This window comes from Bradyrhizobium sp. USDA 326 (genome assembly GCF_049739485.1).
GTDB lineage: Bacteria > Pseudomonadota > Alphaproteobacteria > Rhizobiales > Xanthobacteraceae > Bradyrhizobium.
Window position 1 is genome coordinate 565,573 of record NZ_JBMGQA010000001.1, and the last position, 57,671, is coordinate 623,243.

The 57,671-nt window shown below is 60.3% G+C and carries 47 protein-coding genes, 1 tRNA gene and 7 pseudogenes (2 of these 55 only partly in view); 23 read left to right on the top strand and 32 right to left on the bottom strand.

The window, feature by feature from the left end; all coding sequences use genetic code 11:
* A protein-coding gene (locus tag ABIG06_RS02725; RefSeq protein WP_370134026.1) for a LysR family transcriptional regulator crosses the window boundary here: on the top strand, positions 1-404 show its 3' end. 508 nt of this gene lie to the left of the window's left edge; the window shows 404 of its 912 coding nt (coding positions 509-912); its start codon lies off the left edge, out of view; it ends in the stop codon at positions 402-404.
* A gap of 281 nt (positions 405-685) precedes the next feature.
* Here the strand turns inward: ABIG06_RS02725 and ABIG06_RS02730 are convergent, their stop codons facing one another.
* From ABIG06_RS02730 to ABIG06_RS02755, 6 genes are all read right to left on the bottom strand, one after another.
* Positions 686-1,414 (bottom strand): class I SAM-dependent methyltransferase, encoded by a 729-nt coding sequence (locus ABIG06_RS02730; protein ID WP_370134029.1) that lies wholly within the window; start codon positions 1,412-1,414, stop codon positions 686-688.
* A gap of 651 nt (positions 1,415-2,065) precedes the next feature.
* Positions 2,066-3,706 carry a thiamine pyrophosphate-binding protein gene (locus tag ABIG06_RS02735; protein WP_370134031.1) on the bottom strand — a complete coding sequence of 547 codons (1,641 nt, stop codon included), beginning with the start codon at positions 3,704-3,706 and terminating at the stop codon, positions 2,066-2,068.
* A gap of 68 nt (positions 3,707-3,774) precedes the next feature.
* Positions 3,775-5,052, bottom strand: coding sequence for a TRAP transporter large permease (locus ABIG06_RS02740; protein ID WP_370134034.1), 1,278 nt, complete (start codon positions 5,050-5,052; stop codon positions 3,775-3,777).
* Entirely contained in the window at positions 5,052-5,618 is a 567-nt protein-coding gene (locus tag ABIG06_RS02745) for a TRAP transporter small permease (RefSeq protein ID WP_370134037.1), read from the bottom strand. Before ABIG06_RS02745 ends, ABIG06_RS02740 begins: the two co-directional genes overlap by 1 nt.
* Positions 5,619-5,631: 13 nt before the next feature.
* Positions 5,632-6,591 (bottom strand): TRAP transporter substrate-binding protein DctP, encoded by a 960-nt coding sequence (gene dctP, locus ABIG06_RS02750; protein ID WP_370134040.1) that lies wholly within the window; start codon positions 6,589-6,591, stop codon positions 5,632-5,634.
* A 113-nt stretch (positions 6,592-6,704) separates the two neighbouring features.
* Positions 6,705-7,979 carry a CaiB/BaiF CoA transferase family protein gene (locus ABIG06_RS02755; protein WP_370134043.1) on the bottom strand — a complete coding sequence of 425 codons (1,275 nt, stop codon included), beginning with the start codon at positions 7,977-7,979 and terminating at the stop codon, positions 6,705-6,707.
* 119 nt (positions 7,980-8,098) lie between these two features.
* Between ABIG06_RS02755 and ABIG06_RS02760 the strand changes: the two genes are divergently transcribed.
* The gene (locus ABIG06_RS02760) at positions 8,099-9,061 is read left to right on the top strand and encodes a LysR substrate-binding domain-containing protein (protein ID WP_370134045.1); all 963 of its coding nucleotides are present in this window, start codon (positions 8,099-8,101) and stop codon (positions 9,059-9,061) included.
* Here the strand turns inward: ABIG06_RS02760 and ABIG06_RS02765 are convergent.
* Positions 9,058-10,308 carry a CaiB/BaiF CoA transferase family protein gene (locus ABIG06_RS02765; protein ID WP_370134046.1) on the bottom strand — a complete coding sequence of 417 codons (1,251 nt, stop codon included), beginning with the start codon at positions 10,306-10,308 and terminating at the stop codon, positions 9,058-9,060. The genes ABIG06_RS02760 and ABIG06_RS02765 overlap by 4 nt on opposite strands.
* A 207-nt stretch (positions 10,309-10,515) precedes the next feature.
* Here ABIG06_RS02765 and ABIG06_RS02770 point away from each other — a divergent pair, with 207 nt between their 5' ends.
* From ABIG06_RS02770 to ABIG06_RS02780, 3 genes are read left to right on the top strand one after another with little or no spacing between them, the layout of a single operon-like run.
* Positions 10,516-11,238: a glutathione S-transferase family protein gene (locus tag ABIG06_RS02770; protein WP_370134048.1), complete on the top strand. Its 723-nt coding sequence runs from the start codon at positions 10,516-10,518 to the stop codon at positions 11,236-11,238.
* Positions 11,239-11,255: 17 nt separating this feature from the next.
* Entirely contained in the window at positions 11,256-11,891 is a 636-nt protein-coding gene (locus ABIG06_RS02775) for a 2-hydroxychromene-2-carboxylate isomerase (RefSeq protein ID WP_370134050.1), read from the top strand.
* 33 nt (positions 11,892-11,924) lie between these two features.
* Complete coding sequence (locus tag ABIG06_RS02780) at positions 11,925-13,115, top strand: acyl-CoA dehydrogenase (protein WP_424578070.1); 1,191 nt, start codon at positions 11,925-11,927, stop codon at positions 13,113-13,115.
* A gap of 57 nt (positions 13,116-13,172) precedes the next feature.
* On the opposite strand, the gene hglS is transcribed toward ABIG06_RS02780, so the two are convergent.
* Both hglS and ABIG06_RS02790 read right to left on the bottom strand, forming a co-directional pair.
* Positions 13,173-14,543, bottom strand: a complete 1,371-nt coding sequence (gene hglS, locus ABIG06_RS02785) for a 2-oxoadipate dioxygenase/decarboxylase HglS (RefSeq protein WP_370134055.1) — start codon at positions 14,541-14,543, stop codon at positions 13,173-13,175.
* Positions 14,544-14,609: 66 nt separating this feature from the next.
* A complete protein-coding gene (locus ABIG06_RS02790; protein ID WP_370134058.1) occupies positions 14,610-15,839 on the bottom strand; it encodes a diaminopropionate ammonia-lyase in 1,230 nt (409 codons plus the stop codon).
* Positions 15,840-16,115: 276 nt separating this feature from the next.
* Between ABIG06_RS02790 and ABIG06_RS02795 the strand changes: the two genes are divergently transcribed.
* Entirely contained in the window at positions 16,116-16,925 is an 810-nt protein-coding gene (locus ABIG06_RS02795; RefSeq protein WP_370134060.1) for a GntR family transcriptional regulator, read from the top strand.
* A 6-nt stretch (positions 16,926-16,931) separates the two neighbouring features.
* On the opposite strand, the pseudogene ABIG06_RS02800 reads toward ABIG06_RS02795, so the two are convergent.
* From ABIG06_RS02800 to ABIG06_RS02815, 4 genes and pseudogenes are all read right to left on the bottom strand, one after another.
* Positions 16,932-17,486 (bottom strand): annotated as a pseudogene (locus ABIG06_RS02800) (Bug family tripartite tricarboxylate transporter substrate binding protein); the annotation flags it as partial.
* A 26-nt stretch (positions 17,487-17,512) separates the two neighbouring features.
* A pseudogene (locus tag ABIG06_RS02805) lies at positions 17,513-17,875 on the bottom strand (Bug family tripartite tricarboxylate transporter substrate binding protein); the annotation flags it as partial.
* A 491-nt stretch (positions 17,876-18,366) separates the two neighbouring features.
* Positions 18,367-18,531 (bottom strand): annotated as a pseudogene (locus ABIG06_RS02810) (ABC transporter permease); the annotation flags it as partial.
* Between the two features lie 207 nt (positions 18,532-18,738).
* A complete protein-coding gene (locus ABIG06_RS02815) occupies positions 18,739-19,092 on the bottom strand; it encodes an ABC transporter substrate-binding protein (protein ID WP_370140769.1) in 354 nt (117 codons plus the stop codon).
* 412 nt (positions 19,093-19,504) lie between these two features.
* Here ABIG06_RS02815 and ABIG06_RS02820 point away from each other — a divergent pair, with 412 nt between their 5' ends.
* From ABIG06_RS02820 to ABIG06_RS02830, 3 genes are read left to right on the top strand one after another with little or no spacing between them, the layout of a single operon-like run.
* Positions 19,505-20,059 (top strand): phosphonopyruvate decarboxylase, encoded by a 555-nt coding sequence (locus tag ABIG06_RS02820; protein ID WP_370134063.1) that lies wholly within the window; start codon positions 19,505-19,507, stop codon positions 20,057-20,059.
* 56 nt (positions 20,060-20,115) lie between these two features.
* Positions 20,116-20,640 (top strand): thiamine pyrophosphate-dependent enzyme, encoded by a 525-nt coding sequence (locus tag ABIG06_RS02825; protein WP_370140770.1) that lies wholly within the window; start codon positions 20,116-20,118, stop codon positions 20,638-20,640.
* Positions 20,641-20,650: 10 nt separating this feature from the next.
* Positions 20,651-21,370 carry an alpha/beta fold hydrolase gene (locus ABIG06_RS02830; protein WP_370134064.1) on the top strand — a complete coding sequence of 240 codons (720 nt, stop codon included), beginning with the start codon at positions 20,651-20,653 and terminating at the stop codon, positions 21,368-21,370.
* A 335-nt stretch (positions 21,371-21,705) separates the two neighbouring features.
* Here the strand turns inward: ABIG06_RS02830 and ABIG06_RS02835 are convergent, their stop codons facing one another.
* From ABIG06_RS02835 to ABIG06_RS02855, 5 genes are all read right to left on the bottom strand, one after another.
* Complete coding sequence (locus ABIG06_RS02835; protein WP_370134066.1) at positions 21,706-22,884, bottom strand: ABC transporter substrate-binding protein; 1,179 nt, start codon at positions 22,882-22,884, stop codon at positions 21,706-21,708.
* 238 nt (positions 22,885-23,122) lie between these two features.
* Positions 23,123-24,214: a zinc-dependent alcohol dehydrogenase family protein gene (locus ABIG06_RS02840; RefSeq protein WP_370134068.1), complete on the bottom strand. Its 1,092-nt coding sequence runs from the start codon at positions 24,212-24,214 to the stop codon at positions 23,123-23,125.
* Positions 24,215-24,400: 186 nt separating this feature from the next.
* Positions 24,401-24,817 carry a PaaI family thioesterase gene (locus ABIG06_RS02845; protein ID WP_370134071.1) on the bottom strand — a complete coding sequence of 139 codons (417 nt, stop codon included), beginning with the start codon at positions 24,815-24,817 and terminating at the stop codon, positions 24,401-24,403.
* A gap of 12 nt (positions 24,818-24,829) precedes the next feature.
* The gene (locus ABIG06_RS02850) at positions 24,830-26,062 is read right to left on the bottom strand and encodes a CaiB/BaiF CoA transferase family protein (RefSeq protein WP_370134073.1); all 1,233 of its coding nucleotides are present in this window, start codon (positions 26,060-26,062) and stop codon (positions 24,830-24,832) included.
* A complete protein-coding gene (locus tag ABIG06_RS02855; protein ID WP_370134076.1) occupies positions 26,049-26,750 on the bottom strand; it encodes a haloacid dehalogenase type II in 702 nt (233 codons plus the stop codon). Before ABIG06_RS02855 ends, ABIG06_RS02850 begins: the two co-directional genes overlap by 14 nt.
* A 162-nt stretch (positions 26,751-26,912) precedes the next feature.
* Here ABIG06_RS02855 and ABIG06_RS02860 point away from each other — a divergent pair, with 162 nt between their 5' ends.
* Entirely contained in the window at positions 26,913-27,788 is an 876-nt protein-coding gene (locus ABIG06_RS02860) for a LysR family transcriptional regulator (protein ID WP_370134078.1), read from the top strand.
* Between the two features lie 3 nt (positions 27,789-27,791).
* Here ABIG06_RS02860 and ABIG06_RS02865 read toward each other — a convergent pair whose 3' ends face one another.
* Together ABIG06_RS02865 and ABIG06_RS02870 are read right to left on the bottom strand one after the other, a co-directional pair.
* Positions 27,792-29,093, bottom strand: a complete 1,302-nt coding sequence (locus tag ABIG06_RS02865) for an MFS transporter (RefSeq protein ID WP_370134080.1) — start codon at positions 29,091-29,093, stop codon at positions 27,792-27,794.
* Positions 29,094-29,504: 411 nt separating this feature from the next.
* Entirely contained in the window at positions 29,505-30,986 is a 1,482-nt protein-coding gene (locus tag ABIG06_RS02870; RefSeq protein ID WP_370140772.1) for an aldehyde dehydrogenase, read from the bottom strand.
* Positions 30,987-31,432: 446 nt separating this feature from the next.
* Between ABIG06_RS02870 and ABIG06_RS02875 the strand changes: the two genes are divergently transcribed.
* From ABIG06_RS02875 to ABIG06_RS02890, 4 genes are read left to right on the top strand one after another with little or no spacing between them, the layout of a single operon-like run.
* Positions 31,433-32,299 (top strand): amino acid ABC transporter substrate-binding protein, encoded by an 867-nt coding sequence (locus ABIG06_RS02875; protein WP_130368858.1) that lies wholly within the window; start codon positions 31,433-31,435, stop codon positions 32,297-32,299.
* 3 nt (positions 32,300-32,302) lie between these two features.
* Positions 32,303-33,004 (top strand): amino acid ABC transporter permease, encoded by a 702-nt coding sequence (locus ABIG06_RS02880; RefSeq protein ID WP_370134082.1) that lies wholly within the window; start codon positions 32,303-32,305, stop codon positions 33,002-33,004.
* A 2-nt stretch (positions 33,005-33,006) separates the two neighbouring features.
* Positions 33,007-33,642 carry an amino acid ABC transporter permease gene (locus tag ABIG06_RS02885; RefSeq protein ID WP_370134085.1) on the top strand — a complete coding sequence of 212 codons (636 nt, stop codon included), beginning with the start codon at positions 33,007-33,009 and terminating at the stop codon, positions 33,640-33,642.
* The gene (locus tag ABIG06_RS02890; RefSeq protein ID WP_370134088.1) at positions 33,639-34,370 is read left to right on the top strand and encodes an amino acid ABC transporter ATP-binding protein; all 732 of its coding nucleotides are present in this window, start codon (positions 33,639-33,641) and stop codon (positions 34,368-34,370) included. The genes ABIG06_RS02885 and ABIG06_RS02890 overlap by 4 nt, the downstream gene beginning before the upstream one ends.
* Positions 34,371-34,803: 433 nt before the next feature.
* Here ABIG06_RS02890 and ABIG06_RS02895 read toward each other — a convergent pair whose 3' ends face one another.
* The 4 genes from ABIG06_RS02895 to ydiJ form a co-directional block, all read right to left on the bottom strand.
* Positions 34,804-35,163: a RidA family protein gene (locus ABIG06_RS02895; RefSeq protein ID WP_370134090.1), complete on the bottom strand. Its 360-nt coding sequence runs from the start codon at positions 35,161-35,163 to the stop codon at positions 34,804-34,806.
* A gap of 155 nt (positions 35,164-35,318) precedes the next feature.
* Positions 35,319-36,455: an aminotransferase class V-fold PLP-dependent enzyme gene (locus tag ABIG06_RS02900; RefSeq protein WP_370134093.1), complete on the bottom strand. Its 1,137-nt coding sequence runs from the start codon at positions 36,453-36,455 to the stop codon at positions 35,319-35,321.
* 36 nt (positions 36,456-36,491) lie between these two features.
* Positions 36,492-36,989 carry a RidA family protein gene (locus ABIG06_RS02905; RefSeq protein ID WP_370134095.1) on the bottom strand — a complete coding sequence of 166 codons (498 nt, stop codon included), beginning with the start codon at positions 36,987-36,989 and terminating at the stop codon, positions 36,492-36,494.
* A 200-nt stretch (positions 36,990-37,189) separates the two neighbouring features.
* A complete protein-coding gene (gene ydiJ / locus ABIG06_RS02910) occupies positions 37,190-40,234 on the bottom strand; it encodes a D-2-hydroxyglutarate dehydrogenase YdiJ (protein WP_370134097.1) in 3,045 nt (1,014 codons plus the stop codon).
* A 386-nt stretch (positions 40,235-40,620) separates the two neighbouring features.
* On the opposite strand from ydiJ, the gene ABIG06_RS02915 reads away from it, so the two are divergent.
* The 3 genes from ABIG06_RS02915 to ABIG06_RS02925 all read left to right on the top strand — a co-directional run bounded on the left by ABIG06_RS02915 (position 40,621) and on the right by ABIG06_RS02925 (position 42,963).
* Positions 40,621-41,334, top strand: a complete 714-nt coding sequence (locus ABIG06_RS02915; RefSeq protein WP_370134100.1) for a helix-turn-helix transcriptional regulator — start codon at positions 40,621-40,623, stop codon at positions 41,332-41,334.
* 100 nt (positions 41,335-41,434) lie between these two features.
* Entirely contained in the window at positions 41,435-42,067 is a 633-nt protein-coding gene (locus ABIG06_RS02920) for an acyl-homoserine-lactone synthase (RefSeq protein WP_370140773.1), read from the top strand.
* Positions 42,068-42,423: 356 nt separating this feature from the next.
* A complete protein-coding gene (locus ABIG06_RS02925; RefSeq protein ID WP_370134103.1) occupies positions 42,424-42,963 on the top strand; it encodes a LysR family substrate-binding domain-containing protein in 540 nt (179 codons plus the stop codon).
* A gap of 110 nt (positions 42,964-43,073) precedes the next feature.
* On the opposite strand, the gene ABIG06_RS02930 is transcribed toward ABIG06_RS02925, so the two are convergent.
* The 3 genes and pseudogenes from ABIG06_RS02930 to trbG all read right to left on the bottom strand — a co-directional run.
* Positions 43,074-43,319 carry a DUF2274 domain-containing protein gene (locus ABIG06_RS02930; RefSeq protein ID WP_370134106.1) on the bottom strand — a complete coding sequence of 82 codons (246 nt, stop codon included), beginning with the start codon at positions 43,317-43,319 and terminating at the stop codon, positions 43,074-43,076.
* A 3-nt stretch (positions 43,320-43,322) separates the two neighbouring features.
* On the bottom strand, positions 43,323-44,534 hold the full coding sequence (locus ABIG06_RS02935; protein ID WP_370134109.1) for a TrbI/VirB10 family protein: 1,212 nt from the start codon (positions 44,532-44,534) through the stop codon (positions 43,323-43,325).
* Positions 44,531-45,376, bottom strand: a pseudogene (trbG, locus tag ABIG06_RS02940) (P-type conjugative transfer protein TrbG); the annotation flags it as partial. The pseudogene trbG and the gene ABIG06_RS02935, both read right to left, overlap by 4 nt.
* A gap of 62 nt (positions 45,377-45,438) precedes the next feature.
* On the opposite strand from trbG, the gene ABIG06_RS02945 reads away from it, so the two are divergent.
* Positions 45,439-47,703: a hypothetical protein gene (locus ABIG06_RS02945; protein ID WP_370134112.1), complete on the top strand. Its 2,265-nt coding sequence runs from the start codon at positions 45,439-45,441 to the stop codon at positions 47,701-47,703.
* Positions 47,704-48,075: 372 nt separating this feature from the next.
* On the opposite strand, the gene ABIG06_RS02950 is transcribed toward ABIG06_RS02945, so the two are convergent.
* The 5 genes and pseudogenes from ABIG06_RS02950 to ABIG06_RS02970 all read right to left on the bottom strand — a co-directional run bounded on the left by ABIG06_RS02950 (position 48,076) and on the right by ABIG06_RS02970 (position 52,566).
* Positions 48,076-48,151 (bottom strand) — tRNA-Lys (locus ABIG06_RS02950).
* Between the two features lie 166 nt (positions 48,152-48,317).
* Positions 48,318-48,914: a Spy/CpxP family protein refolding chaperone gene (locus ABIG06_RS02955; RefSeq protein ID WP_370134113.1), complete on the bottom strand. Its 597-nt coding sequence runs from the start codon at positions 48,912-48,914 to the stop codon at positions 48,318-48,320.
* A gap of 199 nt (positions 48,915-49,113) precedes the next feature.
* Positions 49,114-50,116 (bottom strand): annotated as a pseudogene (locus tag ABIG06_RS02960) (TRAP transporter substrate-binding protein).
* Between the two features lie 220 nt (positions 50,117-50,336).
* Positions 50,337-51,899 carry a 2-isopropylmalate synthase gene (locus ABIG06_RS02965; protein ID WP_370134116.1) on the bottom strand — a complete coding sequence of 521 codons (1,563 nt, stop codon included), beginning with the start codon at positions 51,897-51,899 and terminating at the stop codon, positions 50,337-50,339.
* A gap of 397 nt (positions 51,900-52,296) precedes the next feature.
* Complete coding sequence (locus ABIG06_RS02970) at positions 52,297-52,566, bottom strand: hypothetical protein (RefSeq protein WP_370140774.1); 270 nt, start codon at positions 52,564-52,566, stop codon at positions 52,297-52,299.
* A 176-nt stretch (positions 52,567-52,742) separates the two neighbouring features.
* Here ABIG06_RS02970 and ABIG06_RS02975 point away from each other — a divergent pair.
* The 5 genes and pseudogenes from ABIG06_RS02975 to ABIG06_RS02995 all read left to right on the top strand — a co-directional run.
* Positions 52,743-53,983 (top strand): annotated as a pseudogene (locus ABIG06_RS02975) (SMP-30/gluconolactonase/LRE family protein).
* A 135-nt stretch (positions 53,984-54,118) separates the two neighbouring features.
* Positions 54,119-55,240, top strand: a pseudogene (locus ABIG06_RS02980) (D-alanine--D-alanine ligase family protein).
* 42 nt (positions 55,241-55,282) lie between these two features.
* Positions 55,283-56,383 carry an NAD(P)/FAD-dependent oxidoreductase gene (locus ABIG06_RS02985; protein ID WP_370134121.1) on the top strand — a complete coding sequence of 367 codons (1,101 nt, stop codon included), beginning with the start codon at positions 55,283-55,285 and terminating at the stop codon, positions 56,381-56,383.
* Positions 56,384-56,695: 312 nt separating this feature from the next.
* Positions 56,696-56,818, top strand: coding sequence for a hypothetical protein (locus ABIG06_RS02990; RefSeq protein ID WP_370134123.1), 123 nt, complete (start codon positions 56,696-56,698; stop codon positions 56,816-56,818).
* A gap of 98 nt (positions 56,819-56,916) precedes the next feature.
* Positions 56,917-57,671, top strand: the 5' portion of a protein-coding gene (locus tag ABIG06_RS02995) for a branched-chain amino acid ABC transporter permease (protein ID WP_370134126.1). It continues 121 nt past the right edge of the window; only the first 755 of its 876 coding nucleotides appear in the window; its start codon is at positions 56,917-56,919; the stop codon falls past the right edge of the window.

A 57,671-nucleotide genomic window follows, 5' to 3' on the forward strand; every position in this document is an offset into this window, starting at 1 on the left:
CGCCGCGCGATCCTCTGCTCAAGCGCGGCAAGCTCACGCGCGCCGAATTCGAGACCCTGCCACGCGCCGTGCTGCCGCTGAGCCGCTCGCCATTTCCGCCGGAGGTCGCGAGCCGATTGCGCGTCGACAGCTCGATCTCCATGAAGCGCATGGTGGCCTCGGGACTCGGCTATGCGCTGATGCCCTATTCCGGAATCTATCGCGAGGTGGCGGCCGGCGCGCTTTCGGCCGTTCCGCTGTCTTGGATGAATGCAAACCGCATCCTGGCCTTGCCGCGTGGCCGTCCCGTCAGCCGGGCCACGCGCGAGACCATGGCGCTCTTGAAGGAGATTTGCGGTGATTTGATCCGCGACGGCATCATCCGACCCAGCCGGGGCGCGCGCGCCGGGAAGACCAATATCTGATCAAGCGTCGAGCAAGCTCTTCACACGAGCGGCACAGCATCAATAAAGACGAACTTTCGCCCCAGCCGGCGCTACGGAGTTGGCTGAAGTATCACGCTGTCGGTCAGCCTCGTGCTGCTTTCGGGCCTTGGTTTTTTTGCGACCGTACTGATGAACCAGATCGAACGAGCCCTGCTCGATTGGCAGTGACAGTACATCACGTTAACACCCCGAATGGCAGCATGCGGACGCTGCGGCCAATTTACAATCATGCGCACATCAGACAAGAACTCCGATATATGCTATCGTCTTGCGGATATGAGAAGCATCATGGGCCTTTCTAATTCTTCCTCCAAAGCTGGGTTTTCGCTGATTTGCTCCAGCGATGGCGCGAACTCTTCCACGGCTTTGATTGTAAATCCGGCATGAATCAGTGCGTTGAGTGTCGTGCCAACGGTCCGATGATACTTGACTACTCCTTTTACAAACCAGTCGGTCCGGCGCTCGCCTTCAATAGCGTAGCGGTTCACAGGCCAAGTCTTCCGACCGTCCTCATCCTTGGTCCATCGCGGGTTGGCGGCCGCCATGAAAATCGGATGCTCGATGGTAAAGACGAAATCGGCTCCAGGCACGAGCGACCGATGGACCATGCGAACGAGGCGCTCGAAATTGCAAATATAGTGAAATGTTAAGGCGCTATAAGCGAGATCGAAAGTCGCTTGGGGCAACTCAAGCGTTTCGAGATCTGCGGTGCGGTAAGTGATCGCATTGTCACTCGTCATCTCTTGTGCGCGCGAGATCATGTTTTCGGACAAGTCGATGCCGAGAACGGATGTCGCACCCTGTTCACGCATCCAGCGAGAAGCCCAGCCGAAACCGCAACCAAGGTCGACGATCCGTTTATCGGCCAGGTCAGGAAGTAGAGCGCGTATCGCCGGCCATTCAGGAGCGCCGGAAAGGCCCTGAACTTGCCTGGGAAGCTGGCTGTAGCCGGAAAAGAAGTTCGGATTGTCGTAGATATTTTGTGCCATGATAGCTCCATCAAAACATGATGGGACGAGGCACACGTCATGTGGATAACCTCGTCCTAAGGGCGAGGCCTAGGTATCGTTCCGCTATCGATATTAAAGCGCTCGATGTCCCGGCATCCCGCGTTCTGGAATGCCGGCGAACCGGGAGACAATATGGGTATCCTTCTCGACCATTCAGCAAGGATATTATCCGATGCCGTTGGCGTCAACGCCGCATTTGGCCTCTCCGGGCCGAAGTTTGAGTTCGTCAAGACTTCCGCACTTCGGCCCAGAGCCCGTTTGAGAATGTTCAGGGATGGATGACGCATCGGGCGCGCCGAACTTCAGGTACTCTAATCCACACCTCGACAATGAATTTCAGTAGAACGTCGACCGCTTCGAATTCAGTTGCCTCAACCCATCGCGAAAACTACCGCTTGCGCGAGGGATTAGCGCAAAATCGCGGAATTCTTCGGTGGCCTTCCGGATACTGCGAGAGCTGTGGCGTAGAAATGGCGGAGAGAGTGTCAGTCACCGCCCGTCGGAAATAGAGTATTTTTGACTTCCCCAGACCAGAACCAGCCGTTCGAGCCACGGCCGGGACATAGAGTTGTGCCTTAGACATAGGCACCCGACGACTGGTCTATTCGCAAGGACAACCGTCTGAACGCATTAAATTGTTAGTTTGATGGTCGGAGCCGCAGCGCTTTCGATCATGACATTGATCAAGGCCGGCTTTGCGCTCGCGAGTGCGCGATCGAGAGCTCCGGGGAGGTCAGCGGCCCGGTCAACGAACTCCCCGTGCCCGCCGAGCGCTTCGACAACGAGGTCATAGCGCGCCGGAGTGAGATCCATGTTGTGCACACGTTTCGGACCGTACGACCTCAATTGAATCTGGTTCTCCGCATTCCAACAGCCATCGTTCCCCACAACCGCCACGAACGGCAGACGGCATCGAATTGCCGTCTCGAACTCAGCCAAATGGAATCCAAGGCTACCGTCTCCGATCACTGCAAAGATCGGCGCTCTGGGTTCGGCGTAGCGAGCCGCCAAAGCCAATGAGAGCGAACTTCCGATCGCGCCCGAGACGCCGTTCACCATTCGACGTTGCGCCGGAAGCATGCTTTGTGCCCACTGCCCGATCTCGCCTCCGTCGGAGACCAGCACGGCATCCTTGTCGCGATCAACGTAGGGACGCAGGACGCGCAGCAGTTCGGCCGGGTGAAGTCGTCTCTCGGTGGCCGACGACACGGAAGCCCATTCGGAAGGCCTATCTTCCAACGCCGAGCGAGCCTCCTGAAGCCAATCAATGCTTCGCCGGCCCATCGTCGGAACACGCGCGACCAACGTCCGAGCCGCAACCTTCGTGTCCGCTACGCAGCCAATCAGAAGGCGCGAGCCGACCTCATTCATCGCGCGTCCGAGCATAGCCGGATCCGGATCGATGACGATAAGTTTGACGTCCGATCGGTAGTACGGCGGTGCAGCCCATCGAGTGGTGAAATCCAATGATTTGCCCAAAAGCACGACGAGATCTACCCTTTTTACCAGATCTACAAACGCGCCTAGAGCCGCATCGGCCGCCCCGCGCGGGCTTTCCAGGATGACCGCAGGAGCGTTGGTCGCACGTTCCAGTTCCTTGAGAAGCGCGCGTCCATGGACGCCAGAGAGCGAGGGCGGTGCGAAGATGATCGGCCGCTCCGAAGATGCGATCGCGGAGAGTATATTGTCTGCGACTTCCGTTGGGATGTTCGGTACGTCCGATGAGCCGGGAGCTTCGGGCCACACGATTTCGTCCGGTCCAACCACCTCGTCGAGCAAGTCCGACGGCAGGTTGACATTGACAGGTCCGGGGCGGCCTTCCGGAGCCAATCGAAGCGCGTCGCCTATATCTCTTCCAAGCGTAGCGGTCGACTTCGCGGTCCAAGACGCTTTGGTCACGGGCTTTGCCATGTCCGCTTGTCTGATTTCCTGAAAGCCGCCACGCCCCAGTTCCCACGTCGCCGCGTGACCTGAAAGAAGTACCACCGGGGATTCCGCGGCCTGGGCCGCGAACAAGGCTCCGAGTGCGTTTACGTGGCCTGGGCCGCCAGTCACCATCGCCACGCCTGGCTCGCCGGTGACACGACCCCAGCCGTCGGCCATATGCACAGCGGCGGCTTCGTGCCTCACGTGAGTTAGTTGGATCTTCGTGTCGAGAACGGCATCAAAGATGGACATGATGTGATTGCCGGAAAGCGTGAATATCCGTCTGCAACCAAGCCGCTCGAGCGACCTGGCTACGATGTCGGCTCCGCGCAGGTTCTTAGACACGTGGCAATACTCCGCTTCTGCTTTCATTGTCAGGGCGACACGCCCTTTGGCGTTTCGACGCACAGTTCTCAACCGAAGACGTAGTCAGGCAAGAACATGGTGAGGGATGGAACGTAGGTTATGATCGCAAGCACGATCAGCAACAGGACCAGGAATGGCAAGATCCCCTTGATCACTTCGCCTATCGGGGCGTTCGAGATCGTGGCGAGTACGAACAGATTGAGCCCGACCGGAGGATGGATCAACCCAATCTCCATGTTATGGGTAAATATGATCGCGAAATGGATCGGATCGACGCCCAAGGGCTTCAGCACTGGCGCCAACACCGGCAAGATCAGCAACAGCGTTGCCATCACTTCGAGAAAGCAGCCGAGTACAAGCAACAGGATGTTTATCGCAAGCAGAAACTCCCAAGTCGATAGTCCGTGAGCAAGCGTGAACTTGACAAGTCGATCCGGTAGACCGGACTCCGCAACCCAGTGACCGAAGGCCAATGCGCTAGCTACGATCAGCATGATGGCTGCGGCGCTTCGCATCGCCTCTGCCACGACGGCGAGCGTCTGGTCCCATCGAAAGCCACGGTAGTAGAAGAGCGATACGAACATCGCCGTGACCGCCGACAAAGCGGCTGCCTCGGTGACGGTAACCAGACCACCGTAGATCCCAACGATCACGGTGACCGGCACGGACAGAGCCGGCACCGCATGAAGGGTCATCCGGACGCGGTCACGAAGCGGCAGAGCCGGCTCGACTGGAAAGTTTCGCCGTTTGGCGTCATACATGACCCAAAGTATGAATGCAGCCGCCTGAAGCAGGCCAGGCAGGATTCCGGCCACGAAAAGCCGGGGAACGGACTGGTCTGCAACGATCCCATACAATATCAGCGCCAGGCTTGGCGGGACGACGATCCCGATAGTCCCTGAGGCACCGATGACACCGAGCGCAAAGGATCTGGGGTAACCGCGCTCCAACATCGCGGGCAGCAAAATTGTGCCCATGGCTAGAGCCGTGGCAACGCTAGAACCGCAGATCGCGGCGAACAGCGTGCAAGACACGACCGTGACGATACCGAGCGACCCGCGAAATCCGCCGAGCCAGGCAACGGCGAGGTCCACTAAGGCCTGCGCGACTCCTCCAACCCGCATGAACGTCGCTGCCATCACGAACAATGGAAGCGACATCAAAGTCGGCGAATTGAGGTGATCCACGATCAGCTGGGCTGTCCCGACCAGTGGCTGGGAGGAGATCGCGAACAACGCCGCAGCACAGATGCCGAGCACGAGGAAGATTGGTAGGCCCGAGGCCAGCAGGCCGAAGAACGCGGTGAAGAATACGGCTACGGGCATCAGGTTCGGACCGTCTGGATGTCGCCTTCGTCGGCGAGCAGCGCCGCTTCGTGCTGCGGAATGTGTCCGGCGCTCAACATTGAGCCGTCGTAGAAGAACAGGAGGGCCACAAGATGCGCGAGATATCTGATGGACATCAGGGCGCCGGCCGTCGGCAGCGCCGCGTAGTAGACCCACATCGGGAACTGCAGCACGCTCGAGCTTCTCTCGTCCAGCGCCAGCGAGGTGTCGACGACCTGCCAGCCGAACCAACAGAGACCGACAAGGAAAACTAGCGCCACCACACAGTTGAAGATCTCGAGCACTCGTTGCTTCGACGGCGACAGCAGGCGTAGCACTAGATCCGACCGCACGTGCCCGTTTCGCCGGACAAGTTGGCTTGACGTGATCATGACCGCCCAGACGAGCAGATAGACGATGACTTCCTCGGCGTATGAGATCGCGTGGTGAGGCGTCACGTAACGGCCAATCACCTGAATGACGCCGAACGCCAGCGCGGCAATGCCCAGAAGCCCTACGATCGTCTGCTCAACCGAGCTGCACCACCGCTCAATGCGGGTCAGCATTCCTTCGCCCGCATCACTTGCCATTGATGTCCGCCATGACGAGATTGAGAAAATCCGGCGAGATCTTAAGCGCCGTTGCGACCTCGTCATGGTGCTCCATCATCTTCGCCCGAGCGTCATCGCTTTCGGCGGCAGTCGGTGTGACAATGGAAACGCCGTTCTTGGTCAGCGTGTCGCGAGCCGCTGTCTGGGCAGCGGCCATGTCGGCGCGATACTGGCCAATCCTTTCGGCCCAAACCGTCTTGAAGAGTTGGCGATCCTCGTCCGATAGCTTTGCGGCATACGAGTTGCTGAGGACAGGCACGTACACTCCGAAGAACTGATGGTCTTCGAGCTCATAGCGGATACCGGCATCCCAAAGCTTCATGCTGGCGACCGTCTCGTTGGTCGTAGAGATTCCGTCGAAGGTTCCCTGCGACAAGGCGAGCGGCACATTCGGCAGCGCTGTCGTATTCGGAATCGCACCGACAAAGCGGGCGCGCCACGCTTGGCCAACGCCCCCGGAATTGCGGATCTTGGCTCCGTTCAAGGAATCAAGCGAGGTCAGCGGCCGCTTAGTCGTGTACCAATTGAAGAAGCCGAGATCCAGCCAGCCGCCGATGACCTCCGATCTGATCTTCCTCGCGATCTGTTCATTGAGATTTTGGCCGGACTTGCCGTCGATTGCGCGATGGATCACGTCGATCTGGCGCCCGTAGAGGGTCGGAAGATTTAGAAAGTCCGCATCGGGCATCACGGATGTCAGGATCCATGTGCCCGGCGCGGCCATCTCGACCTGGCCCTGGACCAATGCCTTCACGACGTCCGCGTCGTTGAACAACTGGCCGCTATGGAAGACCTCTCCCTTGATGCGACCGTCAGAACGACTTTCCAAGATCTGAAGAAAGTCGGTGATCGCCTTCGTCCGCGAATGATTTAGAGGAGAGTCCAGCGAGCATCGAAGCCGCTGCGGCTCGGCGGACGCGCGCCGCACGAACGGAGACGAGAGTGCTGACGCGGCTACTCCGGCTGCGAATGTTCTTCGCGTGATTAGCATGCTGTTTCCTCTTCCCGTTACTTCATCTTGTTTTGCTGCGTGAGAGGGGACTAAACGACCCCTCCTTCGCTCAGGGACTTGACCTGTTCTTTCGACAGCTTGAGCAAGTCTTCGTAGATCTCGGCGTTGTGCTCGCGCGGCATCGGTACGCGCGGATCGTGAGTTGCTTCCGCCGCGCTGAACTTCAGGGGAAAACCGGCAGCGAGCGGTCCCGCGGCGGTCGGCAGGTGCGGATTGCGGACCGGTTGCAACATGTCGCGCACCCGCAACTGATCCCACGCGACGACGTCGTCGATCGTCCGGATCGGCCCGCAAGTGATGTCCGCTTCGTCCAGACGACTGATAATCTCTTCGATGGGCATGCTCGCCGCCCACCGACCCACCACGGCGTCGACCTTGTCGTTATTTTCTATGCGCCACCCCGGATTCATGAACTCGGCTGAGCTCAACAGGTCTTCGCGTCCCATGATGTGCAGAAGCTTCGTCCAGTCCGCCGTCGTGCCGGCACCGATCGCGACCGCCCCGTCGAGCGCCCGATAGGTGTTGAACGGCGAGAACCTCGCGATGCGGTTACCTTGACGGTGCGCGAGACCCAATTCGCCGTAGCATTCGAAGGGTTCGTCGAAGATGAGCGAAAGCAGGCAATCCGCCATTGAGACGTCGATAAACTGTCCCAGGCCGGTTTCATATCGTTGGTAGAGCGCGCCAAGAACTCCCGCCATCGCAAACGTTCCCGCTATCCCGTCCGACAACGACGCGCCGGTCTTGCTCGGTTGACCGGCGGGGTCTCCGGTGATGCTCATCATCCCGGTCGCGGCCTGCACCATCAGGTCGAACGCCTTGCGGTGTCGCTCGGGGCCCGTCGCGCCATAGCCGGTGATCGAACAATAGATCAGTCTCGGATTGACGGCGCGCAGGGTGTCGTAGTCGATTTTCAACCTTGCCGTGACGCCGACCTTGAAGTTCTCGACAAGCACGTCGGCTTCGCGCACGAGCTTGAGCAGGAGTTCGTGCCCCTCGGGCTTCTTCAAGTCGAGGCTGATTGACTTCTTGCCGCGCGTCCGCTTGAGGTACGCGATACCCAGGTCCTCCGACGTCCTGCGGTCGAAGGCGACGCCGCGCGGTCCGAAATAGGGAGGGGCGGTGAAGGTCGGGTCGCCTCCGCGCGGATCGTCGATCTTGATGACTTCCGCGCCCATACCGGCGAGAAATAGCGTCGCCTGCGGACCGGAGAGAAAGCGGCTGAGATCGAGGACGCGGACGTTGCGAAGGATCGGCGGCCTATGGTCCGCGGACGCGATGGAAGGCGTTTTCTCCGAAATCACGGATCACCCTTGGTCGAGACTCCCTCCGTCTACATTCGCGAGGGGGGTATCCGGCGTCCAATACACAATAGGTCACGTTCGATATGTCTCACGACCGAATTGTTTGATACTCTATCGATATGAGCATCGAATTGCGGCACCTGCGCTATTTCGTGGCGGTCGCCGAGGACCTGCATTTCGGCAAGGCCGCAAACAGGCTCGGCATTTCGCAGCCCCCGCTGAGTCAGCAGATCCTTTCGCTGGAGCGGGAGATCGGCGCTCGGCTGTTCGAACGTTCGAACCGGCGCGTGGTGCTGACGAACGCGGGAGAAAACTTCCTGAATGAGGCTCGGGAGGTGCTCGAACGGGTGGACGCGGCCGCGATACGTGCTGAGCGGATCCACCGCGGACAGGTGGGCGAACTGAAGGTCGGGTTCTTCGGATCCGCTCCGTTCGTGGAAGGATTTCAGAAGCTTGTCTTCGACTTCCGCGCCGAACATCCGGACGTCGATCTGATCCTAGAGGAGATGCCGACCTACCAGCAGGTCGACGCGATCCTGGACGGACGTCTCGACCTCGGCTTCGTCCGGCCGCTGCAGCCCAAGCCGGAGTCGATCCAGTCCGTGGAGATCTCCCGGGAGAAACTGATGGTCGTCATACGGAAGGACCATCCGTTGGCCGCCAGGCTGGGCGACCTTTCCGTGGCGGAGCTCGCGGAGGAGCCGATGGTGCTCTACGCCAGTTCGATCGGTAGCGGGCTGTACCAGAAGATAGTCGATCTTTGCCGGGACTCCGGCTTCGCGCCGAAAGTCGCTCAGGCGGCGAACGCGACACCCACGATTATGGGTCTGGTCGCCGCCGGGATGGGCATCTCGATCCTGCCTGAATCTCTCAAGCGGCTTTCGCTGGACGGTCTGAAGTTCGTCCCTCTGCGCGAGCCGAAGGCTCAGACCGCCGTCTGGCTGGCCAAGCGATGGGACGACCGGTCGTCCCTAGTGAGGCACCTGTTTCAACAGGCGTCGCGGCTCAAGTCCAAGGCCTCGACCGGCGCGGAGCCGGCCGAAGGACCGGAAAGGAATAAGCGGGCGCGAAAACCGCGTTAGCCGAGAGCACGGTCCCGCACGAAGACCTTCTTGTGATGGAGGTCGGAGATCTCTTCTTCGGTCAAGCCGTATTCGCGCAGAACATCGGCGTTGTGTTCCCCAAGCCGCGCCGCCGAAAGGCGCGACGGGCCCTCCCATCCGGAGAAGCGAACCGGCATCCCCGGCAGCTTGAATTCGCCCAGCATCGGATCGACCGCCGTGCGCACGGTCTTGCGCTGCTTCAGATGCTCGAGCTCGATGACGTCGTTCAGATCGAGCACTGGGGCCACCGGGATCCGGTGCTTCTCGAGGCGCTTCAGACACTCCCCGCGGGAGCCGACGGAGGTCAACCACCCTTCGAGGATTTCCTTGAGCAGGTCGTTGTTCTTTCGCCTGGCGCTCGCGCTCGCGAACCGGGCGTCGTTGAGCAGTTCGGGCATCTCGAGGGCCTGCACCAACTGCGGCCACTGATGGGACAGCGACATGAGCGTGATGTACCGGCCGTCCCCGCACTTGAAGATGCCGGTCGGACCGCCGTCCGGGTGCTGGGAGCCGGTCCTCTTTTGGACGTATCCCTTGCCGAGCCTGGATACGCGGGGAATGCTCGCTTCGTGCATGTGGAAATAGGTATCTAGCAGGGTGCTCTCGACGAGTTGTCCCTCGCCGGTGCGCTCCCTGTGGAAGAGGGCGGTGACGATCGCCAAGGCGGCCGATACGCCGGTCGAGACATCGCCGATGGCCATCGTGACCATCGCGGGACTGCCGTCCGCCTCCCCGATCATGCCGGTCACGCCCGCATAGGCCTGCCCGATGTAGTCATAGCCGGGCTTCTCGCTGAGGTCGCCCGTCTGGCCGGCGAATGAGATCGAACACATCACCAAACGGGGATTAAGCTTCTTCAGATCTTCATACGACATGCCGGCCCGCGCCATGACACCCGGGCTGAAGTTTTCGACGAGTACGTCGGCCTTCGCGATCATGCCCTTGAGGATCTCCCGCGCTCGCTCGTTCTTGAAGTCGAGCGCGATGCCTCGCTTCGAATGATTGTGCTGGAAGTAGTAGGTGCTGTGGGGCGCGGCGTTCTCGGGCGGGTCCTTCGCTTTCACGCCCTGCACGCGCGATCGGTCGCCGTAGGGGGCTAGTTCGACCTTGACGACGTCGGCCCCCAGCTCGGCGAGGACGCGCGAGGCGGTCGGACCGGCGACGAACTGAGTGATGTCGATGACCTTGAGGCCTGACAGCATGGGCAAGGTACCGCTCGTCGTCATCTATCGGCGCTCCCGTTCGCTTGTTCTGGAGACCTACGAATATTTTGCGGCCGCGATCGGGTCCAATATGGACGGCAACTCGATTGAGACGCCTCACGTCTTGTAGCGACAAGTCGTTTCACGACTGAATAATGTCTTTCATAGTCTTGGACGGCACAAATCCCGCTGCCTAACGTCGCGGACAATGACGAAAGGCGGGAGGTTCGATTGATTAGGCTGTACTTCTGGCCGACCCCAAACGGCTACAAGATCTCGATCCTGCTCGAGGAACTCGGGCTGCCTTATGAAGTGGAAGCCGTGCACATCGGCAAGGGTGAGCAGTTCGCCGAAAGCTTCCTACAGGTCAGCCCGAATAACAAGATTCCAGCCATCGTCGATTCCGAAGGACCGGACGGAAAGCCATTTGCGCTCTTCGAGTCGGCAGCGATTATGATGTACCTCGCGGAGAAAAGCGGCTTCCGCTTCATGCCGGCAGAGATGGCTCCGCGCTATCGGGTGACGGAGTGGCTTGCCTTCCAGGCGGCGAGTATGGCGCCCGCGCTCGGACAGGCGCATCACTTCCGGGAATATTCCAAGGAAAAGATTCCCTATGCGATTGACCGCTTCACGTCGGAGGCGGAACGCCTCTACCGCGTGCTGGAGCGTCGCCTTTCCGAGAGCGAGTTTCTCGCCGGCAAGTATTCCATCGCCGACATGGCGACCTACCCATGGCTGCGGTCTCACAAGTTTCAAGGTCAGAACCTCGACGACTATCCGTCGATTCAGCGCTGGTATAGCGCGGTCCGCGAGCGCCCCGCCGTACAACGCGGCCTGGCCGTCTTGAAGGAGCGTTTCAAGAAGAACAGGAAGCCGCCCACGGGCGCCGCTTGGGACAACCTTTTCGGAAACAAGCAATTCGGCCGTCCCTCGGACGGCAGTTCGTCGCAATAACCAAACGGAGATACGTCGTGGCGAAGACCATCGAGTTCTATTGGGATCTGGGTAGTACCAACAGCTATTTCGCCCTGCACCTGATCAAGCCCATCGCGAAGAAGCACGGTGCGACCGTCGTGCCGCACCCGTTCAATCTCGGCTACGTCTTCCGGAAGCAGAACTACGTCCTAATGGAAGAGCCCAAGGTCAAGCTGCGTTCGCGGAAGATCGACCTGATGCGATGGGCGAAGAAGTATGACCTCCCGTTCCAAATGCCGAAGAAATTCCCGATGAAGACCAGCCCGGCTCTGCGCGGCGCGCTCGCGATGCGTCGCTTCGGCAAGGAGTGGGAATACATGGAGAAAATCTTCGCCGCCTACTGGGAGCGCGACGACGCATCGGTCGGCGAACTCGCCGGCCTCAAACCGATCGCCGCCGAACTCGGCGGGGATCAGATCGAGTTCGAGAAGCTGGTCGAGAGCGACGAGATCCGCGACGAGCTCATCGTGGAAACCGACCGCGGCCTGGAGCGCGGCGTGTTCGGCGTCCCGACCTTCTTCGTTGGCGAGGAGATGTTCTGGGGCAAGGACCGCATGGAGTTCATCGACGACGAACTCACCTCTCCCACTCCCCCGCGCGTCCGCCGCGCTCAGTCCACGGTCACTGGCTAATGGACAAGAACCTTAGGCAGCCCGCATCGGGCCGTGCTCACGCGGCCGGCGCAGTTCTCCTGGGACGACCCGTTCCAGCTCGACCAGCAGTTGACCGAAGACGAGCGCATGATCCGCGACACGGCCCGGGACTACGCTCGGGAGAAGCTGCTTCCGCGCGTGACCCAGGCCTACTTGAACGAGGAGACGGACCGCGAGATCTTCCGCGAGATGGGCGCTCTCGGTCTGATCGGCGTGACCTTTCCCGAAGAATTCGGCTGCGCCGACGCGGGCTACGTATCCTACGGTCTCGTCGCGCGAGAGATCGAACGGGTGGATTCCGGCTACCGGTCCATGAACAGCGTGCAGTCCTCGCTGGTCATGTATCCGATCTTCGCCTACGGCGACGACACGCAGCGGAAACGCTATTTACCGAAGCTCGCCAGCGGCGAGTGGGTCGGTTGCTTCGGGCTGACGGAGCCGGACGCCGGATCCGATCTGGGCGGCATGAAGACGCGTGCCGAGAAGGTCGCCGATGGCTACCGGCTGACCGGTTCGAAGATGTGGATCACCAACGCGCCCATCGCCGACGTATACGTCGTCTGGGCGAAGTCGGCCGCCCACGACAACCAGATCCGCGGCTTCGTACTCGAGAAGGGCATGAAGGGACTTTCCGCGCCGAAGATCAAGGGCAAGCTCTCACTACGCGCCTCGGTCACCGGCGAGATCGTGATGGACGGCGTGGTCGTGCCGGAGAGTGCGCTGCTGCCGAACGTCTCTGGACTGAAAGGTCCGTTCGGCTGCCTCAACCGCGCGCGGTACGGGATCTCCTGGGGCGCAATGGGGGCCGCCGAAGACTGCTTCCATCGGGCGCGGCAATACGTGCTCGACCGCAAACAGTTCGGCCGACCGCTCGCCGCGACCCAACTGATCCAGAAGAAGCTCGCCGATATGCTGACGGAGATATCCCTCGGTCTACAGGCTTCTCTTCAGGTCGGGCGGCTGATGGACTCGGGACAGATGGCGCCGGAGATGATCTCGGTGGTCAAGCGCAACAACTGCGGCAAGGCGCTCGATATCACCCGCGCCGCCCGCGACATGCACGGCGGCAACGGTATTTCGAGCGAGTTCCACGTCATGCGGCACGTACAAAACCTCGAGACGGTGAACACTTACGAAGGCACCAACGACGTCCACGCGCTGATTCTCGGCCGTGCGATTACCGGTATTCAGGCATTCTCTTGAGCGGCTCCGAGTGCTGCGATACGACCGGAGCCGAGCAGGCCGAGCGAGAGTCGTCTGCTAGGCCCGGTTGCGCATGCACTCGGCGATCGAGTCCTCTTCGGCCGCCCGGTAGAGGGCAATCTCATCCGCGACGATAGCGTTAAGCGCTTGCTCGAATGCCGACTTGGCCGACCGCTCGGCATAATTCTGTTGGCTTTCATCGCCGAGGTTCGACTGAAAGATTCCAGCAGCACTCACCGGCAGGAAGTCTTCGTAGGTTATCGGCTCGGCCCGGACGTGACCGTTCGATACGAGTTCGTCGAGACCAAGACCCTCGCTGGAGCCTGCTTTCCCCGTGGGGACATAGCGGAAGAACGCGAGGCCTTCTTTGCGAAGACTGTCCTCGTCGTCCGGGAACTCTTGGAAGCGATCTGCAAGCGCGGACTGATAGGCGTCAGCATGGGTACCATCGGCACCTATCTGCACGGCTTCCCGGACCCGTCGAAGAAGCTGGTCGTAAAGCAAACGCCCCTTTGGAGTCAGAGCGACGCCTCGCTGCTCGACTTCTCCGAACCTGGCGGAGTGAACTCCGGCTTCGGTGTCGTCGTCGCTCGTCGATCTGAACCCGATCTTCTCCTCGAGCGCCTTGAAGCTTGTCTGTCGAAGCAGGATTGGGACGTTCCGGCGCGGCGGCCCTTCGACCACAGCTTTCGGGCTCATGCCGAACTCCACCATTCTATCTTGAACGGCGTCAATGTCGAGCGTACGCGGCGTCAAGTGGTTGATGTGCGGTCCCTTGAAGCAGACCACATCAGCGATCAGCGGGTGGGCCGCGCGCAAGCGCTTGTAGGTTCCGGACGAGACCATTGACTCGCTGTGCCAACAAAATGTGTTCAGCGCTTCGAGAACGAAGGCCTGCGCCGAGGCGGCTTGGAGTCCCCCTTCCCGCTCGGCATGTTCAATCAACTCCAAGCATCGCGGCGAGAAGATCTTGCGGCGTGCAAGAATGGCCGCAGCCTCCTCGCGCAGTGCCACATCGGGGATCAGGTCCAGCCTCAGAAGCGAAGTGAAGACCCGGAATGGGTTGCGACGAAGAGCCTCCAGCTCGATAGGGCGGAAGGCCGTAGCATGAACCGGCACGCCGGCCACCGACAGATCGTAGTAGCCGACGGGATGCATGTCCATCACCCGGAAAAGCCTGCGAATGGTCGCCAATTCCTCCGGGGTACCCAATCGGATGGCGCCATGACGCTCCAGGCTCAACCGTTCGGTCTCGCCATTGGCGTGGAGACGCCGGTCCAGCCCGGCATTGTCCGAACGGATCTGCGCGTTTACGTCAGAAACGAGCTCTATCAGCGCGCCGTACTGAGGGACCTCAGCCCTGTACATATTGGACATCGCGCGCGAGAATAGCGTACGGATCTCGTCCGCCGGCAGCATATCGGTCATCTAACGTCTCGGATTGAGGAGTTGGACGCGGCAGTTGACTCCAACCGCCGCGCCGACGTCATCGGGCTAGGCCTTCGACTTAGGCTGCCGGGCGAACACGTCGTCTGCCTTCGCTCCAACGATCTTCTCGTAGATCTCCGGATCGGTCGCTCCTTCACAACCAAAGAGAACCACCTGGCTGGAGGAATCCAGGCCGAGCGCCTCTTGCAGGCCCGGATCCGAGGCTGCCTTCAAGACAACTCCCATACCACCGGCTGCTGACTCCCCACTCACGATCGGCATATCACCGCCACCATCGGCCAATGCCTTCATGGCATCCACCACCCAGGCGTCAGGAATGCAGATGAAGTCGCTTCCGAGCCACTCGAGGACCTTCCAGGCGGCAGGCGAAACCTCCCGGCAGGCGAGACCGGCACTGATCGTGTGGAGCGATCCAGACGACGGCGAAGGCTTACCCTTGACCGCGGACTGATAGAGACAATCCGCCTCTACCGGTTCGACCATAACGAAGCGAGGCGTCGTCTTGCAGCGACGCTTGAACCCCATGTAGATGGCCGCGGCAATGCTCCCGACTCCGCCTTGGACGAACACGTGCGTCACCTGGTCGACATCAGGAAGCTGGCCAAGAGCTTCTTCGACCATGACCATATAGGCGTTCATCACGTAACGCGGCAGCTGCTCCTTGAAATCGTCCCAAGACGTGCTGCTGACGAAGTGCCAGCCATTCATCCGTGCATCTTCCTTTGCACGGGCGACCGACGCTTCGTACTCTCCGTTGATCCGAATGACGATCGCTCCGTACTTCTCGATCGCTTCCTTCCGCCCAGGGCTGACGTGGCCGTGGATGTAGATGACGCACCGGCAACCAAACTCTCTGGCTCCGTAGGCCAAGCCGCGGCCTTGATTGCCGTCAGTGGCCACGCACACAGTGACGCGCTCCGTGATGTGGCGGTACTTTCCTTTGCGGAGTTCCTTGGTAGTCGGCCGCTCCCCCGTGATGCGCTCGACTTCGTCCCGCAAGAGCGAGGCTATTGCATAAGGCGCACCCAGCGCCTTGAAGCTTGCAAGCTCCCGGCCGAAGCGTTGGCTCTCATCCTTGTAGAAGATCCGTCCGACGCCCAGCTCACGCGCAGTTCTGTCCAGCGAGTGCAATGGTTGCGGCGCATACTCTGGCCAAGTTCGGATTTCGTGCACGGCGCCGGCCCATTCCTGAAGGTTTCGCGTGGCCTCTGCTGCACTCCCCTCGGTGAGTGGCGTGAGCCTCTTGGAATTGTGATGATGCGAATACGCCGTCATTGAGTCTCCGGAGCACCGCCGTTTGAATACGGCATCGTCAGTTCGAAAGCCGTGCCGGCGGCCGCCGTGGATCGCCCGTACGAGGCTGAACGTGGGAAGACACGCCCTCCGCTCGACCGCCTCGCGGATCGTCGATGGAGCCCTGGAAAGAAAGGCGTCCTGGCACGGCGCCATAAATATATGTTACGTATATTTTACTCGCATTGTCAAGACGCGCCCTCCCACCAACGCTCCGTTTGATGTAGACCGGATGCACGGAGCCTGGACACAACGCAAATGCCGAAGAGAACCAAGAAAGCCCCTGCCGCAGCCTCCAAAGCCAAGGAGAGATCGGAGCGTGATGCCGCAATCGACCCGGCTCTCGCAACGCAGGCCGACGCGGCCCTCGATCTGATCAGATCAAAGATCATAGACATGACGATCGAGCCGAGCAGTCGCATCGACGAACGTCTCCTGATTGAGAAATTTAAGCTTGGTCGGACCCCGGCCCGCGAGGCAATCAATCGCCTAGTCGCCGAAGGCTTCGTGACGATAAGACCGCAACGTGGCGGTACTTACGTCCGGAAGCTCGACCTGAACGAGATGGGCCAGGTCATCGTTGCTCACGAATTGGCGGAGACCATACTGGGTCAGCTGTCCAACCTGGATGATCCCACCGCTCTTGCTGACCTCAAGGAAATTCAGAGCCGATATGTCGAAAGCGTCAAGCGCCGCCAATTCCTCGACATTACTCTTCTAAACCAAGCCTTTCACTTGCGTTTGCATCGGACCGTCGGAAACAATCTCTTTTATGACTTTGCCGAGTCGACGCACCGTCATGTGCGACGCCTGAATGTCTACATCTATCTTTCCGAAAGCGAAGAGCCCGCCCACCAGGCTTCACAATTCGAAGCCAACATCGGCCAGCACGAGCTAATCATCGAGCACTACGCATCAAAGGATAGGCCAGCGCTCTCGCAATTGCTTCCCGAACACGCCAGAAATAATCAGCGGCGTCTGCTCAGATTATTGCAAAAGCAATCGCTAGAGGATCTCACGATCGACCTGAGTAATCTCGGATTTCCGTTCGTTCAGAATTCGCCGTAGCGGCGCTCAATCGATTTTGATTCCCAGGTCTTTGACTGTTTTTGTCCAGTGAGCGGTCTCGCGCTCTACGAATGATGCGATTTCCTCGTCCTTGATACTCGGGATTACGGCGCCTTGGATTTTCCAAGCACGCATGACGTTGGGATTAGAGAGCGAATCTTTCACGGCCTTCCTTATCTGACCGACCAAATCGTTCGACGTGTTGGCCGGCGCCCAGATTGCGTACCAGATCGACGCATCTAGCTCCGGTCCGCCTGCCTCTGTGAACGTCGGGATGTCCGGAAACCGCGACGATCTCTTGCTGCCCGTGAGCGCCAATGCCTTTAACTTCTTGCCCTCAATCTGCGGAGCGGAAGTTCCCATCCCATCGAACATCATGTCGCAGACATTGGCTATGAGGTCAGTCAGCGCCAGCGCGGTCCCTCGGTAGGGAATATGCAGAATATCCACGTCCGCATTGCGCTTAAACATCTCACCGATGATGTGCTGGGAGGTACCATTGCCGGACGAGCAATAGGTGAGTTTTCCAGGATTAGCCTTCGCTTCCTTGATGATGTCGGCAACGGTGTTGAGCGTGCATCTGCTGGAACGACTAGCACATTCGGGACTTCCGCGGTAATTGCGATCGGTACAAAGTCCTTATCGATCCGGTAGCCTCGTATCGGATACACGGCCTCGGCCATCGGCTGGTGTACGCCACCAGCGAGCAAGACCGTACCGTCGGCCGGAGATTTCGCGGCCGCCTGAACGGCGATTGTACCTCCGGCTCCGGCCCGATTTTCTATGATTATTCTGAATGGCAATTGCTCGCTCAGTACCGATGCAATTGGTCGAGCAAAGCCGTCGACGCCGCCACCCGGCCCGTATGGAACGATGATCTTGACAATCCTCGTTGGCCACTCCGCTGCGGCCAACGCGCCTGGTACTTCTGCCAACACCGTAACGGCCATGAGAAAGTAAGTAACGGCAGTGACAAGAACTCGCACGATAGGACCCCTCACTATTTTTGTACACACTGAGCTTTAAGCTTTTCCTGTCGTCGCCACCGCGCGCCCCGAAACGGGGAGATCGAGCGCAAGCCGTTCAGGATATACGGCAGGGTCGACGATCGCCTGGGCTGCTCCGGTGATACGAGCTGGGATGGAGGACGTTAATTCTCCCATGCCCCTCGTCGGCCGACCATTCGATCGCACATCAGCGAATTCTGCCGCCTGCCGAACGCAGCGGTCCAATTCATAATCGCAATCGCGCTATTTGGCTGGTGGATATATCGGTCACCGACCCCGTCGAATTGCGTTTACTCTTCCGCGCTTTTCATGGATCAAGCGCGTCTTCCGCCGGACCTCTTCGCGGGAAGTCGAGTGACGATTTCGCCTGCCCGCTCACTAACGAATACTTTTAGATTTTGCCGAATTTCCTCCAGATCTGACGATGGGACTCTTAGCCGGGAAACGCCTATGTCGATCACGAGGCCGAGCAGTCCGATAGGTGATCATGGCGGCCATGACCCTGTCGGATCGCATCTGTTCGCGAACTTCCAGTATCCGAATCCAAGGCCATCGGAGACCGCGATCATTTCGGCAACGATGACAACAATAAACGCAGTCACGTCGATCTACTTTGGATCGATGTCCAACACCGGCTGTGCGTTCTCCATGGCACTGCGGTATTCGCCCGAGCTGAGTGATCCCTCGAAGAAGACCTCCCTCACGTATTTTCTTTGCAAACTCTGGGTTCTTCTGAAACAACCCCGTCGACGGGGTCGCCGATCTCGGCGTCGTAAGGCCTTGTCAGTTCGGGCAAGAGCCCCCCGCTATATGGCGATCCCAGCTTGCGGCTCCGATTTGCAAGCTGCATCGACGAGACCGTGGGCAAGCGCTTGGTTCAAGTCACTGCAACCCAGGTAGAGCAACTTGACATCCTTGTCCGGCCGGTCCAACCAGGTGAGACTAGCCTTCTCGACTGACGCCAAGAGCCTCAGATCTTGCGCGCCACCTCGCGCTGTTGCGACCTTGTGTCCCTTCAGGTCGGCGACCGGCTTGATGTCGGATCCACGCCTGACAAGTATTCTGGCGCCACCATTGGCGAACCTGGCGACGATATCGAGCGGGACACCATTCGCGCGTGCCGCGATAGCTCCGTCCGCAGCGCTGGCCGCGACGTCGATCGATCCGGGTAATCATCGCGGGATAGATGTCGGTGCCTTTGGCGAACACGCTCTCTAGCACCATAAGCCGTACTTCGCCGCGAGCTCTTCATGTAGAAGGCCGCACCGCAATGCGCGAACTTCAGCGTGCCGACGGAACGATCTCTTGTCCTGACGCGGGAGAACCTGAAACCACGCTGCAGAACAGAAGAGCTGCCGCTAGGAATCGTAACACCCACTTCCTCCGATGGTCTCACATTCAGGATTGAGCGAGAGGCGACTCGATGTTTCGTATGGCCGCATTTGCTCTCCAAATGTGGACGGCCCCCTCGCCGCTATTCGGAATACGAATACTCACAGAGGAAAAATGGATTTCCCTCGGAGCCGGATGCTGTGATTTCGTGCTCCCGGCTCTCTTTGGGTATGGAACGAAATGGGACCCGCGACCAAGTCACACGATAATCCGGAACAGAAGATCAAAGCCTGGCAGCGTGACATCTATGCAGCCTTCAAGGCCGCGAAGATCACCAACGTGCCCTATGTGCGGGACGGTGGGCATCAAGGTCTCATCTCCCTCTGCACGTCGGACCCGGAAATTACCACTTCCGTTCTGACGACCGAAGAGGAAGGTGTCGGGCTCTGCGCAGGACTTTGGCTCGGGGGCGTCAAAAGCGTGCTCCTGATGCAATCGAGCGGCGTCGGCAATTGCCTCAATCAATTCTCCATCGCCGAAAATTGCCGCATGCCTCTCGTCATTCTCATTACGATGCGCGGCGAGTTTGCGGAATTTGTGCCCTGGCAGATTCCGATGGGAAAGCGAACGCCGGCTGCACTCGAGCTCATGGGATTCGACGTATTCCGGGTCGAAGAGCCTGGCTCCACCGGCGACATCGTCTCGGGTGCGATCGATCATGCCTTCTTCTCAAATCGCTCAGTCGCCGTGTTGCTGTCGCAGCGCATGATCGGACGCAAGAACTGGGGACTCTAATGATAGAGCGTCGAAGCGCAGTCGCAACGATACTATCAGACCGGAAGCAGTTGATCGTGGTGGCCGGCTTGGGTTCGCCAGTTTATGATGTCAACGCGTCAGGAGACCATCCGCTGAACTTCTACAATTGGGGAGCGATGGGATCCGCAACCATGGTCGGGCTCGGCCTTTCGCTGGCGAAGCCCGATCATCCGGTTGTCGTGTTCACCGGGGATGGCGAGATGCTCATGGGACTGGGCAGTCTAGCGACCGTGGCGCAGCACAAGCCGAAGAACCTTAGCATTGTTGTGCTCGACAACGAGCAATACGCTGAAACGGGCATGCAGGCCACCGCGACGGGCTTCGGGACCGATCTGGCCGCAGTCGCTGCCGCCTGCGGCATCCAAGGCACGCGGACGATCCGTCGCCAGGACGAAATCCCGGCACTGCGTACCGACATCCTTTCATTGACCGGCCTCACGTTCGCAGTCCTGAAGATCTCGCCCGGCGATCAGCCGCGAACGGTCCCGCTTCGCGACGGCGCGGCCAACACCTATCGATTCCGGTGCGACCTGCTCGGCCAGGCCCAGGCCGAGGCCTAGGCTCGTCGCGATGGCTCTCGTCCTTGTTCCTGGTTTTATGGCCGACAAGGAGTTGTGGGCTCCGCTTGCGAAGGAACTGGAGGAATTCGGCCCTATCGTCCATGCCGATATCAGCATGGATGACAGCATCCCCGATATGGCTCGGCGCGCGATCGTAGAGGCTCCGGAGCGGTTTGCGCTCATCGGCTTCTCTCTCGGAGGCTACGTCGCGCGCGAAATCGCCAGATTAGCTCCGGACAAGGTGGATGCTCTGGTGCTGGTGGCGACGTCTTCCCGCGCCGATACCACAGACCAGGCCCGGCGGAAGGCCTTGGCGGCGAGTCTTCCCGCTCATCCCTTCAAGGGAGTTAGCCGATCGTCGATCGAGGCGTCCCTACATCCCTCGCGCGCCTGCGATTCCGATCTCGTCTCCCGTATCCGCGCCATGGGGGTCCGCCTCGGTCACGATGCATTTGTGCGGCAATCTGGCCTCATCCGTGAGAGCGACTTCAGGCGGCTAGGCGAGATACGCTGCCCGACTCTCATCGTTGCCGGCGAGCAGGATCGGATCCGCAACCTCGACGAGGCGCTTGAGCTCAACATCGGAATCCGCAACTCGACAGTTCAGATCGTGCGCGAGTCCGGCCATATGATTCCGATGGAGAAGCCAGCCAAGTTGGCGACACTCGTGAAATCCTTCTTACACAAGGTGCTCAGGGACGCCTTGGCTTCTTACGCACGAAGCTCGTGAGGTCGATCCTGGCTTCCTCGAGGTTTGCCGTACTAATCTGGCCGTCGCCACCGCAACAGGCGAGTCGCGTGAATGCAGACCGTGTCGATCTGCATTTTGATCTATACTGGCTGGACAGGAGCTCGAGTATCGGAGTCCACACACGGCAGTCGCTGAGCGAGCCGTGAATACACACCAGGGGCGCGCCATCACCGACGTCGATGTAGGCTACGTCGCGATCACCACCCCTCAATCGTTCCATGCCAAAGCTCCTTTACCGTGAGTCGGTCAGAGCCTCGAAATGCACGTCTGCCGATCGCTCCTTGAACGCGAACAACCGTCTTCGACTGCTTGTCTCATTTCTTGACGAGCGGACACTCGCTTTCTTCTAGAGACCGGAATGCGTCCTTGGCCGGAATTGTGTCGAGGATCTTGAGCAAATCCCACGACCCAGACGAATCAGAGGGCTTCTTGACCTGCGCCAGATACATGTCTCGGACGACCCGTCCGTCCTCCCGCAAGCGACCGTTCTTTGTCATGAAGTCGTTGATCGGCATTTCGCGCATCTTGGCCATCACCTCGTCGGGATCGTCCGTGCCCGCTTCCTTGATCGCCTGGAGATAGAACAACGTCGCGCCATAGACGCCCGCCTGGGCGAAGTCCGGCGCCGATCCGTTGTGCCGAGCCATGAAGCGCTTGGCGAATGCCCGCGTTTCGTCGTTCATGTCCCAGTAGAAAGGAACCGTAATGGTCAATCCCTGTGCCGTCTGGAGCCCAAGAGCATGAACATCGGCCAGAAAAAGAAGCAATCCTGCGAGGTGTCGTCCCGAACTGACCAAGCCGAATTCGGAAGCCTGTTTGATAGCGTTCGTTACGTCGTTGCCAGCCAGAGCAAACCCGACGACCCGCGCTTTGGATGCCTGCGCCCGCAGCAGAAAGGACGAGAAGTCGGGCGAATTCAGGGGAGATCGGACAGATCCTAGAATTTTGCCCCCGTTTGCCTCGACCGCTTTTGTCGTGTCTCGCTCAAGCGCTTGGCCGAAAGCATAGTCCGCGGTGACGAAGAACCAGGAATCTCCTCCCTGTTTTGTTACCGCCGTTCCGGTGCCCTTCGCCAAGGCGTACGTATCGTAGGTCCAATGGACCGTGTAGGGCGAGCAGGACTTGCCCGTGAGATCGGACGAAGCGGGGCCCGACATCAATGCGATGCGCTTCTTGTCCCGTGCGATTTGTTGAACGGCAAGCGCCACTGACGACGTCGCTACGTCGATGACGGTATCGACCTTTTCGGAGTCGAACCATTGACGAACGGTCGAGCTTCCGACATCCGGCTTGTTCTGATGATCGGCGAACACCAATTCGATCGGCTTGCCGAGGACAGTACCCCCGAAATCGTCGATCGCCATTTGGGCGGCGACGACCGACCCCTTCCCCAAGGCGTCCGCATAGACGCTGCTCATGTCGGTCAGTACGCCGAGCTTGACGACGCCGTCCGAGACCTGCGCCGAACTGTCGCTGACCGCGAGAATGGCCATGCAACATCCTGCCGCGACACTCAACATGCACTTCATGCTTCCGTCCCGCCATGTATTTGCGCGGAGACGATTTGCACTCCGCTCTTGCTTCTGGGAGCGGAACACTGGCGGTACCAACTTCGTGACGCCAATTCAAATTTGTGATTGGGATATTGTTGCGGCAAATCACAGTAGCCCGCCGGGGACGCGGCGGGCTAACGGTCCGATCCAAGATGACGCTTTTGACCGGCGCCTGCCGCTAGGGCACCAAAACGCCCTTTCCGGTCGTCTGGGTGTCGAACAGGCGATAGGCTTCCTCGGCGGCCTCGATCGACCAAGAGTGCGTAAAGAGGCTGTCGACGTCCAGCTTTCGTTCCGAAACGAACCGCGCGCACTCGGCCTGTCCGTTCTTGCTGAACGTCCAGCTTCCGAAAATGGATAGTTGCTTTCGGTTCATGTCGTTGCTGACGTCGATCGTAACGTCGCCTCCCTCCCCGAGGAAGACGACGCGCCCCCACTTTCGGACCGACTTGATGGCTGCAGATCGAGCCTCAGCAGAGCCGGTGCAATCCATGCCGCACTCGACCCCGTGTCCGCCGGTCAACTCACGAATGGCATCGACGACATTGTCCGATCGCGCATTGACGAGCTCGTGCGCTCCAAACTCCTTTGCGCGTTGGAGACGTCCCGCATCGATATCCAACGCAATGACGCGGGCCCCCATTGCCGCTGCCAGCTGTGTCCCGCTTAGGCCGACCGGTCCCTGGCCGAAGATCGCGACCGTCTCGTTCCCGCGCAATCCGAGACGGTCGAGACCTCCCCACGCCGTTCCCGTGCCGCAGGAGATAGCGGCGCCTGCCTGAAACGACAGGGCATCCGGCAGCGCGATCAGCGAGTCGGCGGGCACCTTCATGTATCTGGCGTGCGCACCGTCGCCGTTGGCACCGAAAGTGGTCGAACCTTCATCGCACATCTGCGTCCATCCGCTGCGGCATTGATGACAACAGCCACAGCCCGCGTAGTGATGGTTCATCACACGGCTGCCAATCTTGGCGAGCGCGCTCCACACGCCCTTGCCGACCTCAGCGACGACGCCACAAGGTTCGTGACCCGCGATGACGGGTTTGTCGGATCGCTTGTTCAGCCCTATCGAATCCGCCCCGCCGGCTGCCCGATAGTATTTGAGATCGGTCCCGCACATGCCGGAGGCCTTGATCTCCAAAATCACTTCGCCGGGACCAGGGACTGGATCCGGGACATCCCGAACCTCTAGCCTTCTATTCCCAAGAAAATATACGGCTTTCATCTGGCCTTCTCCCTCGTCAGGCACGTCGCTTCGTACGGGTCCCATTTTCTTTTTGGCGGCACGCTGTTTCGGTCACCCTATGGCAGCTTCCTGAAATCCCCAAAAAGGCGCGCGGCGACATTCGCCGCGCTAGTTTGGGAGAACCAGTCGAAACCATTCGGGATGTTGGACCGAATTCAGAAAACTCTCCCGATGCAGTCGGAGCCCTCGCGGCGATTGTCGAAGCGCCGCTTACAGCTGCTTCCAAGTCGACGTCGCATGCGCAATCGTCTCGCCGGTGCCGTCCAGGGCCGACGATTGCAAGAAGAAGGTCTTGCGCCCCTTCTTCAGAAAGGTTGCTCGGCACGTCACCAGGCCGCTACGAACCGGGGCAAAATACTGGACCTTCATTTCAAGCGTCGCTCCGGCACCGAAGTGATGCTTGAGCAGATGCCCCATCGAGATATCCAGTGCCGTGGCGAGAACACCCCCGTGGAGCGACCCTTGGGGATTGAACATGAAGGGCTCAACGTCGAGAGAAACGAGACAGTAGCAGCCCTCGTACGACACCGTCATGCCGAACAGACGCGACAGGAAGAACGATCCAAATTCCTGTCGGCCGTCGCCGACAGCTGCCTCGATGATCTCTCGAGCTTGGGTGGTGTCCATTCGCCTGTTCTCTCACTCGGCCGACTGCTTGTGAACGGCAGTCCCGAAAGCTCCGTTATCGGCGAACTTGGACACATCCTTGCGCGTCCAACCAAGCCAATCCTCGAACACCTCGAAGGTGTGCTCGCCCAGGGTCGGGGGTGGAGTGGATGGTGCGGGAGGAAGATCGTCGAAGCGTAATGGACGCGCAACGAACTTGACCTCTCCGGCGACCCTGTGCGTTACGGTCTGGACCATGTTGCGCTGGGTCAATTGCGGGGCCTCGCAGACTTCCCCAACTGTTCTGATAGCCCCGCACGGGATCCCTGCTCCGTGAAGCAGTTCGATCCAGGCACTACGCGATCGCTTCGCGATGATCGGTGAAAGGATTTCGGCCAAGGCAGCACGGTTCGCCGCACGTTTGGGGGCCGCGTCGAAACGAGGGTCCGTCAGAACGTCCTTGCGACCGATGAGATCGCAGAAGAGCGACCAGAACTTGTCATTGGCGACACCGAGGTTGAGCCAGCCGTCGCTCGCCTCGAACGTTTCGTAAGGGCTGATCGTGGGATGCACGTTGCCTCGGCGCCTCGGACTCTCCCCGGAGGCGAAGTACATTCCAGCATTGAACGTCAACAGAGAGGCCATGGAGTCGAGCATTGACACGTCCACGCGCCCTCCAACGCCGCTCTTCTCGCGCTTCATGAGCGCAGCCAGGACCGCCTGCGAAGCGTACAGTCCGGTCACGAGATCGGCAATCGAGGTGCCCACCTTCATCGGGGGACCGTCTGGATCCCCGGTGATATCCATGACGCCGGACTCGCCTTGCAGGATGAGATCGTAGCCAGGCCGGCTCGCGTCGGGCCCGGTACGACCGAAGCCCGAGATGCTGCACTGGATGAGGTTGGGATTCCCTGAACTGAGTGCCTCATAGGAGAGGCCCCACTTGTCGAGCGTTCCGGGCCTGAAATTGTCGATCACGACGTCGGCGACTTTTGCGAGCGCGATCACCGCGTCCCTGCCCGCCGGCGACTTCAGGTCGATCGCGCAGCTTCTCTTGTTGCGATTGACCGATAGGAAGTACGAACTCTCCCCGTTGACGAACGGGGGGCCGTATCGGCGACTTTCGTCGCCGATACGGGGGGCCTCGATCTTAACGACGTCCGCCCCGAGATCGCCGAGATGCATGGTGGCAAATGGACCGGAGACGACGCGGCAGAGGTCTAGGACCTTGATGCCGGAGAGAGCTTCTGTACTAGACGATCGCATCCGCCAGATCCTTCATCGTTTCGACCGTGATGTCGGGCTTGTGGGGCGTCTCTTCGAACGGCCGATTACGCCGGTTGATCATCGCCGTGCGCATGCCCGCCGACTTGGCCCCGATGACGTCGAAGGCATGGTTGGCGACGAACAGAACCTGATCCATCTTGAGACCGAGGATCTCGGCCGCCTTCGTGTAGGTCGCGCGGTGCGGCTTAAAGGAATTCGCCTCGGCGACGGAGATCACGCCGTCGAATGGAACCTTGTGATACTGCTTGGCGGTTTCGAGCATGTCGCGATCGCCGTTGGAGAGCACGACCAGCTTGTACTTGGTCTGCAGCTTGGCCAGAGCCGCCGGCACTTCCGGGAAGCACTCGAGCTTCTCGATCTCGCCGACGAGATACTTCACTTCGTCCTTCGTATGCTTGATGCCGGCCCGGGCCATGACGGCGGAGACCGCGCGGTGGCCGATCTCGCGATACGGCGTATGCTCGCGGTGAAGCAGCGCGTCGATCATCGAGTTCTCGAAGTGGGTACGACGCCACCAGGTGACGAAGGAGTTCGGGTTGCCCGTCCAGCCCTTCTCCTTGAGGAACGGGGTCGCGATCTTGACGAGGCCGCCCTGCATATCGACGACCGTGCCGTACTGGTCGAACATGCAGACTTTGACGTCCTTCTTGATGTTTTCGTAGCTCATGGAGTTTTTCCCTCAGGTTGCGCTTGACGGACTATTCGTAGGCCTGAGCCGGTCATTTGAAAAATGGATTTGTTTTCTTGAGTTATTCGTCTTATCAATAATTGACGAGATCAATAATGGATTCGAGGAAATATGAATCTTCGATCGATCGATTTGAACCTTTTGGTTGCGCTCGACGCGCTTCTTTCCGAGCGACACGTCACCAAAGCGTCGGACAAGGTCGGGCTTAGCCAGCCCGCCATGAGCAACGCGCTGAGCCGTCTCCGAGGAATGTTCTCCGACGAGCTTCTCGTGCGAACCGCGACCGGCATGAAGCCGACCCCGCGCGCTCTCGAGCTCATCGATCCCATCCGTCAACTGCTGCGCCAGGTCGAACGCGTCCTGGAGAGCGACAGCGGATTCGACCCCGCTACTGCCCGACAAACGTTCACCATCCGCATGTCCGATATTCTGGCCTGCATGCTGTTGCCGCAGATCGTCGCCCAAGCACGCAGCTCGCCGGGAATCGGTTTCAACGTGCTGCACTTGCCGCCGGCGCAGACAATCGACGCCTTGGAGCGCGATGAGATCGATCTTGCCATCAGCATGGGTCTGGATCATTCGAACGCCATCCGTTCTCACAAGCTGCTTCGCGACCGCATGGTTTGCATCATGCGAAAGTCGCATCCGATCACGCGCAAGAAGACCATCGCATTCGACGACTTCATCGCGCAGGAGCATATGAAGGTCTCCATGAGCCCGACGGACCTGCGATTCGTCGACGACGTCCTCGGCGAGCTTGGGCATCAACGAAAGATCGTGCTGAATGTCCCGCACTGGTTGGTCGTTCCTCATGTACTCAAGCAAACCAATCTCTTGGCGGTAATGCCCGGACAACTCGCCGCGTCTCTGATGGACGAAGATCTGCAGATGTTCGACGTCCCCTTCAAATCCGAGCCGTTCTCCTGGATGATGTACTGGCATCGGCGCTACGATCAGAGCAACGCAAACCGCTGGCTTCGTTCGCACATCCAGCAGGTCTGCGCTGCGTCGAAGTAGGCACTAGGTGCCGGCTTCGGCGACCGAGCCCGTTGCAGTCGCCGAGGGCTGGCCTTCGGAAGTTTCCGCGACGTCCTCCAACGCGCGTCCCTTCGTCTCGAAGCCGAAGATGAGAAAGACGAGAGCCTGGAATACAAGAATGCCCGCAAGAGTTCCGAGCACCCCGAGCAGTCCTTGCCAAGCGAAGATCGCAACGACGGCGAATTGCACGAGCGCCGTCGTGATGCGCCCGGCGGTTGCGCAGATCGCCGTGCCGCGGAGACGATAGCGGGTCGGAAAAAGCTCCGGCACATGCATAGCGAAGCCCGTCGCCAACATGACGTAGATGGCCGAGACGAGGCAGAAACCAACAACGACGAGAGGGGCGCCGTCAGGCATGAACGGATAGGCAATGCCGAAGGCGGCCGCGGCCGTCGACGATCCGACGATGGACGCCTTCCGGCCCACCATGTCCGCCAGGGCCAGTCCGATCAGCGAGCCGACGGGTCCTCCAAGCGACATCAGGGTGGTGAATCCGAGCGAGGACACCATGCTGTGGCCGTCCTTGATGAGGAAGGTCGGCAGCCAACCGATGAAGCCATACAGGCTGAATCCTACGACGATGTGCAGAAGCGAGCCGAGCAAGGTGCGCCCAAGATACGGCGGCTGAAACAGTTTCCAAACCGACCCGGCCGGTTGCTCTTCGCGGGTGGAGACCTGGACCGGCGGCAGCGGCCCCTTTTTCGCGGCCTCGGCCTCGATTCTCTGAAGTATCTGCTCGGCTTCCTTCTCCCGACCGTGGGCGGCGAGCCAGCGCGGGGATTCGGGCATCGACTTGCGCATCACCCAGACGACCATCGCCAAAACCCCAACGATGGCGAACATGTATCGCCAGCCGAAATTGGGGATGACCCACAGGCCTACCATGGAGGAGACGAAGAGCGAGAAGTTGGTGACGACTGCGAGCAACCCAATCCAGCGACCTCGCGACGAGGCGGGCACGAATTCGGTCAGAGTCGCGTAACCGACCACGATTTCGGCACCGAGGCCGATTCCGATCACGAATCGGCAGGCGATCAGCACCGTCATGCTCGGCGCCAGCGCCGCAGCTATCGACGCCAAACCGAAGATGGCGAGATTGACTTGATAGGTGAAGCGTCGACCGTAGCGATCACCTAGAATTCCGGAAAACCATGCGCCCATAGTCATGCCGATGAAAGTCGCAGACACGAAGGCCGCGTTGAGCTGGAGCGTCGACCAGCCCTCTTTCATTATGGCGCCGAGCACGCCGCCGGCGAGATAGATGTCGAAGGCATCGAGAAACATTCCCGCGCCGATGAGAGCCAGAATACGCCAATGGAAGGAGCAGATCGGGAGGCGATCAAGGCGCGCTCCAGCATTGACGTTTAGTGTAGTTGCCGAACCTGCCTGCATTTCGTTCCCCGTCGCTACAAATGTTTATTTTCCATCGGGGACAATGGGCTTCCGGTTTTGAGCAAATCCAATGGATATACCGAATTGCATTATTCAGGCGCCTTATACGGACTCCGTCCCGAAGCGCGCATCAATGCAGGAGCGCGTCGTTGACGGAAACGCCGTCCCGCGGTCGCTTCATCGGTCCTCTAAGGCGCGCTCGTGCATTCATGGGTCGGCTTCGGGCGCCGACTGACAAGAAGCAGGGCCAATTGCTCCGGCGAAGTCAGCCCGAGATTGGACGCCGATCCCGGCAACCAAAACTTAGCCCAGGCGCATGATGAACGGATTGGTGGGTGGTGCCGTGGAGTTGTTGATCCACACTGTCTTATTCTGCATATAGGACTTGATCATCTCCTGTCCACTCTCTCGGCCGAGCCCACTGTTCTTCACGCCGCCAAACGGCGCCATATATGCGAGAGAACGGTACGTATTGACCCACACCGTTCCTGACTGAAGACCTTTGGAGAAGCGGAAGACCCGCGCCATATCCTTGGTCCAGACACCGGCGCCGAGGCCGAAGTTGCTGTTGTTCGCCAACTTCAGCGCCTCGTCTTCGTCGTCGAACGGGATCACTGCTAGGACCGGTCCGAAGATCTCGCGTTGAGCCAGCTGAGACCGGTTATCGACGTCCCGAAAGATCGTCGGCTGGACGAACAGACCGCCGATCGGATGCGCGTGGGGCTTACCGCCGAACGCAAGGACTGCACCTTCCTTTTTGGCATCGGCGATGCAGCTCAACACCTTCTTGTAGTGCGGCGGATTGGCAAGCGGCCCCATCTGGGTCTCTGGGTCAAGCGGGTCACCAATCTTAATCGATCCGGCCAGATGGAAGACCTTGTCGAGAAACGCTTCATAAATCGATCGCTGCAAAAGCAGCCGCGACCCAGCGATGCAAGTCTGGCCCGCGGCAGCAAAGATGCCGGAAGCAACGCCGCCCGCAGCGGCATCGAGATCGGCATCAGCGAACACGATGTTTGGTGACTTTCCGCCCAATTCGAGCGTAACGTGCTTCAGGCCATCTGCCGCGGTGCGGTTAATCGCCCTACCGACGGCATCCGAACCGGTGAATGCTATCTTCGCAACGCCAGGATGAGAAACCAGCGGCACGCCAACAGACTGACCTAACCCGCACACCACGTTGACTACTCCGGCCGGGAAGCCCGCTTTCTCAAAGAGCTCGGCAAAGGCAAGGGTTGAAGCGCTTGCATGCTCGGAGGGCTTAACGACGAAAGTGTTTCCGGCGGCAAGGCCTGGGGCGAGCTTCCAGGTCAGGAGCAGCAGCGGCGAGTTCCAGGCAGTGACTGCCGCGATGACACCGAGTGGCTCCCACGACGTGAAGACGAAATGGTCGGGCTTGTCGATTGGAAGGACGCTTCCTTCGACTTTATCCGCCAAGCCACCGTAATAGTAGAACCACTGCGGAATGTAGCGAAGCTGCGCCAGCATTTCATTGAGGAGCTTGCCGTTGTCGCGCACTTCGAGCTCGGCCAAGTGCTCAGCATGCTCCGAAATCAAGTCACCGAGCTTGCGCAGCAGGGCGCCCCGCGCGGTGGCCGTAAGGCCCGCCCAGGAGCGCGCCACGAATGCCGATCGCGCGGCTTCTACCGCGGCATTTACGTCAGTCTCGTCGCTGTCCGGGATTTCGCACCAATTCTCATTGCGATAAGGATCCAAGCTCTGGAGCCATTTTCCGGATGCGGCCGGGACTGACTTTCCGGCGATAAGATTGCCAAACCTCTTCATGTCTACTCGCTCTTTGAATGCGTGGCATGTATCCGCAGCGTCAATGCGTTCATAAGATGCCTTCGGGATAAAGGACTGGCGTTGCTCTGACGGAGCGTCGTCGAGCCCCCGCTTCTCGGTGATATTGGCTGAATTCATCACAATCCCGTCGACTCCCGCCCAACATGAAGCCGACGAGCGCCTGTTTGCAAATTCTTCTTCGCTATGAAGTCATTCGTCACGTGAATGCTCGTAGCTGCGCACGCAGATTGCCCGACCGCCTTTCATCCATCCGCATGCATGGATCACCACGACCCATTTTTGCTGGCTCAGCATGACTAGGAATGAGATGTCGCAGCGTGCACGTCGCCCCGCCATCACCGCGCGAAACGCGTCTTGAAGACCACGCCTTGACACTCAATAATAAATATACGTACGGTATACGTCATCAATAAAGGGGAAGGTCAATGCGTCGGATGCTGTGCACTGCACTTTTACTGGCTGGGATAGTGGGCGGCTCATCTGCCTTCGCCGAAGAAGCATCGCCAACAATCGACAAGATCAAAGGCTCGCAAAAGATCACGATCGGGTATCGGGAATCTTCCGTGCCGTTCTCGCAGCCGGACAATTCTGGCAAGCCGGAAGGCTATTCAATCGATCTGTGTCTTCAAATTGTCGATAACATCAAGCGCGAGCTCAACCTTCCGAACCTCGCCGTGGAGTTCGTGCCGGTCAACGGTCAGACGCGCGTCCCGCTCATCGCGAACGGCACAATCGATCTCGAGTGCGGCTCCACGACCAACACACTGGCTCGCGGAAAGCAGGTCGATTTTCTGTCTACCACGTTTGTGACGGGATCGAGAATTGCCGTTCGCGCTGACTCAGGCATCAACGAGATCGAAGACCTGAAGGGAAAGCGGATCGTCACCGCGGCCGGCTCCATCAATGAAAGGGTAGCAGAAAAACTGAACAAGGAGCTGAATCTCAACCTCACCCTTTCGTCCTCAAAGGACCAATCTCAGGGCTGGCTCGCTCTCGAGACCGGACGTGCCGATGCATTCATTTCGGATGATGTTATCCTCTACGGCTTTGCCGCCAAGGCGGACGACCCGAAGAAATTCAAGGTCACCGGCCGGCTTCTCTCGTTCGACCCCTACGGAATCATGGTTCGCCGCAATGACGCCGCGTTCCGTCTCCTTGGCAACCAAGCGCTCGCACGCCTTTTTCGCTCTGGCGAAGCCGTAAAGATCTATCACAAGTGGTTCGATCCGATCCGCGTACCGCTGTCACCCTTACTAATGGCCGCATTCGAACTCGGCGCGTTGCCAGACTAAGCGATGCATTACAATTGGAAATGGAGCATCCTGGTTGAGCAGCCATATCTTTGGTGGCTACTCTCCGGATTCATCCAAACGCTCCTGATTTCGATTTGCGCCTGGATCGCTGCGTTCACGCTGGGGTCCTTTGTTGGGATTCTTCGGCAATCGCCTTCTGCTTTGTGGCGTAAGGTCGCGGCGTTCTACGTCAGCATCTTTCGGAATATCCCGCTGCTCCTGCAAATGTTCCTCTGGTTCTATGTCCTTCCCGAGGTTCTTCCCCAGGCGGCAGGCGATTGGCTGAAGCGCGACCTGCCGCAGCCGCAGATCTGGACTGCGATGGTGTGTCTCGGATTCTATACGTCTGCCCGTATCGCCGAACAGGTGCGCTCTGCATTGCTTGCGATCGGCACGAGGCAAATGAACGCTGCCCTTTCGATCGGCATGAGCCGCAGTGAGGCATTCTTCCACGTTCTATTGCCGATCGTGTACCGCTTGCAGATGCCGACACTCACTAATGAAGCAATTAGCATTGTAAAAACTTCGTCTGTTGCCCTGACCATCGGCGTGTTTGAACTGACCGCGCAAGCGCACCGCATCGAAGAGTATACGTTTCAGGGCATCGAGTCTTTCACCGCCGCGACCCTTACCTATGTCGCGCTAACCACGCTGGTCATTGCCGCAATGTCGATGATCGAACGAAACTACAGGGTGACTTTGTAGCTATGTCATCGAGTCTCCTTTTACTGTTACTGTCGGGCTTAGCGCTGAATTTTGCATTGACCGCCACGGCCGTCACCGGCGGACTCACGATCGGGCTCGTTTTGGCCCTCATGCGGCTCAGTGAAAAACGCATCGTGAGCATGGTCGCGAAAGCCTACATCAATCTGTTCCGGAGTCTCCCGCTCGTCCTTATCCTTTTTTGGTTCTACATTCTGGTGCCCGTCTTGACGGGTCACCCGGTGGGTGCCGTCTACTCGGCCTTCATCGCATTTACGGTTTTCGAGGCAGCCTACTTTGCCGAAATCATCCGGGCGGGTATCAACTCCGTAGGCCGCAATCAATTTAGCGCTGCGCTTTCGGTCGGAATGACGCCACTTGAAGCGTGGCGGCGCGTGGTTCTGCCGCAGGCGCTCCGCAACGTCGTTCCGACCATCCTCACCCAGTCGATCATTTTGTTTCAGGACACATCTCTCGTTTACGTCCTGGGGCTGAGGGAGTTCTTGACGACGGCGGACTCTATCGCGCAGCGGGATGGACGCATCGTCGAGATGTATGGGATCAGTGCCATGGCCTTCCTGGTAATTTGCACGAGCGGGGCTGCGTTGGTCGAGCGCCTCAAGAAAGGACTTGCCTTATGATCCATGCAGTCTCCGTCAATAAGTGGTATGGTTCCACACAGGTACTCAAGGAGTGCACGTTCTCCGTCCAGAAAGGCGAAGTCGTCGTCGTTTGCGGACCTTCCGGATCCGGAAAAAGTACGCTGATCAGATGCCTGAATGGGCTGGAGGAATTCCAGAGCGGCAAGATTTCAGTGCTTGAGGTCGAGCTATCTGCTCGCAAGCAAAGGCATCTCCCAGCACTGCGCCGACGCGTCGGCATGGTGTTTCAACAGTTCGAGCTCTTTCCGCATCTGACCGCTCTGCAAAACATTTGCTTGGGTCAGCAGATTGTTTTGCATCGCTCCCGGACCGATGCGGAAACCAGGGCCCGCAGCCTATTGGCCAGGGTCGGTCTAACCGAAGCGGCCGACCGCCTCCCGTCGCGTCTTTCCGGCGGCCAGCAACAACGTGTTGCGATCGCTCGATCTCTGGCGATGGATCCTGAAGTCATGCTTTTCGACGAGCCGACATCGGCCCTCGACCCCGAAATGATCAACGAGGTGCTCGATGTAATGGTCGGCCTGGCAAAGGAAGGCATGACGATGGTCGTCGTAACGCACGAGATGGCCTTTGCAAGGAGAGTCTCAAACCGCGTTATGTTCATGGATGCTGGCAGAATCGTCGAGGACCGGGCAGGCGCGGACTTCTTTCAGAAGCCGGAGAGCACGCGAGCCAAGGCATTCCTTGAGAGCATCATTTCGCACTAGATGGCAGCGATGTTAAAGGGAATGACATGCCAAGCAACCGAGCGCCGTTCAAATAACCAACGCCCGGTGAGCGTCTAGCGTAGCCTGGACCCAAACTGGCTGACACCGATCATCATCTTCTATCCTGGCGCTGCGCGGATCCCCTGCTCTTCTTTCCGGCCGCGCCGCGCGGGGGCGAGAATGGCTGTACTGGCGTACTTCCGCAAGTCAGCGAATTAGGGCGCCGATTGTTTGTCTGGCCGGTAGAGATGGCCCTCAACGTGCGTGAGCAGCGTACGAGGTAAAAGATCACGGATGCGCTTATCGCGGCGGCAGGCGAATGTGGCTATACTCCGTGGCGCATTCCATGTCAGGTGTGCGTTGGTCAGTTCAGCGGTCGGTGAGCATAAGGCGATTGTCAATGAGAGTGAGCGTCGGATGGTGGGCAAACGTTCTATCTCGTGACGGCGGCGATTACGGCGACTTCGACAAGTGCACCGGACTGTAACGCAGCTTGAATGCAGGCGCGTGCCGGCTCTCGACCCGACACCACCCAGGTGTTCCAGATCTCGTTGAAGGCGGCCACGTCGTGGTTCACATCCGTGAGCCAGATCGTCGCCGAAAGCAGATTGCTCTTGTCGGTTCCGGCTCGTGCGAGACGCTCGTCTAGCTCAGTCAGCACCTGGGCGGTCTGGGCGCGGATGTCCAACGAGTTGTCGGACGGCACGGCACCGGACACGTAGGCGACACCGTTAAAGATCACGGTGTCCGCCCGATGTTTGAATCCGCCCGGATTTTGATAGACAATTCTCATCGGTTCCCAGTTAAACGGTTGGTACTCGCTGCTTCGTTCTCAATCTCATTGGCTTAGAGATGCAAGCGAGCTGTGTTGCGATGGTCTACGAGGAGTGTGTCTCCGAGCTAAGCAGAAGACGCAGGGATGGTTCGGTCATAGCTCGATTACTTCGGTCACTGTTGACCTGTCTTGGCGAGCTCGTCCAGCAGTTCCCTCATGATGGTGTCCAACTCAGCACGCTGGTTGAATCCGTGGAAGCTGATGCGCAGACGCCCTCTGCCGCCCCAGATGTAGACCCCACGCCGATGCAGATTGTCGACAACGCTTTGATCGAAGTCGCCGTCAATACAAATGCTCGCCCCATGCCGATTGGTATCGCGCGGCGTGGAAGCAGCGATTCCTGCGGCCGAGAGCCGGTCATGCAGATCGACTGTCAAGGTCTGAACATGGTTCTGAATCGCATGCGCGTCATACCCGGCAAGAAACGCTAGCGCGCCGTCGAGCACATAGAGCGAGGCATGCGAGGGATTTCCGCGCGAGAAGCGCAGCGCATCCTGGCGCAGCGTTAGGCCGTTAGTGTAGTCCAGCCGCGAACCGCTGGCCAGCGAGTGCCAGCCGCCAGTCGCAGGGTGCCATCCAGGCTGCCGATTTCTGTTCCAATAGGCAACGGCGCAACCGGTGACGCCCAACAACCATTTGTAGCAGGCAGAAAAGGCGAAATCCGCGATAGACGCCTCGATGGGCAGATAACCCGCCGCCTGCGAGTAATCGACGATAAGTATGGCGCCTACCTCATCGGCCTTTGCGCGCAGCCTGACGAGATCAAAACGCTCGCCATTAAGATAGGAGACATAGCTCACCGCGATCAAGCGCGTGCGGCTGTTGACCTTCTGTAGGATGCGGTCGGGACCTGTGCCGTCAGCAAAACGGATCTCGGGCACCTTGGCGCCCGCCAATACAAAAGGGGCGACAACGGATGGGTACTCGCTTGCATCAAAGCAGACGTTGTCACCGTCTTGCCAGACCATACTCTCGAACACCATTGAAATGCCCTCGGCGACATTGCTGACAACACCAATTTCGTCGCTGTCGATGTGCCACAGCTTGCCGAGACGTGCCCTGACACGTTCAAGCACGTCATTTTGAGACACCCGGCCTGGCATGCCGTTGCCCTTGTCCCGAAGATAGGCAGCAAAGGACAGGGCATGTCGCGTAAGGGGCGGCGTCTCGCCGCCGGCACAGACATGCACGACATTGCGCCGCAGATCCAACTCCGACAGGTCGAACAGCGGTGCAGCTGCATTGGTCACGGCAGATTCCTTCGTTATCCTCAGGGGTCTAGTATTTCACGCGTTGTAGGCGACTGCGTCGATTGCGATTAGCACGCCGTTGAGCGCGCAGCCAATCGTTGTCCGCGCCGGCGGATTGTTGGAGAAATGACGGGCGTAGACCGCGTTGAAGCGCGCTGAGTCGTTGAGATCCGCCAGATAAATCGTGACCTTGATGAGATCACTCATTGCCACCCCGGCGGACTGAAGAACCCGTTCAAGTCTGGCGAGCGTCGCCTCGGTCTGCTCCTCGATCGTCTCGCCGATGACCTTCCGATCATCTCCGCGCGGCGTCTGTCCGGATACGTAAAGGAAGCCTGCAGCCCGGACAGCTGCCGAATATTGGCCTCCGGCCGAAAGGGATTCCGGGCGAAGATGTTCTACTGGGTGTGAACGCATCGGCATTTCTCTCTTGTTATCAGACAGTAATAGGGCAACGGTCTCGTGAGCGGTGACCTGCATTCCGTGCAAGTCGGATTGTCCTTGCAGCGCTTCAGCACACTCGGTCGAAGCCAAGATCCACCAACTCCGGCAATAGAGGGTGTATGCAGTAGATAAGCGCGAAGGTGGCGAAACGGGCAAAGAGAACGACGCTGGTGCGCGCGAGATCAACCTGCGGAGGAGCTGTGGCATCGAGCCGCTCGGTCTCAGCGCTTCGCGACCTGCCGGAGGACCGCCCGTTGGCAGCAGGGCAAGCGGTGCCAGTGGAACTGAATTTAGGCATGCGAAGACACCACCATATCGAGTAGAGCGCGCACCGGATGCAGGAGCTCGATCTCGTCTGCCATCTTCGTCTGGCAACGGCATGAATGGCCGCTCGCTAGCAGATTGCCCCTGAACTCGCGATTTCGGACGTGGTTCCGCCAGCTCTGACGGTAGATCGTTTTGGCTGTCATCCGATTTTCTGTCGCGTAGCCGTAAGCCCCTGCCATGCCGCAGCATCCGCTGCGAAGGACCGTCAGCTCGGCGCCACACGCCGCGAATGCAGCCTTCCAATCCTCGGTCGCAGAAGCGGCGTTGGTCCGCTCGGTACAATGCGGAAGCAACCAGTAGCGGCGGATCGTCGAGGGGTTCGCCGTCGTGCCACGCAAGCGCTTCGCCAGCCATTCCTGAAGCAACATGACTTGCGGAGCGTCGGCGCCGAGCGCCTGACGGTATTCCGACCGGTAGGTCAACGTTATCGAGGGATCAAGGCCGACGAGTTCAACGCCACTGGACGCAAGATTGCGTAGCATGATCGCATTGCGACCGGCGGTTCGCTCGAACTTCGAAAGGAAGCCGTGCACGTGAAGCGGCTTGCCGTTCGGCAGAAACGGCGCGACCCAGGGGGTGAACCCAAGTCGTTTGATCAGATCCACTGCATCGAGCACAATCTCTGTCTCGAAGTAGCTGGTGAAGGCGTCCTGCACCAGAACGACGCTCTTGGCGCGCTGTTCGATCGTCAATCCCTGGAGGACTTGTGGATCGGCCGTTTGGACGCCCCGGTGCGTTAGTTCCTTCTCGAGTGCGACTCCTGAGAGGCGTGGCGCTCCTATGAGCCCAATGCGCTTCAGCAGAAACTGGCCTAGGGCGCTCGACACAAAGACGTTGTAGAGCGGTGAGGCACGCGCCAGCGTCGGGAGCCTCGTCTCGATCGACGCGAGTATGTGGTCTCTCGGTGCCCGGAAGTAGCGGCCGTGATAAAGTTCAAGGAACTTCGCGCGGAAGGACGGGACATCCACCTTGATTGGACACTCTCCCGCGCAGGACTTGCAGGCGAGACACCCGTCCATCGCTTCCTTGACCTCATGGGAGAAGTCGGGAAGACCCAAGACCTTTCCGAGGGTATTCAAGGCGCGCGCCGGCAGCGAGGCCGACGGGGAAGATGCTCTCTGCGCCTTGACCACGTTCCCGATATCGATTCCCCGCTTCGAGAGCGCTCTCGTCCATTCTCTGATGAGCGTTGCACGTCCCTTCGGAGAGTGGCGACGGTCGCGGGTCGCCTTCCACGATGGACACATCGCATCGTCTTTGTCGAAGTTGAAGCAGGCCCCGTTGCCGTTGCAGTGCATCGCTTCTTCGAACGACTTGTGCGTCTCGGGCGAAATCTGCCGATCGCTCTGCCCCCGGGTCGGCACGCCATCGATCTTCAGGAGTGCCTCGCCGGACACAGTGGCGATCTTGCCTGGATTCAATTGGTCATGCGGATCGAAGACGGCCTTGATACGCTGGAGCAAGGGATAGAGCGGGCCGAAGAAGCGCGGACCGTATTCGGATCGGATACCTTTGCCGTGCTCGCCCCACAGCAGTCCACCGTATTTCAGGGTCAATTCGGCGACCTCGTCGGAGATATCGCGGATCAGCTTCTCCTGTTCCGGATCCTTCATGTCTATCGCGGGCCGAACGTGCAGAACGCCGGCGTCGACGTGCCCGAACATGCCGTACGAAAGCCCCCGCCGGTTGAGCAGCCCACGAAACTCGCCGATGTAGTCGGCCAGGCTCTCCGGAGGAACGGCGGTGTCTTCCACGAATGGGATCGGCCGCTCTTCGCCCTGCACGTTGCCCAAAAGGCCCGCGGCGCGCTTGCGCATATTCCAGATGCGTTTGACGTCCTTCTCGCCGCGCGCGACGGTGTACCCCCGGCTTCCGCGCTTTCTTTGGTCCCGCCCGAGTGCGGCCTCGACCCGCGCGAGTTGCCGTTCGAGGTCGTCCTCGCGATCGCTTAGAAACTCAACAAGGTTGATCCCCTGGGCCGGCCCTTCGCCGTCTTCGGGGAAGAACTGGCCAACCTCGCTCCAGACGACGTCTCCTCGCCCCAAACCGAGGACGAGCGAATCCACGGTCTCGATCGAAGCCGCATCGAGCGACATGAGCGTCCGTGCGTCCCGCAAGGCCGCGTCGAAGGTGTCGTACCGCACATTGACGATCGCGCTGCATTGCGGGATCGGAAGCAGATTGAGCTTGGCTTCCGCGATGAACCCGAGCGTTCCCTCCGAGCCGCACAAGATCGCGTTGAGATCGAACAGCCCTTCCTTCGTGCGAAGGTGCGCCAGGTCGTAACCGGTCAGGCACCGGTTCAGCTTGGGAAAGCGTGCCTCGATGAGATCCCGGTTGTCGCGATGGACGCTGTCGAGCAGCGCATGCGCAGCCCCTACCCGATCGTCGCGCCGCTTTGTCGTCTCAAGTTCTTCGTCAGCCAGCGGCACGGACCGCCACGTTTGCCCCCCGAGCAGCACGGACGTCAGTTCTAGGACGTGATCGCGCGTCTTCCCGTAGAGGCACGAGCCTTGCCCGCTTGCATCGGTGCTTATCATGCCTCCGATCGTCGCGCGGTTGGATGTCGATAACTCCGGAGCGAAGAAGAGGCCGTGGGGCCGGAGGGCCGCATTGAGTTGGTCCTTGACCACGCCCGCCTGCACGCGCGCCCAACGTTGCTCGACATCGATCTCGATGATCCCGTTCATATGGCGGGAGAGATCGACCGACACACCGTCGGTCAGCGATTGCCCGTTCGTCCCGGTACCGCCGCCGCGAGGAGTCAGCTTTAGCTCTCTGAAACGGTCCTCCGCAGCCAGCGCGGATATCCGCACGATATCGTCGACATTCTTTGGATATATCACCGCCTGCGGAAGGCGCTGGTAGATGGAATTGTCGGTCGAAATCGTAAGACGGTCGCCATATCCTGTCGAGCAGTCGCCCTCGAAGCCGCGCCGACGCACTTCCCTGAGGAAGGCAACGTACAGCGGCGCAGTATCGGGACTGCCGGATAGGCGTGGAATCATCGAAACTTAAGCTCTGGAGCAGTTCAATATCAGATGGTGGGCAAGGAAGCCTTTGCACTAGGCCATAGGGCGCAGCATGGCGATGCCGACGGCCACGTCCAATCGAAATACAAAATCTGACTATTCGACAGGCCGATAATCGTCGCCGAGGCGGGGGAGCGCTCGGATCACCGTGCGGTCGAGCTCTTGAACGCTGGCGGACTACATGATTGTAATATCCGAAACAGATGTAGGCGGCGCTCATCAAGGCTTCGACTACTTGATTTATGCTGAGTTCGCGAGGCCAACGATGAGCTGACGACTCCTCGTCCTCGTCGTCTTAACCATCAGGTGTCGTTCAGTTCAGCATCGCGGCTCGCTGTTCGATGCAAGTCGAGAGAGATCCAATGCACCGCGTATTTCAGAACTTCATCGATATGCTATCAGCCGCAGAAGACCATCAAGATTTCTCTAACGCGATGGCGAAGACAGCGAGCGACTTGGATCTTTCATGCTTCGCTTATCTAGCGTTGCCAAAGCCCGGAGAAGAGAAACCACGTCTAATCTCCACCTATCCCTTTGCATGGACGGCACATTATTTACGGAAGCGTTATCAGATCGTCGACCCCGTCATCAGAGAGGCTCTTCAGAACCCGGAGCCCTTTCGATGGGGGGTTGATTTGCCCCAGCCTTCCATTTCGAAGAAACAGCAACAATTCTACGATGAGGCCGTACAGTTCGGAATCCGAATCGGTTTTACCGTTCCAATTCACGATGGGCATGGCCCTATAGCAGCACTAACCTTTGCCGCTGCCGAAAGACGAGTATCTTTTGAAAGGCAAATTGAATCTCAAGCGCGCGTCCTTCAGCTTATGGCGATGTATTTCCATGCTCACGTTCGTCGTAAGCTCGCAAACAAACATGGTGTCGACGGAATAAGGTTGTCGCCACGCGAGACTGAATGCCTGGTATGGGCTTCTCAGGGGAAAAGCGCCTGGGAGATTGGGTGCATTCTCGGCCTCTCGCGCAACACAGTGGCTTACTACCTCGAAAATGCGAAGGAAAAGCTAGGTGTTCGCACGATCGCGCAAGCAGTGACGCGCGTGCGCCGCTGCAACTGAAAGAAAGCGAAATTAGGACACGCCCCCCCTACAACTACAGGTAATGATTCAAGTCAATAAATCCGCTTCAAAAGAGGTGATGAACACCTTTGGAGGGATTATGATTCAACTGATCACACCATCTTCGTATGGGGAGTTTTCCAACACGCTTGTTGAGATGCATCGGTTGCGGCATCGTGTTTTCAAGTTGCGTATGGCATGGGAAGTTCAGACCAGCGGCGACATGGAGATCGACAATTTCGATGGGCTGCATCCCCACTACCTAATCCAGTTAAGTGAAAATGGCCGAGTTCAAGGTTCCGTGCGCCTGCTTCCAACGCTTGGCCCGACCATGCTTCGCGATACCTTTCCCGCTCTTCTCGAAGGCAATCCCGCGCCGTCAACTCCTCTCGTTTGGGAAAGTAGTAGATTCGCAATCGATGTTGCTGCCGATGCCTCGAAGGGGGATCACGGTCTCACTCGTGCCGCTTACGAGCTATTTGCGGGAATGGTCGAGTTCGGGCTCTCACGACAACTCACTGACATCGTCACCGTGACGGACGTCCGTATGGAGAGAATCCTTCGACGAGCCGGTTGGCCGCTGCGGCGCATCGGCAATCCTTCCGCAATTGGCAACACCTTAGCCGTGGCGGGTTATCTCGAGATTTCGCGCGAGACCCTGGCCACCCTTCGTAAGGCCGGCGGCCTTTCGACCCCGGTTCTTTGGACGCCAGTAATCTTCGCGGCTGCCTAGCCCCAATCCACGCTAACAACGGAAACATACGCCCTCGGATAGAGCGGGGGCGTGACGTCTTGCTGTTTGCGAGCTATGAACATGACCGAAATTGAAACCAAGAACGATCGACGAAATCCAGCGCGAGCTATTGACCTGCAACAGCTTCGACTGGCGGTTCTCGCTTGTGATACGGAAGCTTTCGACGAGCCGCAGAAGCCCTCTCGATCAAGCACACCGCCTTCAGCCGGGCTATCGGTCAGCTGGAGTATCTGGTGGGAACTTCACTGTTTGAGCGCTCGAGCGGTGGGATAAGGCCTACTCTGGCTGGCCGAGCGTTTTTGCGAATTGCGCGGTTGATCCTAGAACAAGTCGACATGCTTGTTGACACAGGAAGATCCAGTGGTCGCGGCGATACTGGCCATCTTGTCATCGGCTTCTTCACATCCATGTCCACCGGGAATTTGCGAGCGACAATAGGTGAGCTCAAGAGGCTGCTGCCAGGGCTCGACTTGGCAACAATTGAACGCTCTCGTTTCCGTCTGATGACCGCCCTACGTAGCGGGACGGTCGACATTGTCGTTAGCCCTGGACGCCTGCTTTCGAAAGGCACTCAATCACGACTGCTCTGGAGCGAACGCATCCTGATCTCGCTGCCTCAGGATCACCGCCTAGCGGCACGCGACACCATCTATTGGACCGATTTGCGTAACGAAAAGATCCTACTAACTGAATATGATCCCGGACGAGAGCTCGAGGATCTCTTGATTTCGAAGCTCGTGCTGCCCGACGATCGGCCCAAGATAGAACGCCATGACGTAAGCCGTGGCATTGTCAAGAGTCTGACGAGTATGGGCATGGGACTTAGTCTGGCTATGGAATCGGATATTGGTGCAAGCTTCGCCGGCCTTGTGTAGCGAGAGTTGCAGGATGGAACGGGACCAAGCCGGGTGGACTTCTATGCGCATTGGCGCGAAGACAATGAGAATCCGGCTTTAAAGCGTTTTCTCAATCTCTTGGCAGAACGCTATCCCTCACCCCCGCCGACCATTGCGGAATGACCAGATCGTCTCGCCTTTGCGAATCCGCGGTCGGTGGCCATGAAGCGCGCCAACATCGGCGCGATCAGCTTAATCGGGTCGATGCGCTGCCCAGTTTCACGTGCCAGGGCCTCCGCGTAGGCGACGAGATCCCGATGGACTGACGCTGGAAGCTCCGCGGTGATCTTGACCGGCTTGTCGTCTGGCAGCGCTCCTATTCTCAGCTTCGGCATCTTCTATCCTCCGTACGGCGTAAGCATGAGATCGCGATTGACGAGAACGCGAACCGGAAAACCAGGTCGTACGGTCAAAGTCGGTTGGATGTTGAGGCTGCGCCGAACCACTTGCTGTCCGGTCTGGCTAAATGAGTCCGAGGCGCCGTGTCGCAATGCCTGGATAATGGCGCTGTCGTTGCTGTTGGTGTCCGAGCCGGCACCCAGTTCGGTCCCGACCGCTAGAAACGTCGATAGTGCCGCGGCCTTGAACAGCTCCCCCCAGTGATTGTCGACTTGGTCTTCCAGGCCCGCATAACCAGCGCTGTCGGAGCCAGGCTGCCGCTCAAGAACGATAGAACGTCCATTTGGCATGATCAGCCGCGTCCAGACCAGCAGGACGCGGGACTGGCCGAAAGTGACCTGGCTATCGTAGACCCCGATCAGACGCGCTCCTTGGGGCACTAACAAGAACCGGCCGGTGGGCGTGTCGTATACGTTTTCAGTTACCTGCGCGATGATTTGCCCGGGCAGATCCGATCTAATCCCCGTGATCAGAGCTCCCGGAATTACAGTTCCGGCCTGCACGATATAGGGTGAAGCTAGCCTCGTGATGCGGTCAGGGCTGACCGTGCGATGGTCCACGGATGCGCTCACGAAGGCAAGCTTCCGGTCCTGACCGTTCTGCACAAATCCGTCTTCGCCTGTGTTTGACGCGTTCGGCGACGTCATGCGCTCGCTTCCAGGAGCCACAGCGGTGGACGGATGCACGCCTCCTCCACTGGTCGAAGCGAACAAATGGCTGACACGTGCTGCCTCGGTCTCCTGATCTCGGCGCTGCTGTTCCGGATCACCGCCGATTGTCGCCGACTGGCCTTGAGCGGCAAGGATGGGCCGACCGAGGTCACCGGGGAGCGGCGGACCAAGCTGCGGGATTGCCTGATGTGGAACGCCAGAATAGTCCTTGGGCAGCATCGTGATGCCGTCGGCAACATTGTGATGGTCGGTACTGTAAAGCTCTTCTGCCGCCTGGTTTTGGGGACGATTGTTCTGTAGCGACCACAGCACAGTCGCACCGATGACGAGCAATGCGACCGCGCTCCCTCCGGCCAGGATTTTTCGTGACAATCTTGTCACGCGCGGATGTTCTGCTCTCAAGCGGAAACTCTCGGACTGCTCCCCTTGTGTCTCCGGCGGAGACGCTTGCTCGTGATCGTTTCCATTCCCGCTGTTCATGACGACGGCCTCCCGTCGGTCCTGACAATCCTGACCTTCTGCTGATGCTCGCCGCCAAGCCGCAGTTCGGCGGCAGCAAACAGCCGATCGACGATCAATACGTTGGCGTAGGCGCGATAGTTAACGAGTTCGGTCTTGCCGTCTGGACCAATGACGAAGAGCGGAGGCATCTCGCCTTGCACGATCCCCGCCGGGAATTCGATGTAGACCTTGCGGCCATCGTCATATGCGGCGAGCGGCCGCCAGGGGGGACTGTCCCCTTCGATGGCATAGCGGGAGATGCGCTGTGCCGGCTCCGGAATAATGGGCTTCAGAGCGACCGAGCGCGTTCGTTCCCGTACAGTTTCTGGATAGTACCAGGCAACAGACGGCATGTATGGCCGTTCGCGGGAGCGGAGCTCAATCAGGTAGGTGCGCCGGTCAGTATTGACCACCAAGTTGGTCTCAATGGAAGATCGGGTCGGCTTGACTAGGATATGGACCCGTCGCGTATCGCCACTCCCGCTCTCGGTATCCCCCCCGACCCAGCGTACGGTATCTCCGGCAGCGATCGGCCCTGATCCCGTCAGCTGCTCTCCTTCCTCGAGCGCGATATCCGTGATCTGCCCTGGTGCAGCGTAAATCTGATACAGCGCTCCGGGACTGTAGGCGTAGATTTGCGCCGCGTTGAAATACCCCCGCCTGCGCGGTTCGACCCGGGCGGCGCTGTTTGCGGCCTCGACCCGGCTCACGGGTTCAGCGTCTTCCTTCCCTCCCGACTTGCCGCCAAGAGCCGGCTTCCAAAGGGGCGGAACGTGAAGAGGTCGCGATCTCTCGTCGAGAGCCACCGACGTCGCCGGTAACGCGCGGTTTGCTCAACCGCCGTGGGGCGCAATCCGGCGCGGTGCAGAGTGCGACGCGCGGCGTGGCCGAAGCCGAGGAGAAGCTCTGCGAGATCGCGGCGGAAATCGAGGCCCACGCGCCGGTGACGGATGTCTCGAAACTCGCGGCGGTCATCAAGGCCGCGCGCACACTAGGCGATACCGCCGGTCAGATCGCGAATTCGAAGCGTGAGGAACAGGAGGCGCGGGCTTCCACCGCCCGCTTGCTGAAGGCCTTGCGGCCGGCAGTCGCCGATCCTGCCGTCCTGGAATCAGCACCGGTTCCCCCGCTGGCTTCGGTTGAGACGCATCGAGATGCGTGCCGCAGCTTGGAGGTGCGGCAGCGGACCTGCCGCGAACAGATTCGCAGCGCCGAGCAGGAGCGCATCCGTCGCCAGAAAGCCCTCGAACGCCTCGTCGCGGACGGGCACGTCGTCACGGCCGAAGAGCTCGAACGCCTGCGCGGTCGCCGCGACACGGGTTGGTCGATCATTCGGCGCCGCCATGTAGAGGGCGTTGCGGTTTCCGAAGACGAGATGGCGGCCTTCGGTCCGCCCGATGCGCTGGTGCAGGCGTTCGAGGCCGCAATGCTCGGCGTAGACTCGGCTGCCGATCGGCGCTTCGAGCATGCCGATGTCGCCGCGCAGCTTGCGGTCATTGGCCGCCAGATCGGCGAGCAGGACGACTTGCTGGAATGCTTGGGCCTGGAAGAACAGGCATTGGCACAAGAGCGCACAGCTCTGGATGCCGCCTGGGCCGCCCTGTGGTCGGGCAGCGCCATCACGCCGCAAGATCCAGACGTGATGATCGACTGGCTGCGTATGCGGTCCGAGATCCTGGACGTGAATGCGCGGCTCTCGGCGGCTGAGCGGCAAACAGGCGGATGGCAACAGCGTGAGGATGACTGCAGACGTCTGGTCTTGGCCGAACTTGAAGCGTTGGGTGTCTCCACAACGTCTCTGGCCGCCCAGCCGCTCCATCTCGTCATCGAGGCCGCGGCGGCGCAGGAACGCCGGCACGAAGACGCCGCCAAGACGGCCCGCGATCTCAATGAAGCGCACCGTAAGGCGACGGGCGTTGTTACGCGCAAACGCAAGGATCTGGAGAAGGCCGAGGCGGAGTGGACGGAGTGGACGAGCGCGTGGCAGGCCGCCCTGAAGGCGTTGCAGCTCGCGGCCACGGCGACGCCTGAGACGGCCGAAGCGCAGATCAACGCCATCGACGACATGCGCGAAACGGCAGGCCGGATCAACGATCTGAGACACGAACGTATCGAAAAGATCGAACGCGATGTGAAAGCGTTCGAGGCCGACGTGGCGGCCTTAATGCAAGCCATCGCACCGCGCCTAAGCGGCACGGATCCCGAGGAAGCCGTCTTGGCGCTCGATCGTCAAGCTGCAGACGCAGCACGCGTGCGGGACCTGAAGGCCGCGAAGGATTCCCATATCACCGGCTTGCAAGAGAAGATCGATGAATGCTGTGAATCGAGCCGCGAAGCGCGCGAAATCATTACACGGCTCCAGCAGAAGGCGGGTGTCGCATCGATCGATGAATTGCGGATCGCAATTCAGCGCTCTGACGATATGCGAAAGCTCGGCGCCGAGCTTGATCGGCTCACGAACGCGCTGGCGCAGGATGGCGACGGCCTTTCGCTGGCGGAACTGAGCGCCGAGTGCTCGGGCATCGACCTCGATGCCATCGCAGCCAAGGATCAGACGGTCACTGACGACGTGAAGGAACTGCGCAATCGCTTGATGGAAACGCGGGAGGCCCGTAACACCGCGCGCCAAGCCTTCGAAGCCGTCGGCGGTGACGACCGGGCGGCGAGGGACGCCGCCGATCGGCAGGCGGCGCTCGCCGAGATGACCGAGATTGCCGAGCAGTATGTACTGCCTTCGCTCGGCCATCACATTGCTGCAATGGTCGATCGATCGCTATCGGCGCGAGAAGCAGGCGCCCATGCTCAAGCGCGCCGGCGAGCTGTTCGCCATCCTCACCTGCGGATCCTTCCAAACGCTGCAGCTCGAATTCGACGAGCACGACAACATGCACCTCGCGGGCCTGCGCCACGACGGCCGGCGGGTGCCGGTTGCCGGCATGAGCACCGGCACCGCGGACCAGCTCTACCTCGCGCTCCGGATCGCCGCGGTCGAGGACTATCTCGATCGCGCCGAACCCATGCCGTTCATCGCGGACGACCTGTTCATCAACTTCGACGACAAGCGCGCAGCGGCAGGCTTCCGTGTCTTGGGCGAGCTCGCCAAGAAGACGCAAGTCCTGTTCTTCACGCACCACGAGCACCTGCTTAACGTCGCGCAAAGAGCCTTGGGCGTCCCGATTAGCGGCGTTACGCTGCCGTCGGCCGCGAACCCGCCGCCACGGTCAGAGGCCGCATGACCGCCCCAGGTTCTGCGGAATTTCCCGTACTTTATGTGATCACCCTCGGCTAAAACCTCCGTTAGAGGTCTAAGCTGCACGGTCGAGGGACTGAGCTGGCGCCGATCAGTATGGCTGAAGTCGCGGCAAGCCGCCGATCTCGCCGCCACTCGCTTTCGAAACGCTTTGCCAGCGATTCACATTATCGAGAGCTGGCTGAGCCAACTCTCGGAAATTCACCGTTTGAAAAACCGTTTTAGTTCGGTCATCTCAAACGGTTTGTCTCGCTAAGGTCTTGATTTATTTGGTGGGCGCACCAGGGCTCGAACCTGGGACCCGCTGATTAAGAGTCAGCTGCTCTACCAACTGAGCTATGCGCCCGAAAGGCGGTCAAAGCCTTGCGAGGCCGGTCGTTTAGCAAAGCGATCCGGGGATGGCAAGCGATCGAGCGCAAGTTTTCCAAGGCTTCGTCCACAAACCTGGAAATGCGAAAAGCCGCTGGATTCCAGCGGCTTCGCCAAGGTTAACGGCCGGAAACCCGAGCCGCTCAGAGCCGGCCCTCACGGTCCCGGTCCGGACCGCCGTCACGGTCGAAACGGTCGTGGTGGAAGTGGTCCATGCCCCGATCCATCATGCGGTCCATGCGCTCCATGAAATGGCGGTGCCGCGGCCCGTCCTCGCCGCCGCCGAACGAGCCGCGGTGGCGGGTCAGCACGGCGAGGCGCCGTTTCTGACCCTCGTCCAGGGTCTTGTAGAGCGGATCGGCGGCATCGGCGATCTTCTTCAGGGCGGCGGAGCTGGCGCCCATGTCCTCGGCGCGCTGGCGCAGGCGGGCGATCGGATCCTCGACCCTGTCGGCATCGCCCGGCCCGGCATTCATCCGCGCATTGGCGCGATCAATGCGCAGCTTGGCGAACTCCCGCACGGCGGCCTCGACCGGCGGCCACAGCTTCTCCTGATCGGCGTTGAGCTTCAGCCCGGCATGGACGGCGGCGATCCGCGCGTCGACGAAGGCGGCACGGTCCTCGGGGTTCATGCGCATGTGGCGGACGTGCTCCATCCACGGGCGGTGATATTGGGCATAGACCGCGCCCGAGCCGGCGATGCTGAGCACTGCGATGGCTGCGATGGTGAATTTCCTCATACGAACCTCCTCTGGAAGGATGCTCCGAGGATGGGCGCGGCGCGGCCGACGCGCAACTTACAACTTGGACAGGGAGCGCGTTGTTACGAAGATGTAACGGCCGATTTTACCTCCCGCCGCGATCGGAAATCATTCGCAACAAAAAGGCTTCCGTGCAGCTCGCACGGAAGCCTTCATTCATCATTCATCGTCCGTCGGATCAGTTCGTGGTGCTCTTGGCTTCCTTCTGGAACTCGTCGATCAGCGACTGGCCGACCCGGCTTGCGGCGTCCTTGTAGACCGGCTCCATCGCCTTGCGCATCGCCTCGTCCTGCTCCGGCGTGAGCTTGATGATCTCGCTCTTGCCGCTCTTCTTGATCTCGGCGAGCGCGTCGTCGTTCTCCTTTTGCGACTGCGCGTTGCTGAAGGCGGTCGCCTCCTTCATCGCCTTGGAAAGCTGGTCGCGGATGTCGGCCGGCAGGTCGTCCCAGAACTTCTTGTTCACGATCACGACGTAGCCGATGTAACCGTGGTTGGTCTCGGTGATGTACTTCTGAACCTCGTGCATCTTCTGGGTATAGATGTTCGACCAGGTGTTCTCCTGTCCGTCGACCACGCCGGTCTGCAGTGCCTGGTAGACTTCCGAGAACGCCATCACCTGCGGCAGCGAGCTGAGCGCCTTGAACTGGGCCTGCAGAACGCGCGAGGACTGGATGCGGAACTTGACGCCCTGATAATCGGCAGGCGTCACCAGCTTCTTGTTGGCACTCATTTGCTTGAAGCCGTTGTCCCAATAGGCAAGTCCCGTGATGCCCTTGGCGTCCAGCAGCTTGAGCAGCTTTGCGCCGAGCGGGCCTTCCGTCACTTTCCGCAGCGTCTTCAGGTCCGGAAGAATGTAGGGCAGATCGAACACCTCGAATTCGCGGATGCCGAGCGGACCGAACTTGGAGTTGGACGGCGCCAGCATCTGAACGCTGCCGAGCTGGAGCGCCTCGAGCTCTTCCTTGTCCTTGTAGAGCGTAGAGTTCGGGTAGACCTCGACCTTGACCCTTACCGCCGGTGTACTTCTCGGCAAGCTCCTTGAATTTCTCCGCGCCCTTGCCCTTCGGCGTGTCGGTGGCGACGACGTGGCTGAATTTGATGATGATCGGATCGGCGCTGGCGGGGCCGACAAGGCTCAAGGCCAATGCCGCGACGGACACAGCGATCGCGAAGGTGCGCATATTCTCTCCCTGTTGTTATTTGGAGCCGCCCGGCGTGCCGGTCGGCTGTCCTCATGCCAGCCAAATCAATACAGGCCGGCGCCCAAGCCCGCTATTGGTCGTTAGCAGGGCAGCCATCTCTCAGACCGTCATTCCGGGGCGATGCAAAGCATCGAGCCCGGAATCTCGAGATTCCGGGTCTGGTCCTTTCGGACCATCCCGGAATGACAAGCTTTGCTCGTCAGCTCGCCGCCGCGGTCGGCACCGTGTCGCGCTGGCGCTTCATGACGATCTTGTTGAGCGCACCGAGATAGGCCTTGGCCGAGGCCACCAGCGTGTCCGGGTCCGCCGCGCGCGCCGTCATCGAACGGCCGTCCTGCGACAGCCGCACCGAGACCTCGGCCTGCGCGTCGGTGCCTTCGGTCACCGCGTGAACCTGGTACAGCTCCAGCTTCGCCTCGTGCGGCACCAGGCGCTTGATGCAGTTGAACACCGCGTCGACGGGGCCGTTGCCCTCGGCCTCCTCGATCTTGATCTGGCCGTCGACGTCGAGCTTCATGGTCGCGCGTTGCGGGCCGTGGGTGCCGGCAATCACGGTCAGCGAGGTCAGCTTGATGCGGTCGTGCGAGGCCGCCATCTCCTCGTCGACCAGCGCCTCGATGTCCTCGTCGTAGATGTCCTTCTTGCGGTCGGCCAGCGCCTTCATCCGCGTGAACGCATCTTCCAGCTGGTTGGGGCCGAGCTTGTAGCCCATCTCCTCCAGCTTGTGCACGAAGGCATGACGGCCGGAGTGCTTGCCAAGCACCAGCGAGGACTGCTTCAGGCCGACCATTTCCGGCCGCATGATCTCGTAGGTGGAGGCGTCCTTCAGCACGCCGTCCTGGTGGATGCCGCTCTCATGCGCGAACGCGTTCCGGCCGACGATTGCCTTGTTGTACTGGACGGGAAACGAGGTTGCCGCGGACACCAGCTTGGAAGCGCGGGTCAGCTGGGTGGTGTCGATCTTGTTCCAGTAGGGGAATTTGTCGTTGCGCACGTTGATCGCCATCACGATCTCTTCGAGCGCGGCGTTGCCGGCGCGCTCGCCGATGCCGTTGATGGTGCACTCGACCTGGCGCGCGCCGCCGGTGATGCCGGCCAGCGAGTTGGCGACCGCCATGCCGAGATCGTTGTGGCAGTGCACGGAGAACACCGCCTTGTCCGAGTTCGGCACGCGCTCGATCAGCGTCCTCATGAAGTGGGTGTATTCCTCCGGCACCGTGTAGCCGACGGTGTCGGGGATGTTCACCGTGGTGGCGCCGGCCTTGATCACGGCCTCGACGATGCGGCACAAAAAGTCCATCTCGCTGCGGGTGCCGTCCTCGGCCGACCATTCGACGTCGTCGATCTGGTTGCGGGCGCGCGCGACCATGGCGACCGAGGTCTCGATCACCTGCTCCGGCGCCTTGTTCAGCTTCACCCGCATATGCAGCGGCGAGGTGGCGATCACGGTGTGGACGCGGCCGCGCTTTGCAAACTTCACCGCCTCGGCGCAGCGGTCGATGTCGGCGGGATGGGCGCGCGACAGTCCGGCGATGACCGCGTTCTTGGAGCGGCGGGCGATCTCGCTGACCGCCTGGAAGTCGCCTTCGGAGGTGATCGGGAAGCCGGCCTCGATGACGTCGACGCCCATATCATCCAGCAGCTCGGCAACCTCGAGCTTCTCCTCGAAGGTCATGGTGGCACCGGGGCACTGCTCGCCGTCGCGCAGCGTGGTGTCGAAAATGATGACGCGGTCCTTCTCGGACTTGTTCTGGGTGGCCATACGAAATTCCTTTTGAGCGTTTGCGCCGTTCAGACCGTTTTAGTCCCTTGGCGCTTGAGGTGTCCGGTGATCTCGACCAACCCCTGAGCGCCCAGGCGCGTGGCGCCCAGCCGGCCCTCAGGGGCAAGTAAGAAGAAGGCCGCCAATAAGGAGGGTGGGCAGCAACGCGGCCGAGGTCGTGGCGGCGGCCAGAGCCACCTCCCCCGAAATCCCCTCGATTTGGCCACGAATCAGCATTGCCAGACCCTTTTGAGCCCCGAAATCCTCGGCGAAAACCGTTGACGGTTGGTTGCCGGAAGGCTCAGTACGGCCCGTTTCTAGACGAAAAACGGCTGTAACTGCAACGCCAAAAGATGGTCAGCATGCATGACCTAGTAGGCCATAGCCTGAGGTCCGGCTATCCCGTGCCGGTGCGGCGGGCACGGGCCCTGCTCTCCCAGCGGTCCAGCATCTGGCCGAGTTCGCCGGTCGGCACGGGTGAAGCGGTGTCGGCTTTCGCAAGCTCGTTGGTATTGGCCGGCGCGTTCGCATGGAGCCAATCCGGTTCGCTGTATTCGCGCCAGCGGCGTGCCTCCGCGCGCCTTTTGCGGGAGACGTAGTCGCGTGCGAAATAGCCGGCCGCAAATGCGATCGCGAGGATGAAGACCAGGACGACAATTTGCACAATGAGCTCCGGCTTTATCCCGTCAAACTCTCATCCAAAACGCACTCGAAGGTGACGAAATTGCGACCCGCCATCGCGCCGTGGTTTCGATTCCGCCTCTCGCAACCGACACCGGACCGGACTAACCTTCGGCGGCTCGGCCGGATCAACCGGCCAGCGAGCATGATCGGGAGGACGCGATGACACGCCAAGAGGCTCGTGACCACGAGCTGCGTGAGCAGGATACTGCGCTTTCACGACGAACACTTGTCCGGGGGCTGGCGCTTGGCGCCGCGGCGACCTTGGCCGGAGGTGGCTCCGCGCTGGGCCAGACCGGGCCTGCCGCCCCGCCGACGACGATCACCACCCCGCCGCGCGATTTCGGCCCCCACGGCGCGCCGACCACTTATTTCTGGGACCCCGACATCATCGCGGTCGATCCGTCCTTCAACGATCTCGCGCAGCCCAACACCGCAATCAAGCGGCTGTACACCGGGCTGCTCTGGGCCGAAGGCCCGGCGTGGAGCGCGCAGGGCCGCTATCTCCTGTGGAGCGACATTCCCAACAACCGGCAGATGCGCTGGACCGAGGACGACGGCCGCGTCAGCGTATTCCGCTCGCCCTCCAACAATTCCAACGGCAACTCCTTCGATTTCCAGGGCCGCCAGCTCTCCTGCGAGCACCTGACGCGCCGGGTGACGCGCTACGAGCATGACGGCACCGCCACGGTGCTCGCGGACTCCTACCAGGGCAAGCGGCTGAACTCGCCGAACGACGTCGCCGCGCATCCCGATGGCAGCTACTGGTTCACCGATCCGCCCTATGGCGGCCAGCTCTATGAGGGCGAGCCCGACGTCGCGGGCGGCCCGAGCAATGCGGGCGGCAAGCTCAATCCGCGGATCGGGCAGCCGGCCGGCTTCGTGCCGGGCAGGCGCGAGCTGCCGACCAACTGCTATCGCATCGACCCTTCCGGCCGCATCGATCTCGTCGTCACCGAGGACCAGGTGCCCGACCCGAACGGGCTCTGCTTTTCGCCCGACTACAAGAAGCTCTACATCGCCTCGACCGGCAAGGGGCCCGGAGACACCGGGCCCGGCGGCAAGGGCGAGATCTTCGTGTTCGACGTCGGCAGCGACAACAAGCTCTCCAATCTCAAAAAGTTCAGCGACTGCGTGATCGATGGCGTGAAATGCGGACCCGATGGCCTGCGCTGCGACGTCAACGGCAATCTCTGGGCTTCCAGCAATGCCGGCCGCGCCGTCGGCTACAGCGGCGTGACCGTGTGGTCACCGGAGGGCAAGCTGCTCGGCCGCATCCGCCTGCCGGAAGTCTGCGGCAACGTCTGCTTCGGCGGCCCGAAACGCAATCGCCTGTTCATGGCGGCGAGCCAGTCGCTCTACACGCGGTGTACACGGCGACGCAAGGCGCGGGTCCGGGCTGAGGCGGCGCAGCCTTCAATTGCAACACGGCGCCGGCTTTACTCGCCGGCGCCGAATTGTTTGGGTCGATGCGTCGGCCGGAGCAACAGAGGTGACTTGCGGACAGCGCGCGTGATAATTGAGCCATGGCAGACAAAATGGCAGACAAAATCCGCGTCGTTGTTCTCTATGGCGGCAGGTCCGGTGAGCATGAGGTCTCGCTCAAATCCGCGGCCTCCGCATTCAGGCATCTCGACCGCAGCCGCTTCGAGGTGATCCCGGTCTCCATCGACTAGGTCGGGCGCTGGCAATGGAACGATCTCGGTGCGCTCGATCTGGCGCAGACGACGTCCTTGCCGATCCTGCCCGATGCGCCCGAGATACGGCTCGCCAGAGGCCCCGATGGACGCGGCGTGCTCGTGCCGATTGCGCAAGCCGTGGCCGCTCCGACCGAGATTGACGTCGTGTTTCCGGTCATGCATGGGCCGCTTTGCGAGGACGGGACCATGCAGGGCTTGCTGGAGCTGGCCGAGGTCGCCTATGTCGGCTCGGGCGTTCTCGCCTCCGCCGTCAGCATGGACAAGGATGTCGCCAAGCGCCTCGCAGAGTTCGCCGGCATTCCGGTCGCGCCCTATCGCGTGCTGACCCGCAAGGCCTTCGTTCAGGACCGCACGTCGTCGCTCGCGAAGGCGGCCGAAGGCCTGAGCCTGCCGGTCTTCGTCAAGCCGTGCAACATGGGCTCGAGTGTCGGCATCCACAAGGTGAAGACGTGGGATGCGCTTGGCGCGGCGCTTGACGATGCGTTTCGTTACGACGTCAAGGTGCTGGTCGAGCAGGGCATCGACGCGCGCGAGATCGAGGTCGCGGTGCTCGAGGGCGAGACGCTGTTTTCGAGCGTCGCCAGCGAGCTGAACCCCAACGCCCATCACGAGTTCTATTCCTACGAGGCAAAATATCTCGACCCCGATGGCGCCCGAGTCGACCTTCCGGCGAGGTTGGATCCGGCACAGATGCAACGCGTGCGCTCGCTCGCCACAGAGGTGTTTGCGACGCTTGAATGCAGCGGCTTTGCGCGCGTCGACTTCTTCCTCGACCGACAGACCGGCCAGTTCTATTTCAACGAGATCAACACCCTGCCCGGCTTTACCTCGATCAGCATGTATCCGAAAATGATGGAAGCCTCGGGTGTGCCCTATGGCGAGTTGCTGACGCGGCTCGTCGATCTGGCGCTGGACCGGCACCAACAGCGTCATTCGCTGGAACGGGGCTACGTGAGCTAGGTTGTTTCCGGTCGGGGACAAGCCCGGGTCAGGACAAAGGCCATGCGCGTTGTGATCTGCGGCGGCGGCGTGATCGGGGCCTGCACCGCGTATTTTCTGCGCCGCCGCGGCATCGACGTGACTGTCGTGGAGCGAACCGAGGTCGCGGCCGCCGCATCCGGCAAGGCCGGCGGCTTCCTGGCGCGCGACTGGTGCGCGGGCACGCCGCTCGACGCGCTGGCGCGGCGCAGTTTTGCACTTCACGCGCAACTGCCGGAGAAGATCGCGGGCGATTGGGGCTATCGGCCGATGTCGGCCTATAATGGTTTCGTTGCATCCGACGACGATGCACGTCGGACTGCGCCGTCGGCGCTTCGTTGGCTCGGTGACGGCGTCGTCATCGCACGGCGCATCGGCACGGTGGAGACGACGGCGATCGTTCATCCCCGCAAGTTCACATCGGCCGTGATGAACGCGGCACTCGCGCAAGGCGCCGAGCTTCGCGCCGGCCGCGTCACCGGCATCGCGCGCCGCGCAGACGGCACGCGAGCGAGAGGTGTCGAGGTCGACGGCGGTGTCATCGAAGCCGACGCCGTGGTGATCGCGATGGGACCGTGGTCGCTGCTCGCGGTGCAATGGATGAGCCTGCCCGCTGTCTATGGCCAGCGCAGCCCGAGCATCGTGTACGACCTCGGCGCCGACGTGCCGGCCGATGCGTTGTTCCTGGAGCAGGAGGACGACGGGGGTGCCGTGTCGATCGAGGTCTTTCCACGCCCCGACGGCAGCACGCATATCGTCGCCCTCTCCGACATCGCACCTCTGCCGCTCGACCCTGCCGCCGTGACGCCGAACACCGAAGCGATCGCGCGCCTGCAGATCATGTGCGAGCGGCTGTCGCCGCTGTTTCGTCCCGAGAAGATCATCGCGCGGCAAGCCTGCTTCCGTCCGGTGACGGAGGATGGATTGCCGTTGATCGGCAAGGTGCCGCAGAGCGAAGGCGTTTATGTTGCGACGGGGCACAATGTCTGGGGCATTCTCAATGCACCCGCCACCGGCGAGGCAATGGCGCTGCTGATCGCAGGCGATGCAACGCGGCTGGACTTGTCGCCGTTCGATCCGGCCCGGTTGAGACCGCTCGATCCATCGTTGCTGCAAGCACACTGAACCAGAATGCTGTCTCTGATAGAACGGATGGAGCGAGGCGAAATCCGGGACGCTCGTGCCGCTCGGCGAAAATCCCGGATTGCGCTTCGCTCCATCCAGGCTACAGGCGTTCGCCACGCATGCCCACCAGCGAAATCTGCATGCCTGCGCGCATGATGAATGTCCCGCGCTGTGCTGCCTGCAATTTGCGCAGCGTCAGACTTTGGTCCCCTCTCACAATCCTGAACGCAGTTTCACTTGCCGAGAAAGTCTCGCCCGTTATAGTCGCGACATAATGGCTCACAAGAGGCCTGTTCGACGGGAGACAACAAGATGAAGAAACGACTCTCTGTTGCAATTGAAATGGTGCGCGACGCGAACGCGACCGGCGCGCTGAAGGACGTCACAAAGATCGACGTCAGGCCTCGAAATCTCATCAAGCCCACCACAAGCTGATCGATCCGTTCTGCGGGCCTGAGCCCGGACGCACTCACCCTGCGACTTCGCACAGCACCTTCCCTCCAGCGGCAGCTCGTCTGCCCGGTCGATGATTCATGCGAGCATTCCAGATTCTGATCGATGGCTTTGCCATCAGCGCTCTCTACGCTCTCGGCGCCACCGGTTTCACCCTGATCTTCGGCGTCTCCGGCGTACTCAACCTCTCCCACGGCGCCATCATGGTAGCGGCAGCGGTCGCGGCCTGGGCCGCAGCCAGTGTGCTCGGTGTCGGCACCTATGCCGGCGCGCTGATCGGCGTCGCTGTCGCGCTCCTCACCGCGTTTGCCACTTATTTCGCGGTGGTGAAGCCGATCCAGGATTCGCGGCGCATCCCAAATGAGGAGAAGGAGATCTTCGTCCTCACCGGCACGCTGCTCTGGGGCATCATGATCCAGGAATTGATCGCCTATTTCTTCACCAACAACGCGAAGACCGTGCTGCCGATCGTCGAGGGCGTGGTCGAGATCCTCGGCGTCCGCACGCCACGCAACGAGATCTTTACAACAATCGTGTGCTGTCTCGTGATTGCGCTGCTGTGGCTTCTGGTGAACCGCACCCGCACCGGCAAGGCGGTGCTGGCGGCCTCAATGAACCCGCGCGGCGTCACCCTGCTCGGGCTCGAGCTCACCAACATCTACGTCGTGGTCTGGGCGATCTACGGCATATTGGCCGGCATCGCCGGTGTGCTGCTCGGAATGTTTCTTGGCGTCAGCTCCTACAGCGTCGGACCGCTGACCGCGAGCGCGTTCTCGATCGTCGTGCTCGGGGGCCTCGGCAGCGTCTCGGGTTCGCTGATTGCGGCCTTCGTGGT

Excerpts from the sequence above, each read along its gene's own strand:
- ABIG06_RS02730 (WP_370134029.1), bottom strand. The coding sequence starts at position 1,414 with ATGGCACAAAATATCTACGACAATCCGAACTTCTTTTCCGGCTACAGC.
- ABIG06_RS02740 (WP_370134034.1), bottom strand. The coding sequence starts at position 5,052 with ATGCCCGTAGCCGTATTCTTCACCGCGTTCTTCGGCCTGCTGGCCTCG.
- ABIG06_RS02745 (WP_370134037.1), bottom strand. The coding sequence starts at position 5,618 with ATGCTGACCCGCATTGAGCGGTGGTGCAGCTCGGTTGAGCAGACGATC.
- ABIG06_RS02760 (WP_370134045.1), top strand. The coding sequence starts at position 8,099 with ATGAGCATCGAATTGCGGCACCTGCGCTATTTCGTGGCGGTCGCCGAG.
- ABIG06_RS02765 (WP_370134046.1), bottom strand. The coding sequence starts at position 10,308 with ATGACGACGAGCGGTACCTTGCCCATGCTGTCAGGCCTCAAGGTCATC.
- hglS (WP_370134055.1), bottom strand. The coding sequence starts at position 14,543 with ATGACCGATATGCTGCCGGCGGACGAGATCCGTACGCTATTCTCGCGC.
- ABIG06_RS02790 (WP_370134058.1), bottom strand. The coding sequence starts at position 15,839 with ATGACGGCGTATTCGCATCATCACAATTCCAAGAGGCTCACGCCACTC.
- ABIG06_RS02795 (WP_370134060.1), top strand. The coding sequence starts at position 16,116 with ATGCCGAAGAGAACCAAGAAAGCCCCTGCCGCAGCCTCCAAAGCCAAG.
- ABIG06_RS02820 (WP_370134063.1), top strand. The coding sequence starts at position 19,505 with ATGGGACCCGCGACCAAGTCACACGATAATCCGGAACAGAAGATCAAA.
- ABIG06_RS02830 (WP_370134064.1), top strand. The coding sequence starts at position 20,651 with ATGGCTCTCGTCCTTGTTCCTGGTTTTATGGCCGACAAGGAGTTGTGG.
- ABIG06_RS02835 (WP_370134066.1), bottom strand. The coding sequence starts at position 22,884 with ATGGCCATTCTCGCGGTCAGCGACAGTTCGGCGCAGGTCTCGGACGGC.
- ABIG06_RS02840 (WP_370134068.1), bottom strand. The coding sequence starts at position 24,214 with ATGGGACCCGTACGAAGCGACGTGCCTGACGAGGGAGAAGGCCAGATG.
- ABIG06_RS02845 (WP_370134071.1), bottom strand. The coding sequence starts at position 24,817 with ATGGACACCACCCAAGCTCGAGAGATCATCGAGGCAGCTGTCGGCGAC.
- ABIG06_RS02850 (WP_370134073.1), bottom strand. The coding sequence starts at position 26,062 with ATGCGATCGTCTAGTACAGAAGCTCTCTCCGGCATCAAGGTCCTAGAC.
- ABIG06_RS02855 (WP_370134076.1), bottom strand. The coding sequence starts at position 26,750 with ATGAGCTACGAAAACATCAAGAAGGACGTCAAAGTCTGCATGTTCGAC.
- ABIG06_RS02865 (WP_370134080.1), bottom strand. The coding sequence starts at position 29,093 with ATGTTTCTCGATGCCTTCGACATCTATCTCGCCGGCGGCGTGCTCGGC.
- ABIG06_RS02870 (WP_370140772.1), bottom strand. The coding sequence starts at position 30,986 with ATGAAGAGGTTTGGCAATCTTATCGCCGGAAAGTCAGTCCCGGCCGCA.
- ABIG06_RS02875 (WP_130368858.1), top strand. The coding sequence starts at position 31,433 with ATGCGTCGGATGCTGTGCACTGCACTTTTACTGGCTGGGATAGTGGGC.
- ABIG06_RS02880 (WP_370134082.1), top strand. The coding sequence starts at position 32,303 with ATGCATTACAATTGGAAATGGAGCATCCTGGTTGAGCAGCCATATCTT.
- ABIG06_RS02885 (WP_370134085.1), top strand. The coding sequence starts at position 33,007 with ATGTCATCGAGTCTCCTTTTACTGTTACTGTCGGGCTTAGCGCTGAAT.
- ABIG06_RS02890 (WP_370134088.1), top strand. The coding sequence starts at position 33,639 with ATGATCCATGCAGTCTCCGTCAATAAGTGGTATGGTTCCACACAGGTA.
- ABIG06_RS02895 (WP_370134090.1), bottom strand. The coding sequence starts at position 35,163 with ATGAGAATTGTCTATCAAAATCCGGGCGGATTCAAACATCGGGCGGAC.
- ydiJ (WP_370134097.1), bottom strand. The coding sequence starts at position 40,234 with ATGATTCCACGCCTATCCGGCAGTCCCGATACTGCGCCGCTGTACGTT.
- ABIG06_RS02915 (WP_370134100.1), top strand. The coding sequence starts at position 40,621 with ATGCACCGCGTATTTCAGAACTTCATCGATATGCTATCAGCCGCAGAA.
- ABIG06_RS02920 (WP_370140773.1), top strand. The coding sequence starts at position 41,435 with ATGATTCAACTGATCACACCATCTTCGTATGGGGAGTTTTCCAACACG.
- ABIG06_RS02925 (WP_370134103.1), top strand. The coding sequence starts at position 42,424 with ATGCTTGTTGACACAGGAAGATCCAGTGGTCGCGGCGATACTGGCCAT.
- ABIG06_RS02930 (WP_370134106.1), bottom strand. The coding sequence starts at position 43,319 with ATGCCGAAGCTGAGAATAGGAGCGCTGCCAGACGACAAGCCGGTCAAG.
- ABIG06_RS02935 (WP_370134109.1), bottom strand. The coding sequence starts at position 44,534 with ATGAACAGCGGGAATGGAAACGATCACGAGCAAGCGTCTCCGCCGGAG.
- ABIG06_RS02955 (WP_370134113.1), bottom strand. The coding sequence starts at position 48,914 with ATGAGGAAATTCACCATCGCAGCCATCGCAGTGCTCAGCATCGCCGGC.
- ABIG06_RS02965 (WP_370134116.1), bottom strand. The coding sequence starts at position 51,899 with ATGGCCACCCAGAACAAGTCCGAGAAGGACCGCGTCATCATTTTCGAC.
- ABIG06_RS02985 (WP_370134121.1), top strand. The coding sequence starts at position 55,283 with ATGCGCGTTGTGATCTGCGGCGGCGGCGTGATCGGGGCCTGCACCGCG.
- ABIG06_RS02990 (WP_370134123.1), top strand. The coding sequence starts at position 56,696 with ATGAAGAAACGACTCTCTGTTGCAATTGAAATGGTGCGCGACGCGAAC.